This is a genomic window from Acinetobacter sp. WCHAc060033, from assembly GCF_004209125.1.
Classification (GTDB): domain Bacteria; phylum Pseudomonadota; class Gammaproteobacteria; order Pseudomonadales; family Moraxellaceae; genus Acinetobacter; species Acinetobacter wuhouensis.
The window spans coordinates 57,672-115,342 of sequence record NZ_SGSW01000006.1 but is presented as its reverse complement, the minus strand read 5'-3'; the positions used below and the strand labels follow the sequence as shown (position 1 = coordinate 115,342).

At 37.0% G+C, this 57,671-nt stretch carries 45 protein-coding genes and 1 pseudogene (1 of these 46 only partly in view); 13 read left to right on the top strand and 33 right to left on the bottom strand.

All coding sequences use genetic code 11. The features are described 5' to 3' along the window. The first annotated feature begins 318 nt into the window (after window positions 1-318). On the top strand, window positions 319-1,119 hold the full coding sequence (locus EXE10_RS04020) for a M23 family metallopeptidase (protein WP_130112440.1): 801 nt from the start codon (window positions 319-321) through the stop codon (window positions 1,117-1,119). 185 nt (window positions 1,120-1,304) lie between these two features. On the opposite strand, the gene EXE10_RS04015 is transcribed toward EXE10_RS04020, so the two are convergent. Beyond that, window positions 1,305-1,724 carry an OsmC family protein gene (locus tag EXE10_RS04015; protein WP_130112439.1) on the bottom strand — a complete coding sequence of 140 codons (420 nt, stop codon included), beginning with the start codon at window positions 1,722-1,724 and terminating at the stop codon, window positions 1,305-1,307. Between the two features lie 151 nt (window positions 1,725-1,875). On the opposite strand from EXE10_RS04015, the gene crp reads away from it, so the two are divergent. Continuing rightward, complete coding sequence (gene crp / locus EXE10_RS04010; protein WP_130112438.1) at window positions 1,876-2,586, top strand: cAMP-activated global transcriptional regulator CRP; 711 nt, start codon at window positions 1,876-1,878, stop codon at window positions 2,584-2,586. Between the two features lie 315 nt (window positions 2,587-2,901). Then, entirely contained in the window at window positions 2,902-3,951 is a 1,050-nt protein-coding gene (locus tag EXE10_RS04005; protein ID WP_130112437.1) for an NADP(H)-dependent aldo-keto reductase, read from the top strand. Window positions 3,952-4,142: 191 nt separating this feature from the next. Here the strand turns inward: EXE10_RS04005 and EXE10_RS04000 are convergent, their stop codons facing one another. From EXE10_RS04000 to EXE10_RS03975, 6 genes are all read right to left on the bottom strand, one after another. After that, a complete protein-coding gene (locus EXE10_RS04000; protein ID WP_068974230.1) occupies window positions 4,143-4,928 on the bottom strand; it encodes a M48 family metallopeptidase in 786 nt (261 codons plus the stop codon). A 112-nt stretch (window positions 4,929-5,040) separates the two neighbouring features. Beyond that, on the bottom strand, window positions 5,041-5,346 hold the full coding sequence (locus EXE10_RS03995; protein WP_068974231.1) for a hypothetical protein: 306 nt from the start codon (window positions 5,344-5,346) through the stop codon (window positions 5,041-5,043). A gap of 161 nt (window positions 5,347-5,507) precedes the next feature. After that, entirely contained in the window at window positions 5,508-6,827 is a 1,320-nt protein-coding gene (locus EXE10_RS03990) for an adenylosuccinate synthase (protein ID WP_130112436.1), read from the bottom strand. Window positions 6,828-6,897: 70 nt separating this feature from the next. After that, window positions 6,898-8,064, bottom strand: a complete 1,167-nt coding sequence (locus EXE10_RS03985; RefSeq protein ID WP_130112435.1) for an ATP phosphoribosyltransferase regulatory subunit — start codon at window positions 8,062-8,064, stop codon at window positions 6,898-6,900. 245 nt (window positions 8,065-8,309) lie between these two features. After that, window positions 8,310-9,083: a hypothetical protein gene (locus EXE10_RS03980; protein ID WP_130112434.1), complete on the bottom strand. Its 774-nt coding sequence runs from the start codon at window positions 9,081-9,083 to the stop codon at window positions 8,310-8,312. Window positions 9,084-9,178: 95 nt separating this feature from the next. Beyond that, a complete protein-coding gene (locus EXE10_RS03975) occupies window positions 9,179-9,634 on the bottom strand; it encodes an Lrp/AsnC family transcriptional regulator (protein WP_068974235.1) in 456 nt (151 codons plus the stop codon). A 162-nt stretch (window positions 9,635-9,796) separates the two neighbouring features. On the opposite strand from EXE10_RS03975, the gene EXE10_RS03970 reads away from it, so the two are divergent. After that, on the top strand, window positions 9,797-10,540 hold the full coding sequence (locus tag EXE10_RS03970; protein WP_130112433.1) for an AzlC family ABC transporter permease: 744 nt from the start codon (window positions 9,797-9,799) through the stop codon (window positions 10,538-10,540). Then, window positions 10,537-10,836 (top strand): AzlD family protein, encoded by a 300-nt coding sequence (locus tag EXE10_RS03965; protein WP_087552026.1) that lies wholly within the window; start codon window positions 10,537-10,539, stop codon window positions 10,834-10,836. Before EXE10_RS03970 ends, EXE10_RS03965 begins: the two co-directional genes overlap by 4 nt. Before the next feature lie 44 nt (window positions 10,837-10,880). On the opposite strand, the gene EXE10_RS03960 is transcribed toward EXE10_RS03965, so the two are convergent. Then, the gene (locus EXE10_RS03960; protein WP_087552025.1) at window positions 10,881-11,177 is read right to left on the bottom strand and encodes a hypothetical protein; all 297 of its coding nucleotides are present in this window, start codon (window positions 11,175-11,177) and stop codon (window positions 10,881-10,883) included. Between the two features lie 89 nt (window positions 11,178-11,266). Then, on the bottom strand, window positions 11,267-12,292 hold the full coding sequence (locus tag EXE10_RS03955) for a type I glyceraldehyde-3-phosphate dehydrogenase (RefSeq protein ID WP_130112432.1): 1,026 nt from the start codon (window positions 12,290-12,292) through the stop codon (window positions 11,267-11,269). A gap of 144 nt (window positions 12,293-12,436) precedes the next feature. Between EXE10_RS03955 and EXE10_RS03950 the strand changes: the two genes are divergently transcribed. Next, window positions 12,437-13,243 carry a hypothetical protein gene (locus tag EXE10_RS03950; RefSeq protein ID WP_130112431.1) on the top strand — a complete coding sequence of 269 codons (807 nt, stop codon included), beginning with the start codon at window positions 12,437-12,439 and terminating at the stop codon, window positions 13,241-13,243. A 105-nt stretch (window positions 13,244-13,348) separates the two neighbouring features. On the opposite strand, the gene fadI is transcribed toward EXE10_RS03950, so the two are convergent. Further along, on the bottom strand, window positions 13,349-14,653 hold the full coding sequence (fadI, locus tag EXE10_RS03945) for an acetyl-CoA C-acyltransferase FadI (RefSeq protein ID WP_130112430.1): 1,305 nt from the start codon (window positions 14,651-14,653) through the stop codon (window positions 13,349-13,351). A gap of 326 nt (window positions 14,654-14,979) precedes the next feature. Between fadI and EXE10_RS03940 the strand changes: the two genes are divergently transcribed. From EXE10_RS03940 to csrA, 5 genes are all read left to right on the top strand, one after another. Further along, the gene (locus EXE10_RS03940; protein ID WP_130112429.1) at window positions 14,980-15,768 is read left to right on the top strand and encodes a hypothetical protein; all 789 of its coding nucleotides are present in this window, start codon (window positions 14,980-14,982) and stop codon (window positions 15,766-15,768) included. A gap of 15 nt (window positions 15,769-15,783) precedes the next feature. Next, a complete protein-coding gene (locus tag EXE10_RS03935; RefSeq protein ID WP_130112428.1) occupies window positions 15,784-16,584 on the top strand; it encodes a hypothetical protein in 801 nt (266 codons plus the stop codon). Window positions 16,585-16,765: 181 nt separating this feature from the next. After that, window positions 16,766-19,459 (top strand): alanine--tRNA ligase, encoded by a 2,694-nt coding sequence (gene alaS / locus EXE10_RS03930; RefSeq protein WP_171478485.1) that lies wholly within the window; start codon window positions 16,766-16,768, stop codon window positions 19,457-19,459. Window positions 19,460-19,523: 64 nt separating this feature from the next. Further along, a complete protein-coding gene (locus tag EXE10_RS03925; protein ID WP_068974245.1) occupies window positions 19,524-20,804 on the top strand; it encodes an aspartate kinase in 1,281 nt (426 codons plus the stop codon). A gap of 239 nt (window positions 20,805-21,043) precedes the next feature. Beyond that, complete coding sequence (gene csrA, locus EXE10_RS03920; protein WP_068974246.1) at window positions 21,044-21,295, top strand: carbon storage regulator CsrA; 252 nt, start codon at window positions 21,044-21,046, stop codon at window positions 21,293-21,295. 88 nt (window positions 21,296-21,383) lie between these two features. On the opposite strand, the gene rnhB is transcribed toward csrA, so the two are convergent. After that, window positions 21,384-21,953: a ribonuclease HII gene (gene rnhB, locus EXE10_RS03915; protein WP_130112427.1), complete on the bottom strand. Its 570-nt coding sequence runs from the start codon at window positions 21,951-21,953 to the stop codon at window positions 21,384-21,386. Between the two features lie 70 nt (window positions 21,954-22,023). Further along, entirely contained in the window at window positions 22,024-22,407 is a 384-nt protein-coding gene (locus EXE10_RS03910; RefSeq protein WP_068974248.1) for a hypothetical protein, read from the bottom strand. A gap of 225 nt (window positions 22,408-22,632) precedes the next feature. Between EXE10_RS03910 and EXE10_RS03905 the strand changes: the two genes are divergently transcribed. Further along, window positions 22,633-23,187 carry a cytochrome b gene (locus EXE10_RS03905; RefSeq protein WP_130112426.1) on the top strand — a complete coding sequence of 185 codons (555 nt, stop codon included), beginning with the start codon at window positions 22,633-22,635 and terminating at the stop codon, window positions 23,185-23,187. 118 nt (window positions 23,188-23,305) lie between these two features. Here the strand turns inward: EXE10_RS03905 and EXE10_RS03900 are convergent, their stop codons facing one another. The 7 genes from EXE10_RS03900 to EXE10_RS03870 form a co-directional block, all read right to left on the bottom strand. Continuing rightward, the gene (locus EXE10_RS03900; RefSeq protein WP_130112425.1) at window positions 23,306-23,659 is read right to left on the bottom strand and encodes a hypothetical protein; all 354 of its coding nucleotides are present in this window, start codon (window positions 23,657-23,659) and stop codon (window positions 23,306-23,308) included. A 69-nt stretch (window positions 23,660-23,728) separates the two neighbouring features. Next, the gene (locus EXE10_RS03895) at window positions 23,729-24,730 is read right to left on the bottom strand and encodes an adenosine deaminase (RefSeq protein ID WP_130112424.1); all 1,002 of its coding nucleotides are present in this window, start codon (window positions 24,728-24,730) and stop codon (window positions 23,729-23,731) included. An 80-nt stretch (window positions 24,731-24,810) separates the two neighbouring features. Beyond that, window positions 24,811-26,130 (bottom strand): NCS2 family permease, encoded by a 1,320-nt coding sequence (locus EXE10_RS03890; RefSeq protein WP_068974251.1) that lies wholly within the window; start codon window positions 26,128-26,130, stop codon window positions 24,811-24,813. 439 nt (window positions 26,131-26,569) lie between these two features. Continuing rightward, window positions 26,570-27,280: a YoaK family protein gene (locus EXE10_RS03885; RefSeq protein WP_130112423.1), complete on the bottom strand. Its 711-nt coding sequence runs from the start codon at window positions 27,278-27,280 to the stop codon at window positions 26,570-26,572. 147 nt (window positions 27,281-27,427) lie between these two features. Beyond that, a complete protein-coding gene (locus EXE10_RS03880; RefSeq protein WP_130112422.1) occupies window positions 27,428-28,102 on the bottom strand; it encodes a YoaK family protein in 675 nt (224 codons plus the stop codon). 21 nt (window positions 28,103-28,123) lie between these two features. Continuing rightward, complete coding sequence (locus tag EXE10_RS03875; protein WP_130112421.1) at window positions 28,124-28,288, bottom strand: DUF1427 family protein; 165 nt, start codon at window positions 28,286-28,288, stop codon at window positions 28,124-28,126. An 85-nt stretch (window positions 28,289-28,373) separates the two neighbouring features. After that, a complete protein-coding gene (locus tag EXE10_RS03870) occupies window positions 28,374-30,248 on the bottom strand; it encodes an amidohydrolase (protein WP_130112420.1) in 1,875 nt (624 codons plus the stop codon). Window positions 30,249-30,461: 213 nt separating this feature from the next. Here EXE10_RS03870 and EXE10_RS03865 point away from each other — a divergent pair, with 213 nt between their 5' ends. Beyond that, complete coding sequence (locus EXE10_RS03865) at window positions 30,462-31,343, top strand: LysR family transcriptional regulator (RefSeq protein WP_087552012.1); 882 nt, start codon at window positions 30,462-30,464, stop codon at window positions 31,341-31,343. Window positions 31,344-31,457: 114 nt separating this feature from the next. Here EXE10_RS03865 and EXE10_RS03860 read toward each other — a convergent pair whose 3' ends face one another. The 14 genes and pseudogenes from EXE10_RS03860 to hsdR form a co-directional block, all read right to left on the bottom strand. Continuing rightward, window positions 31,458-32,888, bottom strand: coding sequence for an NAD-dependent succinate-semialdehyde dehydrogenase (locus EXE10_RS03860; RefSeq protein WP_130112419.1), 1,431 nt, complete (start codon window positions 32,886-32,888; stop codon window positions 31,458-31,460). A 63-nt stretch (window positions 32,889-32,951) separates the two neighbouring features. After that, window positions 32,952-34,364 carry an amino acid permease gene (locus EXE10_RS03855; protein WP_068974257.1) on the bottom strand — a complete coding sequence of 471 codons (1,413 nt, stop codon included), beginning with the start codon at window positions 34,362-34,364 and terminating at the stop codon, window positions 32,952-32,954. A 105-nt stretch (window positions 34,365-34,469) separates the two neighbouring features. Further along, complete coding sequence (locus EXE10_RS03850; protein ID WP_130112418.1) at window positions 34,470-35,876, bottom strand: aspartate aminotransferase family protein; 1,407 nt, start codon at window positions 35,874-35,876, stop codon at window positions 34,470-34,472. Window positions 35,877-36,006: 130 nt separating this feature from the next. Beyond that, window positions 36,007-37,149, bottom strand: a complete 1,143-nt coding sequence (locus tag EXE10_RS03845; RefSeq protein ID WP_130112417.1) for a hypothetical protein — start codon at window positions 37,147-37,149, stop codon at window positions 36,007-36,009. Window positions 37,150-37,306: 157 nt separating this feature from the next. Next, complete coding sequence (locus tag EXE10_RS03840; protein ID WP_130112416.1) at window positions 37,307-38,224, bottom strand: helix-turn-helix domain-containing protein; 918 nt, start codon at window positions 38,222-38,224, stop codon at window positions 37,307-37,309. Window positions 38,225-38,745: 521 nt separating this feature from the next. Further along, window positions 38,746-39,429, bottom strand: a complete 684-nt coding sequence (locus EXE10_RS03835) for a metallophosphoesterase (RefSeq protein ID WP_130112415.1) — start codon at window positions 39,427-39,429, stop codon at window positions 38,746-38,748. Window positions 39,430-40,079: 650 nt separating this feature from the next. Beyond that, a complete protein-coding gene (locus EXE10_RS03830; RefSeq protein WP_130112414.1) occupies window positions 40,080-40,847 on the bottom strand; it encodes a hypothetical protein in 768 nt (255 codons plus the stop codon). A gap of 11 nt (window positions 40,848-40,858) precedes the next feature. Continuing rightward, window positions 40,859-42,916, bottom strand: coding sequence for a hypothetical protein (locus tag EXE10_RS03825; protein ID WP_130112413.1), 2,058 nt, complete (start codon window positions 42,914-42,916; stop codon window positions 40,859-40,861). 52 nt (window positions 42,917-42,968) lie between these two features. Next, window positions 42,969-43,172, bottom strand: a pseudogene (locus EXE10_RS03820) (hypothetical protein); the annotation flags it as partial. 243 nt (window positions 43,173-43,415) lie between these two features. After that, on the bottom strand, window positions 43,416-49,736 hold the full coding sequence (locus EXE10_RS03815; protein ID WP_130112412.1) for a DEAD/DEAH box helicase: 6,321 nt from the start codon (window positions 49,734-49,736) through the stop codon (window positions 43,416-43,418). A gap of 2 nt (window positions 49,737-49,738) precedes the next feature. Continuing rightward, on the bottom strand, window positions 49,739-53,032 hold the full coding sequence (locus EXE10_RS03810) for an STY4851/ECs_5259 family protein (protein ID WP_130112411.1): 3,294 nt from the start codon (window positions 53,030-53,032) through the stop codon (window positions 49,739-49,741). Window positions 53,033-53,205: 173 nt separating this feature from the next. Further along, window positions 53,206-54,603: a restriction endonuclease subunit S gene (locus tag EXE10_RS03805; protein ID WP_130112410.1), complete on the bottom strand. Its 1,398-nt coding sequence runs from the start codon at window positions 54,601-54,603 to the stop codon at window positions 53,206-53,208. Further along, a complete protein-coding gene (locus EXE10_RS03800) occupies window positions 54,600-56,162 on the bottom strand; it encodes a type I restriction-modification system subunit M (protein ID WP_130112409.1) in 1,563 nt (520 codons plus the stop codon). The genes EXE10_RS03805 and EXE10_RS03800 overlap by 4 nt, the downstream gene beginning before the upstream one ends. 69 nt (window positions 56,163-56,231) lie before the next feature. Beyond that, on the bottom strand, window positions 56,232-57,671 hold the end of the coding sequence (gene hsdR / locus EXE10_RS03795; protein ID WP_130112408.1) for a type I restriction-modification system endonuclease. Its footprint extends 2,019 nt past the window's final position; only the last 1,440 of its 3,459 coding nucleotides appear in the window; its start codon lies off the right edge, out of view; it ends in the stop codon at window positions 56,232-56,234.

The following is a 57,671-nucleotide window of genomic DNA, read 5'->3' as shown; positions in this document are numbered from 1 at the left end:
AACATATTCAAAAGAATATTGGAAGTTCCTTCTCCCTTTGGGATGAGGGGCTTTTAAATAGAAAACCTCTCCCTAACCCTCTCCTGAAAGGAGAGGGAACATTCAATATTGATTCAGATCTTGCTGAAACTAACTTTCGCAAGAAGTCTATTTTACTTTGCTGAAATGCTACAAAATTTTGGCTAATTAGAAATCAGCTTGTGAAATAGAAAATTTATCAAACTCAATATTGCTTAGGCTATTTTATTCACAATCTTGAACTTGAGCAGATCACAACAAACACTTCATAATGTCTCAAATAGAAAATGTTGAAGATCTATGCTTTCTTTCAAAAAAATATTGATGCTTTGCGGATTAATCACCACAACGCAAGTGTTTGGCTTGCCGCAAGACTCTCGCCGTGCAGGCGGTATTGCTGTCATTCCTCTCGCGCGAAATGTAACTGTGATCAAATACAACGGACTTCCTGTCTTGGTCACGCAGCCCAATTCTCAACGCTATGCGGTATTTGGTATTCCATTATCTACGCCTGTAGGCACATTGGAACTACAAACCAACAGCCAACCGATTCAAATCGAAGTGAAAGATTATAAATATGCACAACAGCGCTTAACGGTTAAAAATCAGGACTATGTCAATCCCAAACAAGAACAACTGGATCGTTATGCGCGTGAAGCCAAAGAGCAAAATGATATTTATACCTCATTTACAGCTGCTCAATGGACTGAGTTTCCCAAATTCATTCGCCCTACAGCGGGTAAATTCAGTAACTCATTTGGACGAAAACGCTTTTTTAATGGTGAAGAACGTGCCCCTCATTCAGGTTTAGACATTCCTGCACCTGTGGGGCAGAAAGTCATTGCTCCTGCAGCAGGAATTGTGGTGGGTACAGGAGATTATTTTTTTAATGGTAAAACTGTTTTGATTGATCATGGACAAGGTCTTATTAGTATGTTCTGCCATTTAAGCAAAATTAATGTTTCTAAAGGACAAACAGTAAAACAAGGTGAAGTGTTGGGTTTAGTGGGGAAAACGGGGCGTGTGACAGGAGCACATTTACATTGGGGAATGAGTTTGAACAATGCCCGTGTCGATCCACAATTATTTTTGACACCCTAATTTCATCCAACAAATAATAAGATAGTTTGATTTTTTGGTAAAAAATGCGAATTTTTAACAAAAATAAACATTTTGTAATAATTTATTTTTCTAAAACTTGACCGATTCAGTCATTTTAATTTTAGTGATATAAATAATAAAAAAAGCCAATAAAAATATTGGCTTTTTTTATGTACAGCTAATTATTAAGCAGCGACAATCTCAAAATCATGTGTGATTTCTACACCGCCGTCAGACAACATTTTACTCGCAGAACAGTACTTTTCAGCTGATAATTCAACAGCTTTAGCGACCTGCTTCTCTTTAACATCATGACCAGTAACAACAAAATGTAAGTGGATTTTTGTAAAAACTGCTGGAATTGTATCCGCACGATCAGCCTTCAACTGACACACAACACCAGTCACATCTTGGCGAGATTTCTTCAATATGGTCACAATATCAAACGAAGCACAACCACCAAGTCCCATTAATATGAGTTCCATGGGACGTGGGCCACGGTTTTCACCACCATATTCAGCAGAACCATCCATAACAATTTGATGTCCACTATCCGATTTTGCTTCAAAAGCAACATTCTCTAACCAATGTACGCTAGTTTGCATTGCAACTACCTAAAAAAAGCTATAAATTTACAGGGTACCTGTACACTAGCATAAAATGAGTTGATAAGGAATTTCATCTCTACTGCTTCTACGTGACGAGTTCAATTTAGGTCAAAAGATCTAGTTATTATCCAATTCGGAATTTTTAAGCATGTCTTCTAATTTTGCACAACTTAGTACAGATGCTTTGTCTCCTGGTCAATTACCTGAGTCAGTCAAAGCTTTGCTCAAAAGAGCCCACATCAATCGTTTTCCAAAACGTTCAACCATTGTTGATGCAGGTTCAGAGTCAAAATCTCTGTATTTAATTTTAAAAGGTTCAGTTTCAATTATTTTACGTGAAGATGATGAACGTGAAATCGTTGTTGCTTATTTGAACCCTGGGGATTTTTTTGGGGAAATGGGATTATTTGAGCAAAATCCTCAACGTACTGCGGAAGTAAGAACGCGTGACGTTTGTGAAATTGCTGAAATTTCTTATGACAATTTCCACGAAATCAGCAAACAATATCCAGATTTAAGCTACGCTGTTTTTGCTCAGCTTGTTCGCCGTTTAAAGAACACAACACGTAAAGTAACTGACCTTGCATTTATCGATGTATCTGGTCGTATTGCGCGTTGTTTGATTGACCTTTCTGCTCAACCAGAAGCAATGATCCTTCCAAATGGTCGTCAAATCCGTATTACACGTCAAGAAATCGGTCGTATCGTAGGCTGTTCACGTGAAATGGTCGGTCGTGTTCTTAAAACACTTGAAGAACAAGGTATGATTGAAACTGATGGTAAAGCTATTCTAATTTTTGATGCTTCTTTAGAAGAGTCTAAATTCTCTGAAGACGATGTAGATCAAGATGACGAATAAAATTATTGATGCTGATATGAGTGCTTAGTTTCCGAATAAAATTTATTTCGAACTGATAAATATTAATATTCTCATAAAGCCTAAATAATATTTTAAAAGCAAACTTTCGAGTTTGCTTTTTTTACGCCCTGTTTTTATTTGGCTACGCTTTCTTCTAAATGCGTATTGGCACTGTTATCACTATTTGAGATTTTTATATCTTTTATTTCTAATATGAACATTTTTTACATACACTTCTTCACATAATTTTAGGTTATGATCTATTGAATATGATAAATGTTTTTGAAATAGTTCTAATTTTTTCAAGGAAATAGAATGAAATTAAATCGTTTAGGTCGTTCCGAACTGGTTGTCCCTGAAATCTGTCTGGGTACGATGACTTTTGGTGAACAAAATAATCAACAACAAGCATTTGAACAATTGGCTTATGCACTGGATAAAAATTTGAATTTCTGGGATACAGCAGAAATGTACCCTGTTCCCCCAAAGCCTGAAACTCAAGGTTCAACTGAAACGATTATTGGAAATTGGATCGCGCAAAATGGACAACGTGATCAACTCATTCTTGCAACAAAAATAGCAGGACCTGCCCAAGGTGGTAGTCAAATCCGCAATGGTCAGACGAAATTTAATGCTTCTGACATTCCCGCAGCGATTGATAGCTCTTTAAAGCGCTTACAGACTGATTACATCGACTTATACCAATTGCACTGGCCTCAACGCCCTGCTAACTTCTTTGGCCCCCTTGGATATGGCAATGAGCTTGCTAATCTTGATCAGGATATCACCCCACTTGCTGAAACTTTAGAAGCACTTTCATCAGAGGTCAAAAAGGGACGTATCCGCCATATTGGCTTATCCAATGAAACCCCATGGGGAACCTTGAAATTTCTACATTTAGCCGAGCAATTGGGTCTAGAAAAAGTGGTCAGCGTGCAAAACCCATATAGCTTACTCAATCGTACCTATGAGATTGGTATGGCTGAGATTGCCAAATATGAAGGCGTAGGGCTACTCGCATACTCACCTTTGGCTTTTGGTTACTTAACTGGAAAATATCGTCACGGAGCACGTCCTGCAGATGGGCGAATTACCCTGTATTCACGCTTTAGCCGCTATAGCAATCCGCAAAGTGACTGGGCAACTGAACAATATGCTTTAGTGGCAGAAAAGCATGGTTTAAGCCCCATACAACTTGCACTAGCTTTTATTAAACAGCAATTTTTTGTAAGTAGCACCATCATCGGAGCAACAACATTAGCGCAACTTAAAGAAAATGTTCAAGCTTTTGATGTTGATTTATCTAACGAAATTCTAATTGAAATTGAAGCTATTCATAAACAACAGCCTAATCCCGCTCCCTAAAAGACAATTAAAGCATAGCTTTAATTGTCTTTTAGAAAACGCACCGTAGTTACTGAGCTTTGATACATTTAAAAAATGCACCTTAATTTCAATACTTCGATGGACGTAAAAAACTCCAATCACTCATTTTTAAGCATTAAAAAAGGATGCAAAAGCATCCTTTTCTTGATTTAGCTCAATCAATAATTTAATTATTTACCGCCACGTGCGTTATAAACTGCCATCGCTTCTGGTAAATTCTTTTTCATCGCATTGATACGGTTCGCATCTGATGGGTGAGTTGAAAGCAATGCAGAGCCTTGAGCGCCACTATTTTTCGCCATTTTTTCCCATAAAGTGATCGCAGATTGTGGGTTATAACCAGCTTTCGCCATCATGATTAAACCACCTTCATCGGCACGACTTTCTAAGCTACGTGAATATGGCAGACCTACACCCACTTGACTACCCAAATCAATTGCAGCATTACCTAGCTCACCAAGTTGTGCGCCAGCGTATGACTTACCAATACCAACAGCAAGGTTAGTTAAAGCTTGAGCGCCTACTTTTTGTTTAGAATGCTCTTCTAGTGCATGCGTCATTTCATGACCCATTACTGCAGCGACTTCAGCTTCTGATAAGTTTAATTTATTTACAATACCAGTATAGAAAACAACTTTACCACCAGGTGCAACATAAGCATTCACAGTATCTGATTTTAATACAGCCAACTGCCAATCAAATTTTTGACCTGTCTTATTCATTTGATCTGCGTACGGCTTTAAACGAATAAATGCAGAATTAATTTTCTTATACGTTGCAGAAGAAGTGTCTAAAGTATTTTTGCTACGCGCTTCTTGCACGGTTTTATTAAAACCTTGTGTAGCATTCATATTTAAAGTCGCGGAATCAGCCCCAGCCATGTCTGCAATCGTTGTACATCCTGAAATAGAAATAGCAGTGATAGTACAAAGGCTAAGTAATAATTTATTGTTCATTATAATCAACTCCATAGAGAACAAATTTAAGCATTTTAAATTATATGCAAATGTATGCTAAGCATAAATCAATACAAGTCTTAAATTCATATTAATTATGTAAATAAATCACTTAAAAAAACTGAATGATTAACCAATAGACTAAACAAATAATATTTAACCCTAAGTAAATAATTTTAAGAGGTTCTATTTTTTCTTCTAAAGTTGGACTTTTTCTTTTTGCAAATAAAAAAGCATTTTGGATTAAAATAATAGGTACCAAAATACATGCCACCATCACACTTAACCCAAGCAAAGCACTGTTGATAATTTCAGGATCATTGGTCTGCGCATGAATAATCGATAGCGCGATTGTAGGCGCCCCACCCATTGCAAAAATTAAGGAATAAAATATCGTGGCTGATATATTTTTTTGCATTCTACAAACTCAATGTGTATCTAAAGATATATTTTAACAAGCTAAATATGAAAACCTAGTCAATTTTTTGTCGACTTTAGTCTTTATTAAAAGTCTTGAATTATGTATAAAAAAGCCCCGAAATTTCGAGGCTTTTAAATCACTTATAACTGCAAAAACAATTATACATCAAAAGGATGACGCATAACGATTGTTTCATCACGATCTGGACCAGTTGAAATGATGTCAATTGGACATTCAATCAATTGTTCAAGACGTTTTACATAGTTAATAGCATTCTGTGGCAATTGATCAATCGATTTTGCACCGAAAGTCGATTCAGACCAACCTGGCATTGTTTCATAGATCGGTTTTAAAGTTTCAAATGCAAGAGCATCAGATGAACCTACACAACCAGAATCCGCTGCTTCATAACCTACACAGATTTTAACTTCTTCTAAACCGTCTAAAACGTCAAGTTTAGTTAAGCAAATACCTGAAAGTGAGTTTACATCTACAGAACGACGTAGAATTTCAGCATCAAACCAACCACAACGACGTTGACGACCAGTAGATGCACCAAATTCAGAACCAACAGTACCTAAGTGTTTACCAATCGCATCACCAACATCGTTAGCAGCATCATAAACAAGCTCTGTTGGGAACGGACCAGCACCTACACGAGTTGTATATGCTTTAGTAATACCCAATACATAATCAAGGTGCAATGGACCTAGACCTGAACCTGAGCTTACGCCACCCGCAGTTGTATTTGATGAAGTTACATACGGATACGTACCGTGGTCAACATCTAGAAGTGAGCCTTGAGCACCTTCAAACATGATGTTTTCACCATTTTTGCGGTAGTTATGCAACTCAGTAATTACATCAATTACAAGTGGTTTAATCACTTCACGCCATTGATCACACAATGCAAGTACATCTTCAACCTTAACTGCTTCAACACCAAAGAATTGAGTCAATTGGAAGTTATGGTACTCAAGAAGCTCTTCCAATTGCGCTTTAAGATGATCGCCCCCACGTACTAAATCCGCAACACGGATCGCACGACGTGCAACTTTATCTTCATACGCAGGACCAATACCACGACCAGTTGTACCAATTTTGGCATTACCACGTTTTATTTCACGTGCTTGGTCAAGTGCGATATGGTGAGGAAGAATCAACGGACAGTTTGGAGAGATACGTAGACGTTCACGTACAGGCACGCCTTCTTTCTCTAAAATATCCATTTCTTTGATCAAAGCTTCTGGTGAAAGTACCACACCATTACCAATTAAGCACAGTACGTTTTCACGTAAAATACCTGATGGAATGAGGTGAAGAACTGTTTTCTTACCACCAACGACAAGCGTATGCCCTGCGTTATGTCCGCCTTGATAACGTACTACCGCTGCTGCTTGATCTGTGAGCAGGTCAACGATTTTACCTTTACCTTCGTCGCCCCATTGGGTACCGAGTACCACAACACTTTTGCCCATAATAGCCTCATTACATCATGCTGTTAAAATAGAAAACCAAATCGAATTTGATGAATATTCAATCTGATACTTAAATAGTTTCGATCTTCCACTCACCCGCAACATTCACCATTTTGTGAGTTGCATACGGTACAGAGTTTAAATCATCATTACCCAATAACTGAATTACACTTAAGCCTTGTGTACGTGCTGTTGCAATCGCATCAAGTAAAGCAGGTTCTGTTCCTTTTGGCGCAACCACTTTCTCGATTTTTTGATGCTGACCTGCGGTTAAAGTATATAAGTCACAAGAGAAACCTGTTGCAGGACGCGCACGACCAAAGTGTTCGCCAATACCATCATAACGTCCGCCTTTGGCTAATGGCTCTGCACGATTTGGTGCATAGACTGCATACATTAACCCAGTGTGGTAGTGATATGAACGAAGCTCTACAACATCGATACCAATCTTTAGATTTGGCCAACGTGTTTGGATTTCTGTTTGTGTGGTACGAAGTGCATCAACTGCTTGTTTAAACGCAACATCCGCAAGAATTTCTGTGCTTAAGTTCGCTTGCAAAGCTTCAAAATCACTTGCATAACGACCTAAGGCATAAAAATCTGCACCAAATTTTAAATCTTGAGTAAATTCAGCAAGCTCAGGTAAAGCTTTACGTTGATAAAGATCAGACAACTGACGTTCAGTCGATTTATTTAGACCTGCATGTTTGACTAAACTTCTGAATAAGCCAACATGCCCTAAATCCAAATGAATACCGTCTTCTAAACCTGCTGTTTTAATCAAGTTCAGCATCACATCGATCAGTTCAACGTCTGCATCTATACTGTCTGAACCAAATAATTCTGCACCTAACTGTAAAGGCGCACGCGTGGTATTGAAACCTTGTGGTTTAGTATGAAGTACTGTTCCTGCATAGCAGTAACGCGCCACACCTTGTACTTGATGTACATGGGCATCGATACGAGCCACTTGCGGTGTCATATCGGCACGCACACCAAGTAAACGACCTGAAAGTTGGTCGATGACTTTAAAAGTGGCTAAGTCTAAATCTTGATTCGATTCGGAGAGAGAAGAAAGAGATTCGATGTATTCGATAAATGGCGTATACACCAGTTGATAACCTCGAGATGCGAGGAAATCTAAAGCTTTACGACGCAATTGTTCGATGACTTGCGCTTGCTCTGGTAATACATCAGCTACACCATCAGGTAATAACCATGTCTCTGAAATGGGCATGTTGTAAACCTAAATCCTGTCTGCGCGGAACTAATCCGCATAAAAAAATCGGGAACACACCCGATTTCTCTAATTTTAGCACGATCATTGGCACTGTGCATTAGACTTTTGCAGAAAAAATGCGTTTCATACCCAATTAAATGCTTTTTGGTCTTTTACTTGATTTATAGATATTTTAAATTCTCTTTTATTGTGATTCCTTGTGATCTATTTCGACTTATCAAGTGTTCATATATCAACTTGGGCTATATAGATGGTGTCTTCCAAGTCAAAAAACCAATTAATTGTAAAGGACTGGTGACAATATCAAATGTGATTGCTAACGGATATAAAGCAATGTTCTTGGCAGTTTGTGCCACTTTTGATTTTTCAATCGTTTGATAAACAACCAAATCAACAGGTTGTTTGAAGCGATGCTGTAACTGGTTTTTATTAGCAACTTGCTGTGCCAAACGTAAATCCACAGCAATGTCCAATTTACACTGCAATTCCACCTTACTCTTTACACATTCAAAATCAAACTGTTTAAGCTTTGCTTGGTCTTGTGGCTTCACATGTTGCAAAGATTTTCGATAAACGAGATAAATATTTGCATGCATATTTTTCCTTTGGGTTTCACGCTCTTTTTTCATCTCAAATAGGATAGGATTTTTAGGGTTTTCATTCCCTACCAAACCCAGTGCTAAGTTTGTGTCCCACCCTGCTTGATATAAACTTAAGTTTTGCAAATCGAACTGTTGTAAAATTTGATTCAAGTTTTGAGTTGTTATTTTCGACTTCTGATCTGAAGTCACTAAGTAGCTATACTTTTCACCTGCAATGACCAATGCATCTTCATAACCTGAGATAGGCTGACTCGCACGCCCAATTGCAATCAACTGATCTCGCATCACCAATGCTTTTTTTGTACTATAGTGATCTTGTTCATGAACAGCTACTGTTAAAAGGGTTGTAGCACACCCCGACAACCCGATTCCCAACAGAGACAATATCATCATTATTCTTTGGTAATTTTTCATTATTCATGCGTCCTTAATATTATCTTTTTAATGATTAAAATTTTATGGCAAATTAGAAAATTTCACTGAACTCAGTAATAGCAACAATACTAAGATCAAGTCAAAGGTAAAACTGTCGTTAATTTTATTTTTTGCAATGGAATCTCCGTTTTTACATTCTGAATTCCTGCAATTTTATTTAAGTGATTAATCTGAAATTTACGGTAAGCTTCTAAATCAGAAACGACTATCCTTAAAAAGAAGTCACAATCCCCCGCCATCAACTGGCATTCCACAATTTCAGGGATATTCATAATTGCATCAATAAATTGATTTACCGTCTTTTCATCTTGGCTTTTCAACCAAATTCGAGCAAAGACTGTAAGCCCTAAATTTACCTTCTGTGGATTGACCAATGCCACATAGCGATCAATCACCCCTTCTTCTTCAAGCTGTTTAACGCGTCTTAAACACGGCGATGGTGACAAGCCAATTTTTTCAGCAAGATCATTATTTTGTAATTTTCCATTCTGCTGTAAAGCATGCAGAATACGCTTATCCATTTGATCCATCACGCACCCCAGAATAATAAAGCTATTTAATATCAAAAATAGCACATTTTCAGCAATAAAATTTTAAATATAAAATTCAAACAAGTGAATAAAGTAAAATATAGCGTCCATAAAAGCATAAAATAATTTTCCAATCACCAGTAATGTAATTGAGTTACCACCATGTTCAAGTTCAAAAGCTCTACCCATGAGATCAATGAATCTATTGAATATCGTGAGTTTCTTCGTGGTGTGAAAATTTCAATTCCTATGCTTTTGGGGATTATTCCATTTGCCTTGGTTTTAGGCACTCAAGCAGCACAGAAAGGCTTTTCTGCGCTAGAAGTTCCCTTACTGACTGGGTTGAATTTCGCAGGCGGTTCAGAATTTGCGATTATTGAAGTGTGGACGCAACCACCCCAACTGATGTTTCTGATTTTGATCACTTTCTTAGTCAATAGTCGTCATATTTTAATGGGGGCAAGTTTAGCACCATATATTCGCCATTTACCTAATCGTAAAGCCTTACCGTTATTGTTCTTTATGTGCGATGAAAGCTGGGCTTTAAGCATTACCGATGCGCACAAAAATAACCCACGAAATCCCTATGCAGGTTTTAGTGTGTTCTTCTATATCGGTTTGTGTTTCGCCCTCTATGTAATGTGGGTCGTGTTTACCACTTTGGGCGTAGGAATTGGTTCATTTTTAGGTGATGTGACAAAGTTTGGCTTTGATATGGCATTCCCTGCCGTGTTCTTAGTTTTATTACGTGGCATGTGGAAAGGCTTTAAACCTGCGTTACCGTGGTTGATGAGTTTAATTGCTGCTGCACTGGCTTATCTTTATTTACCGAAAGGTTGGTATGTTTTAGTCGGTTCCGTGACTGGCATTATCGCAGCAATATTGTTTATTGGAGATGAAGAATGATCCATATTCCTACACTCATTGCCATTATTTGTGTTGCTTTAACCACCTATTCCACACGAGTTTTAGGCTATTTATTGCTTAAAAACAGAAAATTAAGCAAAAGAACGACACAGATTTTACAAGTGATTCCAGGATGTGTACTGATTTCAGTGATTGCACCTTATTTTGTTTCAGACAATCCTGCTAATTTAATTGCAATTGCTATTACATTTCTTGCAGCATGCTATTTATCATTATTACCGACAGTTTTAATCAGTATCATTGCCACAGGTCTTTTGAGATACTTAATGGTCTAAGGTGGTATCTCAAACACCAATCGGCTTAACTTTAAAATATTGAATTAAGATGAAGCATTTCTTTGCAATATTTTGATTAATTCAGCATTTTGAAACTCAACCTGCGTCAAACGATTTGAAGTATTGTCCAATACCTCTTGTTGCACATGCATCTTCTTGGCTAAATCCTGCATGATTTCCAAAGTTTGTTTTAAATGTTGCTCTTGAGATTGGATCTTTTGAGTTTTTATTTCTACAGCTTCAGCAAGCGCTTTGTTTTCCTTGGTTAATTTCCCCATTTGCCAAATCAATAACATCATTGCCAAATAGATAATGCCCATCCCGATATAAATAAAAACCATACGTCCCCCATATCCATTTAATAAAATCGTTCTAATTTTCAAAAGTAAAAACTAATCGCTTCAATCAATGCTCAATTGTCTTTCAAATACTAAGCAATAAATGATTCACATAAGTCTAATAATCGGTTGGCATAGCCCCATTCATTGTCATACCACGCAAAAACTTTTGCCTGATGCCCAACCACCATAGTTTGGGTTAAATCCACCACCAATGAATAAGGTGAATGGTTAAAGTCACTTGAAACCAATAATTCATCCGTTACAGACATGATTTCAGCATAATCATACTTTGCAGCTTTAATCAGTGTCTGATTGATCAGATGTGCTGTAACCGGTGATTTTGAAATAAAGGTTAAATCAATCGCTGCAACATTAATGGTGGGAACACGAATCGAAAAACCATCAATCCGCCCATCCATTTTTGGCATCACTTGTTTTAAAGCGCCTAAGGCTGAAGATGTGGTCGGAATAATATTTTGTCCTGAAGCTCTAGCACGACGCAAATCACGATGTGCATGATCTAAAACCGATTGATCGGCTGTCACTGCATGAATTTCGGTCATTAAAGCCGTATCAATCCCAAAAGCATCATCAATAATTTTTACCAAAGGCACTAAAGCTTGTGTGGTACATGACACACTGGAAATAATTTGATCTGTTGCTTTCACATCATGGTGATTGACACCATAAACAATTGCAGCATCAACTGTATCAAATGGTGCAGCCCCAATAATCACACGTTTAGCGCCAGCTAGAATATGTTGAGTTGCAGCTTCACGAGAACGGAAAAGACCTGTACATTCAAGCACGATGTCTACACTTAAATCTTGCCACGGCAATAATTCAGGTTTCGGCTGTCTTAAAATTTGAACACGAAGTTTGGTTTGACGTGCGTCGATACATAAATAAATCTTGTTATTTTCTTCTTCAATATTTACAGCACCATCAAAACGACCATGGGTTGTATCGTATTTAAATAAGTGAACTAAAGTTTCAACATCTGCAACATCATTGATCGCTACGATTTCAAAATGGAATGGTTTTGGATTTTCAAACCAAGCTCGGAGTACATTTCGTCCAATTCGCCCAAATCCGTTAATCGCCACACGTTGCATCGTTGATCCTTAAAGTTGAAACAAGGGATTTCATGCTTATGTTATCGGATTTCTTGGCTTTAGGGAGGATATTTGTCAAAATGAATTAGAAATATTCAAGTTAAAAACAATACAGCAACTTTTGATAAAATTGAGAATTTTAAAATGGTGAATTTAAAACAAGTCTTATATCTTTTCTTAGCTTCAATCATGTTCTCAAGCCCTACACTTCATGCAAAGCCAATTTATATTTCTTGTAATGCGCAACAAAGCTTGCAACTTATTCAAAAATTCCATCTCTTATCCGATCTAACAATAAAACATGAGGAAATTGAAAATCGCTCTGATTGCATTCAACTCAATGATTCACAAGTATTGATTACAACAGCCAATATGATAGATGCGAAGCAAGATGATTATCAGATCAATCTTATTTTAATTGATATTCACAAACAAAGGCTATTGATGCGCTATCAACATCCTCAATTTGTTTCAGAAGCGAATGGTCGATTCTCATCAATTAAATTTGATCGTGTCCCATACTCAAACTTAGCTGAACAACATGTAATCGGATTAAAAACTCATCTTTACAATATCGGTGAGCACAGCTATGACTTAGATAAATTCAATTTATTCCGTATTATTTATAGCACTCCGACTGCTAAAAACAATAAAATTCAATGGGTTTTAAAAAACCTAAATACTCAAATCCAATCAAGTTGGCGACCTATGTATGATTGTGATGAAAGTACCAGTGATGAGATAAAAAGTATTTTTATTTTGAAAAATAATCAGAATCATCAATTAGAGGATATTTTACTCAAACAAACTAAAAAGTCTGTCGATACCGATGAAAAATGTAAAACCAAACGAGTCAATCAAATACAGCAACAATTGTTAAAATTTAATGGAGAGTCCTACCAAATCGACAGAACGCAATTGTTGTATTCGGATGATTTGAAAGATGAATAAAATAATAAAGTGAAAATTTCTGATTTAAATTTTTTCTATTACGACAACAGAACGGATTAGCATCCGTTCTGTTACTAACAATCTGCGTAAATTCAATTTGAAGTATTAATCGACTTCCAACACCATCGCAGCACCAATACCACCCGCAGCACATGCCGTGGTTAAAGCCACACCACCGCCACGGCGTTTCAGCTCATGTACAGTCTGACCGATCACACGCCCACCCGTTGCCCCAAATGGATGACCATAAGCAACTGAACCACCATTCACATTGAGAAGATCAAAATTCACTTCGCCCACCGCCTGAGAACGGTTTAATACCGTCTTAGCATAACTGTCTGACGCTAAACCCTTAATATTACACAAGACCTGACCTGCAAAAGCCTCATGCATATCAATCAGTGTCATTTCTGCAAGTGGAATACCTGCTCGTTCCAATGCAATTGGCGCTGCCAACACAGGTCCCATTAACAAATCTTCTTTAGGTGTTTTCGCAGCAAAAGCATAGGAACGAATATAGCCAATCGGTTCAAAACCTAAAGCTTTGGCTTTTTCTTCACTCATCAACAAAACAGCCGAAGCACCATCCGTCAAAGGACTGGCATTACCTGCTGTCACCGTACCTTTGCCCGAAAGATCAAAAACAGGTTTTAATTTGTCATAAGCTTCACGCTTCGGATTTTGACGGACAAGGTTATCTTCTTTTAAAGTTTTGCCTGAACTTAAAGTTGCTGTCAGCACTTGCTGATCTAAATAGCCTTGTTTCCACGCATTGTCTGCATTGAAGTGTGATTTAAATGCAAGATCATCTTGCTCACTACGGCTGATGCCCCATTTTTTCACCATTTGTTCACAACTTTGCCCCATGGTTTCATGGGTGGAATATTCTGTAATCGAAGGTTGTTGTGGCAAAATATCACTCGGACGTAATGCAGACAGTAATTTCAAACGATCTTTCAGTGTTTTGGCAAAATTGACATCACGCAATGTTGAAGAAAATTTTGCAGACATCGGTAAACGCACACTACTGGTCGAGTCTGTTCCACCTGCAATAATAATATCCGCATTGCCCGCTAGGATCGTTTCAGCCGCACTGGTGATAGTTTGAAAGCTGGTCGCACATGCCCGTGTAATACTATAAGCATCGACATTTTCCAAGCCTGCCTGTAAAGCAATCTCACGGGCAATAAATGGCGCTTCTGGAATCATGACTGTCATTCCAAAAACCAATTGGTCGATGTCATCTTTATTTAAATTATTACGTTTGATCAGCTCATTGACCACCATCACGCCTAAATCAATCGCATTCAAATCTTTATAATGTGTTGCAATACGGGCAAATGGAGTACGCACCGCATCCACAATGGCAATGCGTCCATGCTTATTAGATAACTCTACTTTACTGTTCACTTTTGTTCCTTAAAATTATTTTAATCAAAATGACGATAACCGAGAGTAATGGTCTGTGCGTTTATTCAACAATGGCTGAACTGACAATTCTGACTAATATTTATGTGCATAGTTGTTCTTAAATACAAAACTGTATTTTTATGATTTGCTACATTTTCATCTTTAAACAATGTCTCTAATCTTGGCTTCAATGATTGTCATTTAAAAGATATGCTATGATCCAAGTTCTTAAAAATGATGAAAAGCAATACAAATTACAACACAACCTAGAATGTAACAATCTTGCGAGGATCTCCCCCCTTATTGATTCTGAATTGAGACAAAAAATGCTTTTAAAATCACCATTATTCCTGATGCTCGGCTTAAATACTTTATTGCTCACTATGCAAAGCCATGCTGCAGAAACCTATCAGCGTTGTTCAGAACAACAAGAACAAATCATTCAAAAATTTAAATTACTGACGCATAAGTTTGACCAGACTGATGCAAAAACATATAAAAGTTGCATTAACTTAGATCAACAACAAAGATTTCAACTGATTGCCATTAGCCAACCCATTTCATACCAAGATTATAATGATATGAAACATGACTTAAATCTTTATCTCATTGATTCATCATCAAATAAAGTATTACAGCGATATAAAGATCCCAGCAGTCACATAACAGATGCAGAACGCTATGATGGTGTGAAATTGCATACCACAAAATTTTCAACACTCACCAATACGCATGTCGTTGGTGTAGAGACTGGTAGTTCACACGAAGGTGGATTTTCTTATCGCCATAACAATCTGGCTTTATTTAAAATTGATTCCAAACAGCCAATTAAAGAAATTTTTAGTGGTATAGGCACTGATGATAGCGGCTACGTCAATGCCAGTTGTGGACAAGACAATCCATCCTCAGAAGTAAAACGCATTTTTGTTTTAAGTAATCAACTAAGTAATGGCTTACAAAATATCATTTTAAAAGAACAAAAAAATCAAATCATTGGCAATGAAAATACATGCAAAGTAAAAAGGAATACGTTCAAACAACAACAAACTTTGAAATTTAATGGCAAAGAATACAAGTTACAACATCACAATTTACTGGGTATAGATCCTTTTTAAACATAGGTTGCAATGATGATGCCATTACAATTTAAATTTACACTATTTTTGAGTGTAATCATGCTCATGATGAGTACACAAAGCTTTGCAACTGAAAAATATGCTGTGTGTTCAACCACAGAAATAAAGCAGATTAACCAACGCCATACACTTAAATTACGACCAGAAGCCCTTCAAAACACCCCAGTAAATTCATTTAACGACTATGCCTGTATAAAAACAACACCCAATCATCTATTCATCTTTGCTTATATCTCAGAGGGCAATCCAGATTCGAATGAAAATCAAGATTACAACCTTTCCATTCTTGTTTTGGGTACTGATCAGAAGCTATTAAGCAGACTAGAACAAAAGGGCTTTTTCCCATTTAGTGGTTTAGAGTTTGAAGGAATACGTCTAGAAAACGTGCCATTTTCCACACTCAAAAATACAACCGTATTTGGGCTTTCAAGTCGCGAAAGTAAATTTGGTGATCCAAGTTTTAGCAATCATGAACTCAACTTATTTCAGATCAATTCATCTGGGAAAATACACCAAATTTTATATCATTTTCCTAGCTATACCTACTCAACGCTATCTCGCTCTCAATGCCATGATGCGACGACTGATCTAATAGACCGTAAACTAATACTCTCCGATCAACTCAGTCATGGCTTGCAAAACATTATAATAAAAGAAACCAAAACCACTCACGGTTCAGATTATAAAACCTGTAAAAGCAGTGAAAATAAATATAACCGTCAACACATTATGAAATTTAATGGCGTGCAATATATTTACAATGAAGCAAAATTTTTACAAAGCGACGGCATTTAAAATCATGCTTTGTTTAAAACAGTAGAAAAACCTACAATTCACCTGAAAGCCATTGGTACAATGGTGTTTTTCCGTTATACTTTGGCGTTTTTAAAAATTAAGCCCGTGTGTTGACTAAGCATAAAAATCAGACTTAGATACACACTTTTAGCCAATATGAGAATTAAGGAGTGACTTGGTTGTGAGTACTCGTTTTATGACAACTGCTGAAATACGTGAAGCATTTTTGCGTTACTTTGAATCGCAAGGACATACACGTGTCGCGTCGAGTTCACTTGTACCCGCCAACGACCCTACTCTGCTGTTCACCAATGCAGGGATGAACCAATTCAAAGACTGTTTCTTAGGTCTTGAAAAACGTGACTATGTCCGTGCAACGACTTCACAGAAATGTGTTCGTGCAGGTGGTAAACACAACGACTTAGACAATGTCGGTTATACCGCACGTCACCATACCTTCTTTGAAATGTTGGGTAACTTCTCTTTTGGTGATTACTTCAAACATGATGCAATCCGTTTTGCTTGGGACTTCCTCACAGGTGAAGAATGGTTAGCATTACCTAAAGATAAACTCTATGCCACTGTTTATCATACCGATGATGAAGCGTTTGACATCTGGAACAAAGAAATTGGTTTAGATGCAAGCCGTATCATCCGTATTGGTGATAACAAAGGCGAAAAATACGCATCAGATAACTTCTGGGCAATGGGTGACACAGGTCCTTGTGGTCCATGTTCAGAAATTTTCTTTGACCACGGTGATCACATCTGGGGTGGCTTACCTGGCTCACCTGAAGAAGATGGCGACCGTTTCATTGAAATCTGGAACAACGTATTCATGCAGTTCAACCGTACTGCAGATGGCGTATTGCATAATCTTCCTGCTCCTTCTGTTGATACAGGAATGGGACTGGAGCGTATTTCTGCTGTTTTACAACATGTAAACTCAAACTACGAAACTGATCTGTTCCAGCACTTGTTAAAATCTGCTGCTGAAATTATCGGTGTAGATACCACAGAAGCTGTTGCAACTGCACAAGCAAACAACAGCCCTGTTGAATACCCTGCTTCACTTAAAGTGGTCGCGGATCATGCACGTTCTTGCTGCTTCCTGATTGCGGATGGTGTGAATCCATCCAATGAAGGTCGTGGTTATGTGCTACGTCGTATTATCCGCCGTGCTGTACGTCATGGTAATAAAATGGGCGCAACAGGTACATTCTTCTACAAAATGTTGCAACCTTTGATCGACGTAATGGGCGAAGCGTATCCTGAACTTGCTGAACGTCGTCAAGTGATTGAAACTGCATTGATCCGTGAAGAAGAACAGTTTGCAAAAACTTTAGAGCAAGGTTTGAAATTGCTTGAAGGTGAACTGGCGAACTTAAAAGGCAATGTGATTGCCGGTGAAACCGTATTTAAACTTTATGATACCTATGGTTTCCCTACAGATTTAACTGCTGATATTGCACGTGAACGTGATTTAACCATTGACGAAGCTGGTTTCGAAGTTGAAATGGCTGCTCAACGTCAACGTGCCCGCGATGCAGGTAAATTCGCTGTTGATTACAACTCTATTGTTAAAGTAGATGGTGAAACTCAGTTTGATGGCTATGATGCAACACAAGGTCAAGGTCAGATTGTTGCGATCTACAAAGATGGTGTACAGGTTGATGAAGTTGTTGAAGGTGATGAAGCACTCATCGTATTGAACCAGACGCCTTTCTATGCAGAAAGCGGTGGTCAGATTGGTGATACAGGTATTTTCAAAAACGATACAGGTATCTTTGAAGTTCAGGATACTAAAAAATCGGGTGGCGCATTCGTTCATCAAGGTATCGTGACTGTAGGTAGTTTAAAAGCAACTCAAGCGGTTGAAGCGATTGTCAAAGCAGATATCCGTGAAGCGACTGCACGTAACCACTCTGCGACTCACCTTTTACATGCTGCTTTACGTCAAGTGCTTGGCGAACATGTACAACAAAAAGGTTCTTTGGTTGCGTCTGACATTTTACGTTTTGACTTTGCCAATGACCAACCTGTGACATTTGCTCAAATTCAACAAATTGAACGTATTGTCAATGCTGAAGTGATTGCCAATACTGTGGTTTCTACTGAACTTTTAGACATCGATACTGCCAAAGAAAAAGGCGCAATGATGCTGTTCGGTGAAAAGTATGGCGATGAAGTACGTGTACTTTCTATGGGTACCACAAAAGATGAGAAGAACTTCTCTATCGAATTGTGTGGTGGTATCCACGTAAAACGTACAGGTGATATCGGTTTATTCAAAATCACTTCTGAAGGTGGTGTTGCTGCGGGTGTACGTCGTATCGAAGCGGTTACAGGGACTAAAGCACTTGAAACTGTACAAAAAGTTGATGCAGACATTGTTCACATCAATGACTTATTAAAAGCGCAAAAAGATCAGACTGTTGAAAAAGTTGAAGCAACTGTTGAAACAGCACATCAATTGCAAAAGCAAATTGAACAATTGAATCAAAAATTGGCGAATTTCCAAGCATCTGAACTGATGGGTCAAGTTCAGAACATCGCAGGTCGCCAGACACTTATTGCCACTGTTCATGGTCAGGATGCGAAATCTGTTCGCCATCTTCATGACAGTGTCAAATCTAAATTAGACAATGCAGTGATCGTGCTCGCAGGTGTTGACGCTGATAAAGTCAGTCTGATTGCATCTGTAGCGAAAGATTTCACTGCAAATCTAAAAGCGGGTGACATCATCAAACACTTAGCGACAGAGCTGGGTGGTAAAGGTGGTGGTAAACCTGACTTAGCACAAGGTGGCGCGCCACTAAACGAGAAGTTTGAACCAGTTATGGCAGATCTTACTGCTTGGCTTGCTCAAAAATAATAACTTCACCTTTTGTGTAAATGACTCTAATGCCAATTAGAGTCACTGCTTATATGGAACAAACATGGCATTAATCGTTCAAAAATATGGCGGTACCTCTATGGGTACTCCTGAGCGCATTTTAAATGTTGCTCGTCGCGTAAAGCGTTGGCATGATCACGGACACAAGGTTGTCGTAGTTGTATCAGCAATGAGTGGTGAAACCAACCGCTTATTGGCTTTAGCGAAAGCCATTACCGAAACCCCTGATCCTCGTGAACTTGACCAAATGGTGTCTACGGGTGAACAGGTAACGATTTCAATGTTAGCAATGGCACTCAATTCAATTGGTGTTGCTGCGAAGTCACTTACTGGTCGTCAGGTTGGGATTAAAACTGACAATTCATATACCAAAGCGCGTATTGAATCAATCGACACAGATGTAATGACTGGGCACTTAGATGCAGGTCGTGTGATTGTCGTTGCAGGTTTCCAAGGTTTTGATGCTGAAGGAAATACCACAACCTTAGGTCGTGGTGGTTCAGATACTTCAGGTGTTGCCCTTGCTGCTGCACTGAAAGCAGATGAATGTCAGATTTATACCGATGTGGACGGTGTTTATACCACTGACCCTCGTGTTGCACCAAAAGCTAAAAAAGTTGATCGCATTTCATTTGAAGAAATGCTTGAAATGGCATCGCTTGGTTCAAAAGTTCTGCAAATTCGTTCTGTAGAATTTGCAGGAAAATACCAAGTGCCTTTACGCGTATTATCAAGTTTTGATAATGACGATGATGGCGCATTCGACGAAGAATTTAAGAAAAACGTCGGAACACTAATCACCACTGAAGCGGAAGACAACATGGAAAATCCTATTATTTCAGGTATCGCATTTAACCGTGACGAAGCAAAATTAACTATTTTAGGTGTTCCTGATGAACCAGGTATTGCCTCTAAAATTTTGTCACCGATTGGTGCTGCAAATGTTGAAGTGGATATGATTATCCAAAACGTTGAAGAAGATGGTACAACTGACTTCACATTTACAGTAAATCGTGGTGAATTGAAAAAAGCTAAAGCGATTTTAGAAGAAACAGCACGTGCAATTGGTGCGCGTGAAGTTGCAACACGTGATGATATCGTTAAAGTATCAATCGTAGGCGTAGGTATGCGTTCACATGCAGGCGTTGCGAGTAAAATGTTTACTGCACTTGCTGATGAAGGCATCAATATCCTGATGATTTCAACTTCAGAGATCAAAATTTCTGTGATTATTGAAGAAAATTACTTAGAACTTGCAGTTCGTACGCTTCACACTGCTTTCGGTTTAGACCGTGAACATGGTGAATCAAGCGTTCGTGCATAATATTTGATCAAGTAACGCAATTTATTTGCTATTTTGACCAATAAAAAAACTGAGCCACTATAGTGTTTTCTATAGTGGCTCTGTTATATTAGGTTTGAGGTTTTAGAAAATTTTCGACAGAGTGATGAAAAAGTGAAAAACTTGTCACATTATTCTGTTAGAATTATTTTGCTATTTAAGGTTGTGTTTTCTAATTTTAGAAATTGTCGCAGGTTTAGCGTTTAAGCAAGGAGATAAACATGCTGATTCTGACCCGTCGTGTCGGAGAAACTTTGATGATTGGGGATCAAGTCAGTGTTACTGTGCTTGGTGTTAAAGGCAATCAAGTTCGTATTGGTGTGAATGCACCAAAAGAAGTTTCTGTACACCGCGAAGAAATTTATCAACGTATTCAACATGAACGTGCTATGCACGAACATTTGCAACATATTGATCAAGATTATCAACCTTCTTATGAAGATGATAATGCGCAGAACACGTATAACCGTTAAGGTTAAATCTTGTTTTGAAAAATAAAGCGACTCAAAAGGTCGCTTTAAATTTTTTAACTATATGTTTTTAATTGTGTTATTGAATAATTTATTCAATACCTAATGCCTTCTTTACAGGTCCATAACTACGGCGATGCTGGTCGATCACACCATGTTCAGCAATCGCTTCATAGTGTGCTTTGGTTGGATAACCCTTATGTTTAGCAAAACCAAATTGTGGATATTGCTGATCTAATTCAACCATTTCATGATCACGAGTCACTTTAGCAAGAATACTGGCAGCACTAATTTCTGCGTGTAATGCATCCCCGCCAACAACAGCATCACAGCTCATTTGTAGGCCTTTAGGTACTTTGTTTCCATCTACAAGTACATGCTCTGGAGGAATTTTTAAACCTTCTACAGCACGACGCATAGCCAATAATGATGCTTGGAGAATATTAATTTCATCAATTTCTTGATGAGATGCTTCTGCAATTGACCATGCCAAAGCTTTTTCTTTTATTTCAATGAATAACTTTTCACGTTTTTTTTCCGTTAATTTTTTTGAATCATTTAATCCTTCAATCGGATTATTTGGATCTAAAATTACGGCAGCAGCTACAACCGAACCCACCAATGGTCCTCTACCCGCTTCATCTACACCAGCAATTAACATTTTCATTCCTATCAAAATAAAAGGCTGAACGAGTCAGCCTTTTATAATTCTAACATGGTTTCAAAGCATTTTATTTCACAGCTTCAGCAACACATGAATTAATCGTTTTAGTGACAACATTTGAAACGATCGTTGCACGTGCCTGTGGATCGAGTGCAGCCGTTGCCAAATCTACTGCAGTTACACTCTCTGGTGCTTTTTCACTAACACATCCACAAATTTCCGTTTGTACATTGGTTTTCTGTTCAGCTGTCATCACACGTGTTGCTGTTTTCCAAGCAGGTAGATTATTTAATTCAGTTGTACACTTGGCATTGATCCCAATTTTAAGTGCCGTCATACCGAGTTGTTGACCTGTCGTCTGCATTGCAGAACCACCTGTTGTTCCATCTGTCGTTGCGCAAGCTGAAAGTACAAGAGCGAATGGTGCTAGAACAGCAATTAATTTTTTCACAGTAAAGTCCTTGTTATATTACTTTGTGGCGCTATTCTGCCTAATCTTAAGCACAGAATAAACTATAAATTATCACTATTCATGTAATTGAATGGTAATCGTATATTTACTTCCCACTTTTCGACTTTAACGTTGCAAATTTAAAACATTACGTTGAATTTTTAAGGCTGATTTCATCATCTAAAATTCATATTATAGTGATTAAGTTTAATCGGAATACTTCTCATGCAACAAAAATCAAAATACTACACAAGGACGGCACAATGGCTTCATTGGTCTATGGCGATTATTTTTATTGTTGCCTATGTCATCGGTTTTTATAGTGGTAACTTCCTAAGTTATGAATCTGACGGTAGTTTTAAGGGTGATGTCATCACATTACATAAAAATATTGCCTCTGTGATTATTTTTTTAGTGGTGATTCGTATTTTTTGGCGCTATACCCACCCTGCACCTGAGTTACCTGAAAGCATGTCACCGACCATGAAAAAAATGGCTCATTTTGGACATTTAGCATTGTATTTAGTTCTGCTTGCTTTACCAATCACAGGCTGTTTATTTAGCTGGAGTGCTGGGCATCCTGTACCAGTTCTATATTTATTTGAAATTCCAAAATTGGTACAAGATAATCCTGATTTGACTGCAATCGTAAAACCTTTACATATTTATATTTCTTGGGCGGCAGGTTTACTCTTAATTGGGCATATTGGCGCAGCCTTGAAGCATCACTTCATTGACAAAGACAATGTGTTAAAAAGTATGACACGTCAAAGAGATTAAGCTTCGATAGCATTTAAGCTATGATCTAAGTTCACGATTATCCATTCAAATTTATATGAAAAGCACATCGACAGATGTGCTTTTTTTGCAGTTAGAATTAAAACAATATTTGCTTAGGCTATTTTAAAACTTCTTTCACACAGCCTTTGATGCTGTTTAATACCGCTTGATGAATGACTTTATTTTTTGTTTCTTCATTCACAGAAGCCATCACTAAATCTTTATTTGATATATCTTTCAATGCACTATCACTGACACAGCCACAGATTTTTTGTTGTGCATGCTGTTGTTGTGAATCACTCCAAAATATAGATGCCGCTTGCCAAATTTTTGAAGATTTCAATTCACTCTGACACTGTTGTTCGATTAACGGCTTTAACATTTTTTGTCGCATCGCATGTGGATCTGAATCTGCACATGCTACCGTGATTGGAACAACTGCCAATAAAGTTAAAGTTGTTAAAAATCTCACAATATTTTCCTCATGAAAAAAGCAGTGATAAAACACTGCTTTTTGATAATGCATAGGATAAACCTAGAATCACGCCAATGCATCAATTTGATTGTTCCATTTTTGCTTCTGTTCGTTGGAAATAAACGAAGCTTCAAATGAATTTTTTGCTAATACTTTGATTTCATCATGGCTAAGATCCAAAGCTTCTGCAATCGCAATAAAATTATCATTCATATAACCACCAAAATACGATGGATCATCTGAATTTACTGTGACGTGAACACTCTGTTTTAATAAACGTTGAATATTATGTTCTGCCATATCATCAACCACACAGAGTTTTAAATTACTGAGTGGGCATACGGTTAAAGGCATTTTTTCAGCAATTAAGCGTGCCATCAATTTCGGATCTTCTTCAGAGCGTACACCGTGATCAATACGGTTCACTTTCAATAAATCTAAAGCTTCCCACACATATTCTGCTGGACCTTCCTCGCCTGCATGCGCAACCACTAAAAATCCAGCTTCACGTGCTTTGGCAAAAACACGTTCAAATTTAGATGGAGGATGCCCGACCTCACTTGAATCTAAGCCCACACCGATAATTTGATCTTTATAAGGTAAAGCTTGTTCTAAAGTTGTAAATGCTGCTTCTTCGCTCAAATGACGTAAAAAACACATGATGAGATGCGAACTAATGCCTAATTTAGTTAAAGCATCATCACAAGCGCGTTGTAAACCATTGATCACCGTTGCAAATGCCACACCACGATCAGTATGGGTTTGCGGGTCAAAGAACATTTCAGTGTGTACAACTTTATCTTCAGCACATTTCTCAAAATATGCCCAAGCCAGATCATAAAAATCTTGCTCATGAATCAGTACAGCCGCGCCTGCATAATAAATATCTAAAAAAGATTGTAAATTATGAAAGTTATAAGCTTGTTTGACTTCTTCTACAGATTTATAAGGGATATCAATTTGATTACGTTGAGCAATGGCAAACATCAGTTCAGGCTCAAACGTTCCTTCGATATGTACATGGAGTTCTGCCTTAGGTATGGCACGAATGAGTTCTAATCTGTTCATGTTATTTCCTCAAATACGAATATCTATAAAATAAAAAAGGGTGCAGACACTTGTCTACACCCTTTCATGTAAATTTTGAATTAGCCACCAAATGCAACAAATTTGATCACCCAAAGTACAGCAATAATCCAGACCATATAGGGTACTGTCGCTGCTTTGCCTGTGAATAATTTCACCAATGCATAGCTGATAAAGCCCATCGCAATACCATCTGCAATTGAATATGAGAATGGCATAAATACGATAGTTAAGAATGCAGGAACTGCTTCAGTAATATCATCCCATTCAATATTGGTGATCCCTTGAATCATCAGCACACCAACGAACAACAATGCTGGTGCAGTTGCAAATCCAGGCACTGACTGAGCCAATGGTGCAAAGAATAAACACGCAAGGAACAATACACCGACAACGACTGCTGTTAAACCAGTACGACCGCCTGCGGCAACACCTGCAGAAGATTCAATATATGGTGTCGTTGAAGATGTACCTAAAGCGGCACCTGCAACAATTGCACTTGAATCAGCAAATAATGCTTTTTTCAAACGTGGTAATTTACCGTCTTTCAGTAAGCCTGCACGATGTGATACACCAACCAATGTTCCTGTTGAGTCAAACAAATCGACAAGGAAGAAAACAAAAATTACACCGATCAAACTTGCTGTAAATAAACCTTCAAAATTCATTTGCAAGAATGTTGGTGCTAAAGATGGAATTGCGCCAACCACACCTTGGAATTGATTTAAACCCAATGCAGTTGCAATCGCGGTAATTGCCAAAATACTGATAATAATTGCGCCACGCACTTTAAAGTGATGCATGATCACAATGAGAATAAAGCCTAATAAAGTCAGTAAAACTTTAGGATCATTCAAATTACCTAATTTCACTAAAGTCGCGTCATTGGCAACAATGATGCCCGAAGTTTTTAAAGAAACCAGTGCAAGGAATAAACCAATCCCGCCACCAATCGCAAACTTCAACGACATTGGAATAGCATTGACAATTGCTTCACGTATTTTAAACATGCTGATTGCAATAAAGACTAAACCAGATACAAATACAGCAGCCAATGCGGTTTGCCATGGCACACCCATACCTTGACATACAGAGAAGGTAAAATAAGCATTTAAGCCCATACCTGGTGCAAGTGCGATCGGATAGTTCGCCACAATTCCCATTACAAAACAGCCAATTGCAGCGGCTAAACAAGTTGCAACGAAAACTGCACCATGGTCCATACCTGTTATAGAAAGTATGCCTGGATTGACAATAATGATGTAACACATCGTTAAAAATGTCGTAAAACCTGCAAGGACTTCCGTTCTAAAGGTTGTTTTGTTCTCACTTAATTTAAATAAGCGTTCGAGCAAACCCGCTGAAGGATTTGGATTCGTCATTGTTGAGCCCCTGATCAGTTTGAGCTTTTCGTTGATAAAATCGAGTTCATTTAAAAATGAAACATGGCTGAGATTCAACCACAATTCAGCATCCAATAAATGTACCAAAATGACATTTCCGATAAAAAAAATTGCATAAAATGCACATCAATTAAAAAAGCTGCGCATTTGGCAGCTTTATATTGGATTTGAACGTTTTACGGTCTTTCTCGGTGATATATTACAAATTATAACATATTGTTTAGCTAAATTTATCCATCAACATGCCTCATACATCACGAACTTTGAACGCCATAGATCAAAGTTAACTCAAATATTGCGCAGCAATGACTTCAACTCACAGTAAAACTTTAATAAATCAATCTGCTAGATCATCTTCTCTAAACATTAATAAACTCTTCATTATGAATACCACATTCATGATCAGGCAATTTTTTCATTACGATGGTGTCTTAAATTTTTGATTATACGCTAGATATGCCAAATATAAGATCGGAAAAATAAAAAATGCCACACTCCAAAAATCCAAATGCCAATAAAGGAATGCACCTAAAAAAGCCCCGATCACAAAACCAAGAATAATACTCAGGCTATTCACCATAGACACTCGATTTTCTTCTGTCGGATGACTCAAATAATTTGAAATATCAATACCCAACTGTGTGGTATTCCCTGTCATCATGGTACTTGGGCTAATATGTTTAATCAGTGTTTTACTCGATGTATTACGAATCGCCAATGCAATTAGACCTAAACCACCTGTAATTGCAACACTCACCGCCTCAGCATGTTTAAATGGTTCAAATAGTAGCCCTGCAATCATAAATGCTGTAAGGAAAAAAGCTTCTGCCAGAAATAACGAAGTAAGAATTTTATGTTTTTTATCAAATCTTTCAATTAAATATTTAGTGACAATCACGGTTAAAATAAACAGAGGAATCGCTGCAAGTTTGATCCAAACACCCTTACCGCCATTGACCCAAACAGCGCCAGCTAAAACCAAGTTACCTGTCACATGCGCGGTAAAAAACCCAAATAATGCTATAAAACCAATCGTATCGATTGCACCACCCACAATAGTCAAAATGACGGATTCACGACAATTTTGCCAAAAAGGCACTCTTTTTTGTTGTGTATTTATAAGACTCATAATAACCCTATTTTTTAAAAGTAATTTTCTGTAAAACTGCCATTCTTTAAGCGATTAATACTTAGACTTTCCTGTTAACGCAACAACCTGATTTAAATTACAAGTGATAAAACAATGCATTGGATAAATGGAAATATCAAAATACACTCACGCTTTTTTATAATTCTCTTTTTTCCAGTAGATTAAAGCCATCAATACAGGTGGAACAATAAACAACCAAAGTAAAGCAAATTTAAAAACAATCGCAGCGACTGCGCAACCTAAAGCAAAACTCAGCATCGTAGGGAAAATTGATTTAAATCGTTGTTGTATGATTTGCCTTTTCTCAGGATTGCTTTGAGAAAAAAGTTCTCCAACATCTAACATCAATTGTGTAGTTGAACCTGTCATCACTGTTGTTGGGGACTCTTTCACCCAATGTAAACGATGGATTGCATTTTGGATTGCCATTGCTGCGACCAGTAACATCCCTACAGCAAAACTTGACCACGTATCAGCAAACGGAAATGGTAAATAGAATATCGAAATCACAGCCGCCAAAATAAAAAATAGAAACATCATTTTTAATAAGGTCGGATAAGATGTTTTTGCACGTTTTATAAAAAATTGATCAAGCAATTTCACCAATAAAATTGTAATACAAAACATCGGTAAGGCAGAGAGCTTAGCCCATGCTCCTGCATGGTTATTGGAAACCAATGCCGCACCAAGGGTGACAAAGTTTCCTGTCACATGTGCTGCGAAAAGCCCATGAATTGCGAGGAAGCTTGCAGTATCCACATAACCCGCATTGAAACTTAACAATCGATTGAGATGTGCCATTTTAAAATTCTTATTCAGCCATTAGTTCATTAAATTTCGAATGACAGGAATCAGTTGTTCACCTATCACCATACCCAATAAACCCAATAATGCAACCAATGGAGGCGCTGGAGATTTTACATTTAACACATAATATAAAACGCCAACGAGTAAGCCTACAGCAAAGGAGAGTAAATAAATTTTCATAAGACCCCTGTGGCTCTATTTCCACAGTGGAAATAGAACCGTCTAAATAAATTAAAATATTTAAGAAAAAAGAAAGGTTTGCTTTTTAGAATGCGAAGCAAGAACAGCCGAGTGCACCCCAGAATGAGCGTTTGTCTTTTGGATCAACAGGAACATCAAGCATCCATGCATGATTGTGCCCATGCATGCCACAACTAGTTGAACATGCACAAATTGCAGAATTTTTCTGTAAAGGTTGTAAAGACGGTGCATTACGGTTTTCAGACAAGCGCCTCTGACCACCAAAACGTTTTACAGGTGACCAATCTGGAGAAGCTGGTGGAATTGGCGGATCGTCCTGTTTAAATTCAGCACCTGCATAAACCACTTTACCGTTCATGACTGTAAATACTGACTCAATCCATTGAATATCATCACCTTCTACCGCAAAGTAATCATCTGAAAGTACTGCTAAATCCGCATGTTCACCTTCGACCAAAGCACCTTTGTCCGACTGCTCACCAGAGAACCATGCAGAACCTTTTGTCCAAAGTTTCAGTGCTGTTTGGCGATCTAAAAGGTCTTTTTCATCATATAAAGGCATGCCTCCTACTGTTTTACCAGTGACCAACCAACCTAGACAGACCCAAGGATTGTACGAAGCAACACGTGTCGCATCCGTTCCTGCACCTACAGGTACACCCATTTCCAACATTTTCTTCACAGGAGGCGTATCTTTGGCAGCTTCAGCACCATAACGATTTACAAAAATTTCACCTTGGAATGCCATACGATGCTGAATCGCAATACCACCACCCAGTGCTCCAATACGATCAATATTTTTATCTGACACTGTTTCGGCATGATCAATGATGAAACGAGTTGCGAAAGGTTGACGAGAATTGACACGCTCAAAAACTGTCAATAAACGATCGATACTCTCATCATAGGTCGCATGGATACGGAATGGCCATTTCTTCTCAGCTAATAGTTCAACAATGCTCTCTAGCTCTTTTTCCATTTTTTCTGGTAAATCTGGACGAGGTTCATAGAAGTTTTCAAAATCCCCTGCAGACCAAGTCAGATTCTCCCCCGCACCATTGACTTTAAATAGTGCATCGCCATCACCGGGGAAAGTCATTTCCGTCCATTTCTTATAATCTTCAAGCTCTGAACCTGCATTTTGAGCAAATAAGTTATAAGCAATACGAACTGTCATTTGTTCATTTTTATGCAGTGATTGAATCACTTCATAATCATCTGGGTAATTTTGACCACCACCACCCGCATCAATCGCAGAAGTCAAACCTAGACGGTTTAATTCACGCATGAAATGACGCGTTGAATTAATTTGATCTTCAAGTGGTAATTTTGGTGCTTTGCCCAAAGTTGCATAAAGAATCGTCGCTGCAGGCGTTGCCAGTACCAAACCTGTTAACTCACCTTTTGCATCACGCTCAAAACGACCACCTGGTGGGTCTTGAGTATTTTTATCAAAACCTAAAGCGTGAATTGCAGCTTTATTGAGAATGGCACTCGCATATAAATGGAGGATAAACACGGGGGTATCAGGTGCTGCTTTATTAATTTCTTCAATCGTTGGCATACGACGTTCAGCGAATTGGAATTCTGTCCAACCACCAACTACACGTACCCACTGCGGTGCAGGTGTATTATCTGCTTGTTCTTTAAGAAGTCGTAAGGCATCAGCAACTGATGGCACACCTTCCCAACGTAGTTCCATATTGTAATTTAGACCACCACGAATAATATGCAGGTGACTATCATTCAAACCAGGAATAACACGGCGACCATTTAAATCAACAACCTTTGTTGTAGATGTTGCCAACTTCATGACCTCATCTACACTACCTGTTTTAATCACTTTACCCTCTGCAATAGCGATTGCTTGAACCTCAGGTTGCTTTGGATTCAGTGTAGTAATCTTTCCGTTTTTTAAGATCATCTGAACATCAGTCATGGGTATTTCCTCTGTCTTTTATATTTCATGAGAAATTCGAATGAGTGTTATATAAGCAAATTTTAATGTAAAGTAATACGCATTATTGAACAGCAATGTGTATTCAATTCGAATACAATCAAAAATTTTACATATTTATCAAACATAAAACACTTGCTCTTAATTGCAGATGAAATATGAATTTAAGAATTATTTTAAGGATTGAGTCTTTTTATGGATAAGTTAGATTGTATAAAGACTTTTTATCATGTCGTAGAACATCAAAATTTTAGTAAAGCTGCACGTGCTTTAAATATCAGCCGTGATTTGGTTGCAAAGCGAATTAGCTATCTTGAAACACATCTCAATGCCACACTGGTATTACGTACGACACGTAAAATGAATCTTACTGAAACAGGCGAGAAGTTTTATCAGCACTGTAAAATTATATTAAGTGAATATGAAATCGCTCAACTTGAAATTGTTCACGATCATTTTTATCCCGAAGGTTCACTTAAAATAAATGCACCCGCCTCATTTAGTCGTCATAAACTCAATCTCATAGTTTCTGAATTTATTCTTAGTTATCCTGATATTGAAATTGAATTGGCATTATCGGATGAGGTAAAGGACATTTACGATCATCATTATGATTTGACACTCAGAATTGGAACAACATTAAATGACAATTTTGAAAATATTATCCTGCAACAATTTAATTTAAATTTTTATGCAACGCCTGAATATTATAGCAAGTATGGCATTCCTCAAAAGCAGGATGAATTAATCAATCATCATCTGTTAATGTATTTTCACAATAAACCTGAGAATAAAATTTACCTTAGCCATCATGGTGAACCTGTCACCCTGCACTGTTTTCCTAAATTTAAGTGTAATGATGGAGACTTCCTTGTCGACCTTGCTTTGCAACACCAAGGTATTGTCTATTTGCCAGAGTTCCTCGTCACACGATATATAGAATCTAAACAATTGATTAAATGTCTTGAAGATTATAAAAGTCAGATCCGTTATTTTTATGTAGCATGCCCCAAAAACCAAAAGTTATCGCGTAGGGCTCGTTTATTTGTAGATTTTCTTTCAAAAAAATTAAATTAATTTGAGATATTTTGAAATATAAAAAGCAGAATTTATTCAATTCTGCTTTTTATTATAAAGCATTAAGCTATTTTCAATCCCATCTTTTTTAAAAACCAATTATATTGAAATAACTTATGCAGACACCGTCACCAAACGTGTATCCAGATAAGCATTGATCGCTTCACTGCCACCTTCAGTGCCATAGCCCGAATCCTTAATACCGCCAAACGGAAGTTCTGGGAAAGACAAACCGATATGATTAATTGACAACATACCACATTCGAGATCACGTCCAAGCTCGATACAAGTTTTATTATTTTGACTAAAAGCATAAGCAGCCAAACCAAATGGCAAGCGATTGGCTTCTTCAATTGCATCTAAATAATCATCAAAAGAATTACAAATAACAATAGGTCCAAACGGTTCACTATTCATACACTGGGCTGTTAATGGAACATCTTTGAGTACAGTAGGTTGGAAAAAATAGCCCTCGCCCTGCATTTGCTCGCCTCCACAGACCAATTTCGCACCATGATGCAATGCATCAGCAACGATTGATTTTAAATTACCATAAGCCCGACTATGAATCACGGGGCCAATATCTGTGCTTTCATCTAAGCCATTTCCAACTTTTAAAGCTTTGACAAGCTGGGCAATTTTTTCAACAACTTGCTCATAAACTTCTTTTTCAATCAAAAAACGAGTCGGTGAAATACACACTTGCCCAGCATTTCTAAATTTAAAATTAATGATCTGATGAAGTGCTTTATCAATATCTGCATCTTTAAAAATCAACACAGGCGCATGACCACCTAGCTCCATGGTCACTTTTTTCATGTGCTTGCCTGCAAGTGAAGCAAGTTGTTTTCCAATCGGTGTTGATCCAGTAAATGATATTTTCTTGATCTTTGGATGTTCAATCAAATATGTCGAAATCTCTTGCGGATCACCAAAGACCAGACTAATCACACCTGATGGAAGCCCTGCATCATGAAAAGCCTGTACCAATTGCGCAGGTGATGCAGGCGTTTCTTCTGGACCTTTTACAATGATTGAGCATCCTGCTGCTAATGCGGCAGAAATTTTCCGAACGATTTGATTAATTGGGAAATTCCATGGGGTAAATGCTGCCACGATCCCCACAGGAACTTTTAAGGTATAAGACAATACATCATGACTACGTGAAGGGATCACTTGACCATAACTTCTCACGGCTTCAGCAGCAAACCAATTGATAATATCGGCAGCAGATAAAACTTCAATTTTTGATTGTTTAAGTGGTTTACCTTGTTCCAATGTCATTGTCCGTGCAATATCCTCAACGCGTTCACGTAAAAGATCCGCAGCTTTATTTAAAATCTTTGCCCGTTCCAATGCAGGTGTAGATTTCCAGACTTTAAACCCATTTTCTGCACTTTCTACTGAAGCTTGTAGATCGATTAATGAAGCTTTCGATACTTCTCCAATAATTGACTCATTTGCAGGATTTAACACTGAAATTACTTGATCAGTTTTTGATAATTTCCAATCACCATCAATATATAGCTTTGTATTTGTGTACATTTTCATTACATCCTAATATTAATTTTTTATTCCGAAATATTTTTGAGATAAAACGATTTATGTTTATGAAAACTCAGTAATCACTGGTGGCTTTGCGACCTTTGATTTTATTTGTTTAATAATACCGACCATTGCAATCCCTGCCATGGTCATTGCTGTAGAACCAACCAATAAGCGATACTCTTCAATAAACAACATACCAATCAAGAACAGGATAATGAAAACAATCACAGCCCAAGTCAGCCAAGGATAAAGCCACATTTTAATTTCGAGTTCTACACCTTTGGCTTCAAGTTGTTTACGCATCTTTAACTGAGAGCATGCGATAACCAGATAAATCAGTAATCCAATTGCACCCGTTAAATTCATCAAAGTGATCAGCATATCTTTTGAAGAGAAAGCAGGGTTTAGATTGATCAGGGAAAATGTAACCGCAATGACACTTGTTGCCAGTACCGCAGCGATCGGTACACCCGTTTTCTGAGTTGTCTTCTTTAAAATTGCAGGTGCATCACCACGTAAAGCAAGTGAATAAAGCATTCTTGAACCTGCATAATGCGCAGAAATCAAACAACTACTGAGCGATGTTAACACCACGATATTCATTAAAGTTTGAGCACCAGGAATACCAATGATTTCTAATGCTCTACGATAAGCACCATAACCTGATTGACCTAATAACGGATCATTCCAAGGTACGATACAGATCAAGAAGAAGATTGAACCGATATAAAAGATACAAATACGCCAAACAATGGTTTTATTGGTTTTTTTGATTTCACGCGCTGGATTTTCAGTTTCAGATGCAGCAATCGTAGCAATTTCAGCACCAACAAAGGCGAACATCACTCCCAATACAGCACCAAATACGGGAGCAATTCCATTTGGCATAAAGCCTTGAGCTGTAAAATTACTAATTCCATGTGGTGCTTCGATGTTATAAATATTAAATACAACCAAGAACCCGAGTGCAATAAAACTGACAATGGCAATCACTTTGATCAACGCAAACCAAAATTCAAATTCACCATAATTTTTCACGTTAAAGAAGTTAACGACCAATAGAGCCAGTGTCACAATGAGTACAAACCAATTGGAACTGATTGCGGGGAAAAATACGTTTAAAATATTACCCGCGACGAAGGCTTCCCAAGCCATGACCGTCCCCCAAAACAACCAATACATCCAACCAATGGTAAAACCTGCCCAGCGACCAATTGATTTATCAGCATAAGTTGAAAAAGAGCCTGTGTCTGGTGTTGCGACAGCCATTTCACCCAACATACGCATGATTAATAAAAGAATTAACCCACCGAGAATATAAGCTAGAATTGCAGCTGGTCCAGCACTGTGAATTACACTCCCCGAACCAACAAAAAGTGTTCCGCCAATAACGCCAGCGATAGACATCATGGTAATATGCCGAGATTTTAACCCTGTTTTTAAATCACTCACTTTTTCTTCAATTAAACTCATTTTAACATTCCTTATTAAAATCAATAATACAATCCCTATGCGCAGCTGAAATCGTTGATTTTCATGTTACGCATACGAACTGTTTGAGTTACCGTTTGTGATTATTTATTCAAAAGTTTTGCGCCAGTTATAGGTATCATGTAACGCTTTCTGCAAAAGATTGACCATTTCATCGATCTCTTCATCTGAAATGATAAGAGGCGGACATAGTGCAATTACATCACCAATATTACGAATGATTAAGCCATGCTCATGTGCACGTGCACAGAAATAACGCCCAAGTTTTCCAGCAGTTTCAAATGGTGCTTTACTGGTTTTACAATCGACTAATTCAATGGCACCAATTAAACCCACCCCACGAATTTCTCCGACTAAATCATGATTTTCCAATGCTTTTAGATTGTTAAACATTCTTGTACCGACACGACGCGCTCGCTCAACCAAGCACTCTTCCTCAATGATTTTTAAATTTTCCAATGCAACTGCAGCTGCAACTGGATGCCCGCCCCCTGTAAAGCCATGTGCAAATGCGCCATATACTGAGGTTTGTTCAGCAACATGCTGGAAAATTTCTTCATTAATCATCAACGCTGAAATAGGTTGATATGACGATGAAAGCTGCTTAGAAACCACCAACATATCTGGTTTGATATTAAATGTTTCAGACCCGAACATTTCGCCCGTACGACCAAAGCCACAAATCACTTCATCTGCAATGACAAGAATGTCGTAACGTTTACAAATTTCTTGCATTTTTTCCCAATAGTTTTTTGGTGGAACGATTACACCACCTGCACCCATCACAGGTTCACCAATAAATGCCGCGATGGTTTCAGGACCTTCCGCAAGGATCAAGTCTTCAAACTCTTGTGCTAAACGATCAACAAACTGTTCAACAGACTCACCTTCCAATGCTTCACGATAATAATTCGGGCATGTTAAATGATGAAAACCTTTCAACGGCAAATCAAAACCTTTATGAATCGTTGGGATACCCGTCAAACTTGCTGAAACAGTGGTGATACCGTGATATGCATTTTTACGAGAAATAATTTTTTTCTTTTGAGTATTACCTTTTGCATTTTGGTAATACCAAACCAGTTTAATCGCTGTATCATTCGCTTCAGAACCTGAGTTTGCCAAAAAGACTTTACTCATTGGCACGGGTGACATTTCAATTAATTTTTCTGAAAGTTCAATACTTGGCAAAACTGCTTTATGTGAAAACTGATGATAGAACGGCAAAGTATTCAGCTGTTTCACAGCGGCATTAATTAAACGTTGATTATTAAAACCAACTGCAACACTCCACAGTCCTGCCATACCTTCTAAATATTTTTTACCATAAATATCATAAACATAAATACCTTCACCTCTTTCAATAATAAATCCACCTTGCTCAAGGTTGGCTTTAGCATCGGTAAAAGGGTGAAATTGAACTTTTTTATCTAGTTCTTCAAAATTATTTGCACGCTCATTGATTGAAATACAATTTTGTAGTTGTGAATTCATTTTTAACTCCTGATATAAAAGTCATTGTGTTATTCAATCACTTTTATAAAGCATCCTTGATTTATACTGTTTCAACACTATTGCATAACTCAGATTTGACTAAATATCCAAAAAACGAACATTCGCTCAGTTAAAAATGGTATAAAAAATTAATCTTGGTCAAATTCCCTTTTGCATCATTCCCTTTCGCTAAATCGTATTTTCCACCACCGATTGAAGGATCATTTTTGCCAATAATTTGTTCAGCAGCGATCTCAAACTTATCCTTGATCAAAGACACCCCAAAAATATTTCGACTTGAATTGTTATCATTATTTTCTTTCTTATACTGACTCAACATTCCATAAATACTTACATTATCAAATACATAAAACTGACCAAATTTATAATGAATATCCAATGTATAAAAATTTCCGTCATTCGCAACAGTATATGTGTCATCAAACGAGCCCATCACTAAGCCATCTTTACCCAAACCATTTATTCTTTGTTGACCGAATGTGAGCAGCACTGCAAGGTTTTTATAGCTTAAGTTTCCAAATACAGCCCAAGCATTTCGATCACCATCTTGATTTGAAAAATCATCCTCGATTGTGGAAGATAAAAAAGAACCACCTAATATTAGGTTAGTATTTTCATGATTTAATTCAATTTTCCTATCCAGTGAAATACTCAGTATATTTTTCTCACTCAGATTCATTTGAACATCATCATTTGGTTCTGACTGAACAAAGTTAGAGGTATATCGTGCTGCGTCTCTACTATGTCCAAAATAGCGACCACCATCGGAATAAAAATATCCTAAATTTAAATTATTGTTATCAAAGAAGTTCAATGAATAATTAAGCCCAAGATTATGAATATCGGCTAAACCGACTTGCGAAACAATTCCACCATAATAATTACTCTCCCAAAAACGACTAGGTCCAAATACAACAGGTTGGATACCAAATTTTAAAGTATTTTGTGAATCAAAATTGTAGCCGACATAAGCGTCAACCAAAGCAGAAAAGTCACATAAGGTTTTGAATTGATAACAACGATATTCTAAGCCACCAAAAACATCTTCTTTATTATATTTAACACTTAACTTAAGTGCATCAAATGTAAGCTTTTCATCATTGCTCGAGTAATCTTTCAGTTCGTATTTCGCACGTGCAAATCCCGAAACTTTTAAACTTTCATTCTTTATCGCTGCTTCATCGAGATCTTGAGCAAAAGCACTTAGACTTGATATGAGTGGAAGGATGCCCATTAAAAGAATTTTATTCATTTGTATCACCTTTAAGATATTGAATTAACTTCAAAATTGAAGTCCAATATCTCTAACAGCTAATACAAAATTCCAATATCCAAATTACGAATACTCAATAAATGCTTTATCTTCAAGGTATTTAAATCAATGCATCTGCATGTGAAAATTGCGTAAATCACTTTAATGATTTTACTAATCCTCTCACTGTTTGGCTGGGATATTCTAAAAAAAGTTGCTTATATTCCGCTGAAAAACGCCCAAAATGATTGAAATCATGATCTAAGGCGATGTCTGTTATTTTTAAATCATTCGATGTCAATAATTGCTTTCTCACTTGATTCAATTTCGCAATTTTCAACCATTTTAATGGTGAGATCCCAAGGACTTCTTTAAACGCTAACTGCAAAATTCGGACACCTACATTTGAGAACTGACATAATGATTCTAAATTCATCGAACTCACACCAGATTCCAAAGCACCATAACACGCATCATTCACGATCTTCTTTCGATCTGATTTCCAGTAATTAATTTTATTCGGCTCAATAGGTACATTTAATGATAATAAAATTTCATCTAATATTTGCCTACTTGCTTGTGAATAAAACTGTTCACCTAAATCGTCACCTTTGAGTAATTGTAAGGCTGTTTCTATGCAATCTTGAGTTAAATGAATGCCTAGATTCTTTTTAGGCAAATCTATAAATCCTAATTTTTCAGCACGTTCATTTAACTTATTTTGGCAAATATCGAGGACTAGAAGATCTGAACTAAGATTGGTTAATAAATGATATTTTGATTTAAAATTCATTAAACCTTGACCATTTTGCAAACTTTTGCGCCAATCTAAATATTCTAATTTACACTGGTTGAGTGACACAGAAACCGCAAATGTATCTGGTGGTGGAGAAGTCATTTGCTGAACGGACATGTTCATTTTTTCACGGAAAATATTTAAACCTTCGACTTCTATTTCCGTAATTGAACCTTCAAATTTTCCTGACGATATTTGTACATATTTCTGATCCCATCGTCCAAGTGTATCAACATGATCTAAGACTTGATTCGTCGATTTAACTTTTAATTGTGGCATTATTCTTCCCTCAAGTATTTCTTATATAAGCAAATATCATTCCAGAAAATTACGCTTAATGAGCATCCTAGCTTGGAAGTAAAATACAATGATTTAATGCGAAATTCAAATCTAGCGACTTAAGTCTAAAGATATTTAAAGTTATTAAAAATCAAATAATTACAAAAAATAATAATCTCTATCAAATTATTAAATAGTGTAAAGCATCATTATTATTGACATGATATTGTACGCAATAAAAAAGGGCTTTAAGTCATTGTGATAACTTAAAACCCTTATGCCATAAGGCTTGAATCTTGGTAGGTATATCCTCTACCGTAGCAACATTTAATCCAATGATTTTAAATAACTTTTTCCAAAAATCAAATTTAGTGATACACATAGTGATACAAGAAAATATATGCTTTTTATTGTAATTTTTTGTAAAAATTAAGTGCTTTGACACTAAATTCAATAACCCTTCCCTCTACAAGAAAATCAATTTTTTATTGAACTATACGATGAGGTATTCCCAAATATCTTTATTGAACTTTTACAATACAGAGTTTCCTGGTGAAGGAGGAACCGACATCAATATAATAACAATTATCGACTTTAATTGGCTCTTTAACAATGGTGTGACCTAGGTAAATTTCATCAATATTCTCGACACTATCATAGTGAGCTGATTGCTGGCGAATACGTCCTCTTCCCCATAATGCATTACTATAAGCAGAAGTTACACCTGATATCTTGTAGTCACCTTGCATAATGTCTTGTTTAAAAGCATTCCAATCGTGAATATCAATATCTGCGTGTACCACACCAATCTTTTTATATCCCAATTGAACTTCTATAATCAAAGGCAATTGTTGAAAACGGGTGCTAATTTCAGATTGCTTTCTTGAGCTGAGTTGATAGAACCATTCTCCTCCATTTCGTGCATGAATGTCTTTTATTTTATAATCATGAGGCGATCTTATACACATCTCCTCATGGTTACCACGTACCGTAAAAAACCAAGGCTTATCTAGTAGTCCAATACATTCCAAGTTTTCATGTCCTCGATCAACAAGGTCACCTGTACAAATGATCAGATCATTCTTAAAGTCAAAATCAATTTTTTTAAGTTCTTGCATCAATAGGCTATAACAACCATGTAAGTCACCTACAATATATATAGCGGAGAATTGTTGACCATCTATACTTTTAACAATTTCTACCATAGTGCATATACCTTTATAGTCACTAGCCTGTGAAGGATCTTAATCACTCGTCCAACAAATAAAGCCTGATAACATAAAAAGATCAAGCTCAACTGCTCATTTGCTCTCTATTTTTAATTTTGCTGGTTTATGGAAGGATTACCCATTCCTTCATTAAAAAAGAAAATATCTTTCTGGCTCGTCTATTGCCATTGCAAAAATGCAAAGTAAAACTCTTTTACAGTAAATAAAATCAATAACTTGCAATCATTAAAGTAGAGTCTGAAACAGTAAATTCAGGCTCCACTAAAAAGAAAATATCTTTCTCGCTTTGCCCTAAGCAACTAATCTAAGGATTCTAAATTCTAATTATTAATTTTTACTCGATGCACGTTTGCGTGTGTATTGTCTCGAATTTCAAAAGTTGGACTCTTGATAAAGGTTGTTCTGGTAAAAATAGATTATTAGCTGACTAACCAAATCTAAAGCCTGTAAAATTGCAATTAAATCAGCTAAGCGAACTGGACTGCCCCCACTCTTCTAGACAAATATCGTCTACTCTTTTTCCCGCTATTAGCCAAGTATTTTTAGTAAGCTTGCTTAGAAGAAATAGGAATCCCAGAAATATAAAAGCTAGGCATCTCACCTAGCCTTTGTTACTAACTATTAAGTTAAGACTTCTGCTCAATTTGCAATTGGTCACCACCACTAATCTGCGCTGTTACACTATAAGGAAGCTGTGCATTTACTTGCATCACTTGCTCGATATGCTCAATACGCTTTGAAATCACAGTATCAATATGGGTTTGCATCTGTTTCTTGCTTTCTACAACTGATGCCACCACCACATGACAACGTTCATTTAGACGCTTTAACTGCTCTGTTTTGAAGTCAAAATGTTTTGCCATTTCACGGTCAATACCACTCATGTAAAGTTTCCGACTATCCGACTCTTCAGGAAACTTATTCGCAATTTCTAGCATTTGCGGTACTTTAGAAAACATAAAATCATCATTTTCCATGTCCTTACTTAAGTCGGCATACATGGTCTCGACTTTCTGAATTTGCTCTTGACTACCATTTTCAAGCAATACTAATCGTTCTTCAGCTAAGTGATTAACCTCTTTCAACATTTGCATCATTGAACCCTGCATTGCCTGAAAGCCTTTGCATCGTGCTTCTATCATCACTGCTTCAAGACGTGCATTCACTTCTATCAATTCAAGCTGAGCACTCTTTACTAGCTCTACACGCTCATTTTCTAACTTTGCAACCTCTACTTTATCAGGGTCATAATTTGTGACTGTAGAGCTACTTGAAGAAGAGTATGAACCTCCATAATCATGATCACGGCCCCCAGTACCAGATGAAAAGCTACTTCCTAAAAAGCTACTAATAGCATTGCCAGCCCAACTACCAATCGAACTTAATATTCCCACAACTATCCCCTCTATTTTTGTAATGCTTTACGCATTTTAAATATCAACGTATTCACGTCCTTTTCTCGCTGGGCTAAAGCTTCACTATAGCTTTGCGCATCCTGTAAACAAGCTGCCAAGTTCTGTTGCTGAACTTTACGTAGTTCTTCACTCATGATCAGTACAACATCATCACGCTCAATAAGCTGTTCCTTAGCTAAAAAGTCTGTAATTTCATTGACTACACCTTGTTGCCAAACCTCACTAAAACGTATAAGCCAAATCTTTTGCGCCGTTGTTTGTGTATTAAAGATAACCTTTTCCAATTGTTGCATGAATTGATGAACAAGCTTGGTTAGCTCTTGTTCTTTTTCAAGTTTCTCCTGACGGTGTCCATTCGGTTGGAAAGCATAAGTCGTATGGATACCTAAACGTTTTTGCAAATAAAACTGATCTAATTCATTTTGATACTGTTCAATACATGGCAGCACATCTAGGACTGTTTGTTCATCTATGATTCTATTTAAGCCAGCATCCAACAAAGGCTGAATTTGTTTTAAAAGTGATAAACGCTCATTACGCCACTCAGCAAACCATTTTGTGATTTCTTCTGTTTCAATACTATTATCTAGACCAATCTGTATTAAGTCTTGCTGATATTTATCTACCAGAATGAGATAGTCTTCTGCTGATTTGCGCAGAACACTCACAACCATTTTCACAAAATCCAGTGACTCATCCAACCATTCCATTTCTTTCAATGTCTTGGTGCAAAGTATTGCCGTATGTTCAGCAAGCAATTCAAAGCTTGGACGTGCTTGTTGTTCAATCTGTGCTAGTCCAAGCAATGTATTGGTCTGTTCTAGATTAAAAGAGATCTGCTGAGCTTCTGATAAAAGGTTAATTAAGTGAGAGCGCAACGGCGTTAAACCTAGATCGAGACGTTTTTCAAGGTGTTGTAGTTGTGCTTCAAGCAACTGCTTTTCTTCAGCGGTTACATTGATACTTACAGGTAGCTTTTTATCAAGTTCTTGATTGAGTTCAACCGTATTTTTAACTAAGTCTAGGTGCTCATTTTCCCACTCATCAATACGGTTTAATAAAGTATTAATCCATTGCTGGCTAGCTTGGCTATACTGCCAAACTGAGCTTTGGATTACGGGTAAATCATAGTTATCTAAGTCTAGTCGATAGTCAAAATCCGATGTAAATACATTAATTGGTGCTGGTTCAGGTAATTCGGCAATTTGTGACTCTAATACTACCAACTGTTTTTGCAATTGTATCTGTTGATAGTAGGCATCAAAAATACGGTTATATTCATCACATTGCTGTTGGGCTACATCTATACGATCCTGAAACTCATCCTCACTTTCCATAAACTCTATAAAGGAAAATACACCTTCCTTAATTCGATAGGCTCTTTCTAGAAATGGTTCAAAATTTGGTATCCACTCTTTCTCAATAAAAGAATCTAGAATAATTTTAGCTTTTTCATGTGGTGTTAAACGTGGGTAATCTGGTAATAAACTAGGATTATCTATAACTCTTAAAGCAGGTAACATCTTTAAGTCTTTTTTATATTCCCAAAAATAATTCTTCGAAGTATGTAATAAATAGTTCCCTCGCCTATCACTATCTTTATGAAAATCAGTCACCCATGAGTATTTAGAATCTATACATGCTATATATAACTTTACAGGAGTCTTTCCTGAGTATTTTTTTGGAAAATGACTAACAAAATCAGTTGTCCAATATTTTCCTTTAATTTCATCATTTATGCCAATATCATCCAAACTTCTCCATAATTTTTTCCCAATTTCATTTAACTCATAGTTCTTTTTTTCATTTTCCCAATCCTCATAAGAAATATGCGGTATATACTCAAAATTTGGAAATAATATGCCCGTATGACTATCAAAAACGATCTCTCTCTTATTTTTAAATCCATACCATTTTTGAGCTGAAATAGCCTTCAGCAAAGTATTTTCTTTAGCAATTTCATTAAGATTTTTAATCTGATTTTTTATTTCAACTATCTGATCAACAAGTTGTTGATATGTTTCTTGTCCATTCACAAATGTATTCACATTATCCCCTTTATATTTAATTTAAACTTTATAAAAATTAATTGTTAAAAGCCTAACGTTCTCTATTTACCAACACATCATAAATAATATAAGCAAACTGGCTCCTCTTCACTGGATCGCTCATAAGCTGTGTCACTTGCTCCATATGTGCCGTATTGCTATCTAGGACGGCGTCATCAAGTGCTGTACCTAGCATTGCGTGTGTACGAGGATTATTCTGAATCTGTGTCATCATACGAGTATTTTCAGACCCCTTGGTCACGTAACATCTGGAACATACAGTGTGAGTTCACTTAGATACTCAAGGTATTTATCGCCACAGGCAACAATCTAAGAAATAAACTCATAACAATGATGGTAAATTTTTCCTAACTCTTTAAAGATTTCCAAGCTTCATGAGCTTCCTTTACTAATGCTGAAACTTCCTTTTCAGCATTAGTAAAAAGTACAGGCTTATGAATACTCTTAGCAATCTATAATGACTCTATTTATATGTACTTTAAGATTTAGTGATATATAAATCAGTCTTAAAATTCTCTTCACTTCTTACACATAGGTTCGTCTCTTGCCGTTTTACCCACAACAATTGTTTTTGGAAACTTTCATTAAATGGAAAATCCCTGTCTTCTTTCACTTTTGGCCACTCAATGTATTTTATCTGCCAGAATCCAACTCCTTGATCTAATCGAAGCTCAATTTTCTTCCCAGATTTCAATCTAAAAAGTAAAAATCTCGCATGATCAATTTTTGAGTCGGGTATCTGCAAATTCAGCTTCTGAGATAACTGATCTTCAAAATAATTTATAAAGAAACTATCAAATACTTCACGCTTGCTAAAATCTGAATATAATTTTTCATCTTGTATTTGTTTGTTTCTAAAACAAGTTGTTATCGTTAATCGAGGGCGAATACCTAATAATTTCTTTATTCCTTTTAACAAACTGGTTATCAGAATAATATTTGCTGGAGATTGCAAATATCGATCTGAATATTCTATTTCTATAACCTCATCATTCACCAAATCATGTAGCTTAGATATTGGTAAAACTTTAGCCCAAAATTTTTCAGCAAAATCATTTACTGATTCACCATCAAAATCTTTACCAACTTTGATTTGTTGAAACTCATTTTCATAAGATTCAATAGCTTTAAAATCAAAACTAAATTTTTGTAATTGCAACTCTGGGGAAGTAATTGATTTATAGCTTGGGCTTTGACCCTCCAACCAGAACTCATTAAAACAACTTACTTCTGTCGACTGATTGTATAAGGTGATTACTTTCTCCTGACTTACAATCTGAGCATACAAATATTCAGGGGTAATATTGCTATTCACCGTAAATGAAATACCGATTTTTTCCAACGCCAACATTTCTTGCTGTATTTGTGGTGTCAAACTCATATCTAATGAGACCACCCCTACTAGCTTTATATTACTATTCAAAAATTTAAATAGTTTTTTTCTGATTGCAGTACACAAAACATCCCAATCTTCACTATTACCGGTGAGGTTGAATGTGATTTGTGTTGCACCATGATTTACATATTGCTCAATGATCGAAAATGGAGTACCCGCGATAAAATCTGTATTAGCAATTGGAGAATCTAAGTAAGTTAAAAACTCATCTCCTAACCATGCCAATGCCAAAGTACGATCTAAGTTTTCAATGTCATGTCTCGTTTGAGTATCTAGCAAGCATTTGCCACAGACTGAATCACAACTATCGTCTATACAATTTAGTTTTTCCGCAACTAATGATCTTAAAACTTCAGCAATATAATGAGCAGCAGTAGTCGAAAAACCCGCTCCACCGCTTAGGTCATCAAAAATTTGTAAAACTAAAACAGCTTGATCATCAATTTTCTTCACTTTTACTGCATAACCCAATTCATCAGTAGCAATACCCAATTTAGTTGCTATTGCCTGACGTAAAGCTACAACTAATGTTGTTGCAATAATTCGACCATCTTCATTGTTTAAAATATATTCATTACGGGTCGGATGTTTTAAAACAATTTCCAATACATCGGTTTTAATTTGGCAGCCTAAATGAATATTAGCTTTAACGACGCTTGAACCACCGCAATCTGGTCGTTTAAATTTATCACCATCTTTTTGAGCTTTAAGAGCCTTATGTGGACGATCTGGAGTTAAAGTACTTGGAAACTTCGCTTCACCATCATAACTTTCTTCCATTGAATCCGCTCGACCACATTGCATACAAATAGCAAATCCTGTGCCGTTCAATCCTGAACTATATTGAAATACATGTCCATCAGGGTCTACGTTAAAATATCCTAAATTAGCATGTGGCAATGGCCAACTTTGAGCTGTTTCTGAAAGCCCTACCCAAGGTTTCTGAACAGGGATATATTTTTGCGTCGTGACATCATTATTGGGTTTATCATAATAATCAACACTAAATCCGTTTGGACGTAATACTTTTTTAACATCTTTTATAATTTCGCCACATTTAGCATTTGTACATATCAACTGTTCTTCATTCAGCAAAACACCTGATGTCAACCCTGTTTGACCACAGTGATGGCACATCCAAGCATAATCAAATTTTTGGGATTTCTTATCGTGTTCATTATGAATATTCTGCCATGCAAGTGATATGCCTCTCGATGTATAGACACGACCATCAACGATAACTTCTGCACCTGGTGCATATTCACGAATCGCAATCGCAATATTACGGCTTGGTAAGCCTTTTACACGCGATAAATTATCTTCACGATCAAGACAACTTTCCAAATCCATTGTTTTTCGGTTCTTTGAAAGTTTATCCCAACGATCTTTCTCTAGCTTAGTAATATTATTAAAGGTAATCACATCCGTTGGGAAACCATAACTTGGTAAAAAGTTACGCATTGCCAACTCAGATAATAAATATGCTTGTGTCAAACGGTATTTTTCATGTGTCAGGCGATGTAGATAGCTACTATTAGGATTCGTAGCCAGTTCTTGTTGATATTCTCTTTCAACAATCACATATTCTTCTATCCATTCCGTCTTGAGTTCTCGTATTTTTGTCACACAAGCATCTATAATTTCTACATTATCAATATCTTTTAATGCTGTGCCTTTTTTCAAAAATTTTAATACTTGTTGATAATCTTTTACTGCTTTGCCCACCAACCATTTTTCAAAGGTGTCACAAATTGAATCAGATTGATCATCCTGTTTAAGATAAAACCATTTTAAATCTAGTTTAGGTCGATCAATATCTGTATCCCCAATTTCTTTGATTAAAAAGATGGCTAGTAACTGTGCATTGATATGTCTCTGAATCAACCGTTGTGAATTAAAGCTTACATGAGGTGCCTGAATTGCTGTGGTATAAGCCCATAATGGTTGCTTAAACACTTGCTGATCATGTGGATTATTTTTACAAATCGTATAAGAAATAGCACGTGATTGACTGCCACGTCCTGCACGCCCTGTACGTTGTAAATAATTGGCAGGATGTGGAGGAACATTGTTCATAACTACCGTTGAGATCCCTCCAATATCGACCCCCATTTCCATGGTTGTAGAGCAGTTTAGGACATTGACCTTACCTGCCTTAAAGTAAGTTTCATATTGCTTGAGTAAATTTGCCGACTGTTGTGCAGAATGTTCTGCTGTACGATAGAAGAAACCACCCAATACTGCTCTATCTGATAGGTCTGTCCATAAATTTAATGATCTGAGCTTACCAACGGTTGAATCACCATGTATCTCTATCAAATTTTCAGGATCAAACTGCCACAGCTTTGGAAAAGCCATTTCTTCTGTTTTATATTTATCAATATTGTGCGGCAAACTGATTGGTAAATAAGGCGTGAACCCTTTGAATGTGGTATCCATCAAGCGATGCGTAATTGGGCATAAAAAGACTTTATCCACCAAACTAAAAGTTAATTTTTCCTTTCTAAGATGATATTTTGAATTCCCATCTTCAACTAGAAAGTCAGCTTTTAATACTTGCCATGCTTTTTTCAGCCAATCGTCAGCCATATTTCGATGTGCTTGCAAGCTTAAATCTAATTTTGCACCTAACACTAAAAGTTTGACTATGCGGTGATTTTTAGACACTGATGCCAGTGGCCATGCCAAAATACTATTATTTTTCGAACCATCATCTCTGTGTTTAAATTGATCTGCTAATTCAAAACTCACAACGTGCTTTGGACGTACACGCCCGCCTAACCATTGTTGCCAATCATCAGCAAGATCAATCACTGTATTCTCACGAATATAGTAATCTAGAACAACTTTAATAAAATCTTGCCAATCTTGATTACCTAAGCCAGATTCTTTCCAATAGTTCGGCAGATCATTTAAGTTGTTTAAGCCCTGATAACTAACTTTTACCAATCCCAAAGTTTCTAAGCTATTGGCGTTTTTAGGTCGACGTGAAAACTCACGTGTTAGCAGCATTTGTGCCAGTTTAAGTGGTCCTGCATCATCAAAAATATCACCTGCTATATGACGATTTGCGAGTAAAATACCATTTTGGAAATCAAAATCTTTTGCTAAGACTCGATATAGCTCTTCCCAACTTATTTCAGGTAGCGCAACTGGGGCTTTATTATTTATAAAACCATCTAATTCTTTTTGAAATAGATTAACTAAAAAGTCATTTCCTGATTTTTCTGCTTCTTCTATCTTCTGACGTAAAAATACCTCCGTCGAATCCATAGTTATAGTTTGTGCTTTCGTATGTTGTATTAAAGCTTTAAGTACAGCACCACGTAAGCGCGACCGTTCTGCTTCTTGTTGCATTTTGACAGACAAGCGTGCAGTGCCTTGACGACTATCCGTAAAGGTAATTAAGCGCTTACCCTTAGCTGGCATGTCCCATGGTGTGCAGTCTTTGAGATCTTTGAATTCACCTTCAATAAATTCTGGATCATTAAAATTTTTGCTTGCTTCATCAATATCATCCTGATCAATATCTGGACAATATTGTAAAAGATGTGGAACAGTCTGTGTAATATAGTAAGGTGCACCTAAAATCGCACGTCTAAATGGCAAATCATATTTTGTTCCTTTCGAGCCACATTCAGGATTGCTACATTCAACAAAATCACCAGTGTTAAGCGGCTCAAAATAATGCACATTTAACGCTTTTTTAGAAATTTGCTCAAGTTTTAAATTATCTAGATTCAGTTGTTGTCGACGATAGTTTTTCTCTTTATTTTCATTTGAAGAAAATACCACTAAACGATTCTTTATAGCATTTTTAAATTCACGTTCTTCTTGCTCTTCCGTTTCATTATCAATAAGTAATGCAAATTCATCTTCAACTTCAACAGTCCATTGTTTAAGAACATCTTCCCTACCCAATAAACCTAATAAATGTGGTTCCTTACAACTCTTACAGAACGTTAATTCCAATACAGGTGCTCCACACGCGCAGTTTTCTTGATGTGTCGCATACACCTGGCCAAAGCTCCAGTTTTTTAGATCTTCAGATTTTTGATCACACTTATCATTTATACAACTCCATAATCCATGAGTTACACGTTGATAATAGTTAACTCGAATCTTGAGAAAAGCTTGTTCCGTAATCGAAGGTTTTGTAAAGGTTAATAGATCTAACCATTTTAAAATCTCTTGTTGAGATAGCTGAAAATCCTTTTCTAGTGTTTTTTTGAATAAATCTTCTAGTGTTAAAGCACGTTCTGAGCAAATATATTCACGTAAAGTCAGTGCGATTGGGTGCCCAGACAGTTTATGATAACGCTCAAAAGAAATTTCTTGTCCTTCATCAATAGACACTAATTCATCAAAAGACAGAAGATTACTCTCAACCGAAGCTAATGGAGGTACTTCACGTTGACCACCAATCACCAAAATATTATCAATACTTTGACCTGAAATCTCTGATAAAAATTGTTTCAGTTTTTCCTCTGCATCTGCACCTGCAATCGTTGCAGATGTTGCGACAAAACGAACGTCTTTTGCTTCTACACCAAATGCATGTAGAACACGACGTAGTTGCATCGCAAGCTCAGCTGCTTGTGAGCCCATATAACTATGAGCTTCATCCAATACGATCCAACGCAATTTCCCTTGAGATTTTTGCAAAATAGGTGCATCGATTTGGCGCACCATCATATATTCCAACATGGTGCCATTTGTCACCAAAATAGGAGCCGGATTCGATCTTAGTTCTTCACGTGTGAATACTTGATTCGGATGAAGATTTTGTTCTCCAGTTTTCTGTGATTTATGCTCTGGTGTATTACCATTATATAAACAATAACGAATAGCATTCGATGGTAGGAAATGCCGCGTCCAAGCATCTAAACGTTCTTGTTGTGAGTTAATCAGTGCATTGAGTGGATATAAAAACAATGCATGCACACCAGTTAAGGATTGCCCTGCTTGAATAAAGTCTTCATACAAGTCATTTAGAATGGGCACCATAAAACATTCCGTCTTACCTGAACCCGTTCCTGAAGTCACAACAATCGATTTTTTATCTTCTAACAAAGCATTCCAGCTCTGTAATTGATGTACATAAGGTTGATAGTTACGATTAAACCGATATGCGCCGTTTTCTTTATGATCTAAAGCATCAATCACATTTGCATGAAGTAATTCACCACCCAAATCTTCTAAAGTAGGCTGACCTTTCTTCCATGCAAACATCTGTTCAATTACAGGTGAAGATAAAAATGATTGATCTTCACCCACAGCTTGAGACATCTGCTGTTCTAGAACATTACGTAGTTCAGGATGCGAGATACCCAATATACTCAGTGTAGCTTCTTTATTTTTTTGAATACTTTCTTGTGTTAAAGAACTAAAATATTTATACATTGTTACTTCACTTCTAAAATTAAATATTTAACAATTGAACTAAAAATTTGATTAAACCATTGCTCATCAAATGCAATGATTTGCTTAAGTTGCAATATATCGTAGGCACTCAATTGCAGTTTAGAATGATGCTTAACGTTCATATATGCTAAACAAAATGGTAAATAGACCACATCTTTATTCCACTGACTTGCCAATTGACAACTAAAAGGGAGCTTCTGCATACAGTCAAAGTAAGGCCATTTATTCTGCGAAAGTGCCGTTGGCCACGCTTGATCTTCTGTTGCACTATGATTTCGTTGCAACATACGTTGATACTCAGAGTTTTCTAAACCACCTATAAAGTTACCTTCAAATATCCAGTCATTTAAAAAGTGAAAATTAAATTCAGGCCCAAATGAACGTTGATTGCTCAAATAGAATGTATGAAATGATTCAGCCAATAAAGGAGTAAAATTCTTCAATCTTTTTAAGATATTTTCTGCCTTTGCTCGACCATATGTTCCATCATCCATCAGAATTTTCTGCCAATACTGAATCAATTGGTTGATTGCATTCTGCCATGATGAAACTGGGATTAAATACCACAATACTGATAATTCAGTTTCAAAACGTCGTAAAAGATCAAGAGACAAATCAAGTTTAAATACTGAAATAGCCAATTGATCATAATTTGCAGCTAGCCCCTTTAACACTTCAAAAGTATTTAAAGGCAAATGCTCATAATTATGTAATAAAGCTTTCACATGTTCCCAAAACACCTCATTATTTTCATAATTTACTGTACGTATAAACTGCTTAATCGATAGTTTATTCTGACCAAAATTACGTGTTGCTTCGGTCAATTCATCTATTTCAGTATCTTCAGGATAGTTAAATTCTGGAATAAGCTTGGCTCTAAACAATGTAGAATCTTTTGCGGGTATTAATAAATACGGTGCAAGACTCATATCCAATTCAGGAAGTTGAAAAGCTTGCTCAACCCATTCTTTTTTCTCAATTAAATCTAAAGATGTAACTTGCGGTTGCACTAATGACATAGCTTGTGGCTTAAAAGATAAAGAAGCTTTGTCATTATAATAAGCCTTAATATTTTTACCCCAATTAAGCTGATGCGCATAATGGCGGATGTTCCATTTTTTTTCGCTGTGATGATAGCTAACGGTGCATTCAACAAAACTATCTAAATCATCATCTAAGGCCAAAACGCCTTTCACATCTTCGACTAGCTCATATAAATTAATAGAAGAAATGCCTTGTTTAACCTTTATTTTCTTACGATAAAAAGGGACATCATACCCCTGATTTTTTTTTGTTTTTAAAACAATATCAAAATTCAACTTAGCCGCGCGGTCATAGGAGTACACTTGCAGTTCGGTATTCAATAAGTCGTGAATTACTAAATCTTTTGATGTTACTTCTTTCTGCTCATTAATCAGTTTAAAGCCTCTTGCGGGGAACGGAACAGTAACAATACACTCTCCACCAAATTTAAAGGTTATTTTTAAGTTTAATGCTAAAGGTACAACTGCACATTCCACTTGGCATTTATACGATATTCCAGTCTTTTCATAGACTAAGCTTGAATGAAGATTCAAGACTTCAATTTGAATTTCTGCATCTGATTCAATATCAAGTATAGCTTGATTAAGTACAGCACCTGCTCTTACATTCACTTCAAAATGTTTTGGTAAAACAATTACTCTCTTTTTTAATAGACTTTCACCCTGTCTATTTTTTAAAGTTAGCATCTGTTCTCCAAGTAACCGATGCAAAGGGATACTTTCAATCGGCTCTTTGCCGCAAAATAAAGTATGTGTACCAAATGTTTTTAATACTGGTTTTCCTGTGAATGCTAAACTGGGTGAAGTTTGTAATGCGCTGATATTATTTGTTCTAAATAATAACTGTTCAAATTCAACTTGAGAGTGACCGCATTTAATGAAAATTTGATCACCATCTTGTGTCAGAATCCGTTGTTGGCCACTAATTTTATACAGATCAAATGCTAAAAATTGTCCTATATACTGTGGTGAGTCTTCTGATTCTGTATGGATAAACTTTGCGCCAGCCGGCAGACTAAGCAAGACTTCAGATGCCTTGGTTTTTAGCGCACCTTGTGCAATATACTTTGGTTTATCCTGTATTTCAAAAGCTACAGGTAAAGTTTCAAAATCCAGGGAACTATCTTCTAATTCCTTATAGCTAAGTACTACCCCATCTACCTCTAGACACAAATATAAGGTTTCATTGCAGGATTGTCGGCGAATGTCTTTTGAAAACCCTCGGTTAATTTCTGCAATGACTTGTTGGCTCCCTTGCAAAGAAAGATAAGCAATGCATAAAAAGTGGCTTTTATTATTCAAGCCTTCTTTAATCACCAAATGACCCCGTGTTCGAAGTAACTCAGTGTTCTCTTTCAATGTAAAAGAAAGTTCTTCAGGCAAATAAACCGTACTAAATAGCTCTCTAAAATCCTCAGACAAGCTATGTGTACATTTGAAAGCCTGGCGTAATTGGTGATGTTTAGAAATTTCTTCAGTGGTAGATTTAAATAAATGCCTTAAGAAATCATCTACAATGGTTTGATCTTCATCAATGGGCAATGGAAATTCTTTACGCCAACTCCTTGATTCTTGATCTAAAATGGTAATTGGATCTTGCTGTACATTTAATCCATACTTTTCCACTTTTTCGATGATTAATTTTACAATATCAATTACTAAAGATAATGTCTCATCATGCTCAAATGCTTGGGGCAGCGTTTTTAATTCTTGCTGAATTTCAGCTCTTAATTCATCAATATCATATTTATTGTTTAAATATAATGAGGTCACTTTTTGAAAAATCGAAATATAGCGATTGCCATCCTCTTTTAACAGGCGTGCCGGGAACCCACCCTCTTTAAAAATCGAACCCAGGTAGTTATTGGCTTTACTATATTTTATAATCGGGCGCTTCCAGAATCTCAGCCCTTTAATTACAACTTCATTTCTGGTATTTACGGGTAAATCGACGATATTTAATGCAGTTAAAATCGGATCCCATGTCCATTTTGCAGTATATTCACGTCTAAACCACTCGGCAGCATACAGTGTAAACAACCTTGCCCATTCATCGCCTATACGGTTTAAATTTTGAAATGGGAAACTTTTTTTAAGAATGTTTTCAATTTCTTTAAATTCACCAACTGATAATTGATATTGATAAAGCACACGTCCATCAGCAGATGTTAATCCTCGTGTTGTTAATATCTGCTCTAAATATTTTCTTGGACTAAAATTTAAATTGCTCATTATTAAAACACTCGAATTTTAAATATTAAAATACTCATCACTATCATATTCAATACGTTACTTTTAAAATGATTAATTAAGCCTATTGATTAATAACTCAAATAATTTGAACGTATCATTTCCCCTTTAACACAATTAAAAAAAATGCCTCGTCCCCTCGAGGCATTTTTTGTTCAAACTTCTTTATTTTTACGCGTCTTTTTAGCAGGCTTACTCGCTTCTCTTTCCGCCTGTATTTTAGCAAGCAAGCTTTCCGCACTGTTTATACCTGTAATCAGCTCTTGATGCTGCTGCCGCCATTCGGCAGTCAGTTCACCACTAAAGGCTTTGGCTAAAATAGATTGAGTCAGTGAGTTCACTCTTTTTTGGGCTGATTGAATTATTTCTTCAATAGAATCTGCATAATCAAATAGACCTTGAATCGATTTCATTATTTTACTCTGCTCAGCTAGGCTAGGAATATGAACTGTAAAATTCCTAAGACTTGATAAAGCAACAGTCTTTTGAGCTGTTCCAGTCGCTGTTTTATCAGCTTGCTGATACACGAATTCAGATTTTAATAAGTAGTAAAGATACTGCTGCTCAACTTGCAACTTATTAAGTTTCAGAATAGCAATATGGCGTTGAAAACAAAAATCTTCTTCTTTTTTCAAAGGTATAGGAATTCCAAAAGATCCCGTGACCGTATATAAAATGTCCCCTTTATTTGGCTTTCTTATGTCTTTTAAAGAATCGTAATAGCTTTGTGGAACAAACCTTGAAGCACTCTCTAAATCAACTTCTTCCTTACTCACATCTGAAATAACCAAAAAAGGGATACCTGTTTTTGCCTTAGGAGGTGCTTGATGATCACCATCAGATATACTCGTACAAATGTCTTTCAAAGTACAAATAACATATTCACTTGAAATTGGATTTTCAGGAAAATAACTTGCCAAAACCGACTGACGGAATTTTTTAAGAATGGCAGGAATCACATCCAAACGCGCTTTAATTTGCTCGACTTGCGCAAGCATCATATCAAGCTGACGAACGATTTCTTGTTGTTCGGCTAAAGGTGCCATTGGTATTTCTAATTTCAAATAATCTTTGAATTGAAGATTTCTCAGATTATTACTACCTGATTGATAGTTTACAATTTCAGGTGTCTTATAGAAAAAACTTAAATAAAAATTTAAATACTTAGCATTTATAGAACTAATTGGACGGAATAGTCTCAAAAAATTTGTACAAACAATATCTTCAGAATCAAGATTATTAAATACCAATTCTTCAATATAAACTGTACGACCAACAGGCTGATCAGGCCCTCCTCCTGAAATTTCTACGAGGATATCACCTACCTTTAATCTCCTTGTATTTAAACTAGATATTTTTAATTTCCTTGGTACAGCTGTTTTACCTTTATCGGTTTTCCAATTTTTAAACTCTGAACCTCTTATACAGAAAGCGTCAATATAACTCTCGTCAGCAAATGAGAGATCTTTCCCCCAATCACCACCAATAATAAATTCAGATAAGCTTTCTAAACCAGTAACAGACCACTCAACAGGCAACTTATCTAAACTCATGCCTGTTCCTCAGCATTTAAACCTAAAGCATCTGCAAGCAATTGCTTTTGCGTATTCGCTTCATCGGTTTGACCTAATGCCTTCATTAACGCATCTAACTCAACCAAAGCCCGTGTTAGTTCAGACATTGCTTCACTTGCCAACACATGTGGTTCTGGCAGGTTACTTGCATCCACGGCGTCATTATCTTTTAACCATGAAATATCTAAAGAATCTCCCTTCTGCTCTTTAATCCATTCACGGCTAAACTTACGCCAACGGCTATTCTCTAACGTCTGCTCTTGGCTTTCTTCTGTAAGCGACCATTCACCCTCAGTACGTGCTGATAAACCTTTAGGGTCAGCGCCGTAGACCGTTTCAAAGCCTTTTAAATGCATTTCAGTAAATGGCGTACGTTTACCAAAACTTGGCATATTGGTACGTAGGTCATAGACCCAAGTTTCAGTGGTGCAGTGTTCATCTTGTAGCGGATTGACTTCTGTTCCTTTGGTAAAGAACAGCACATTGGTTTTTACACCTTGCGCATAGAAAATCCCTGTCGGCAAACGCAAAATCGTATGCACATTACATTTGTTCATTAAGTCTTGACGAATCGAGGTCCCTTGACCAGCTTCAAACAATACGTTATCAGGCAATACCACGGCGGCACGACCACCTGGTTTTAAGTTCATATAAATATGCTGTAAGAATGCCAATTGCTTATTTGAGGTGTTAAATGGCAAGTCATCACGGGTAATACTTGCCTCACCCCCTTTAGACGTACCAAATGGAGGATTAGCTAAAATCACATCTGCCTTAGCTAAAGCCTGACCGACAGGACCTAGTGAGTTACCCAGTTTAATCGCACCTTGCTCACCACCAATATCATGCAACAAACAGTTCATTTGCGCTAAACGGCGTGTATTGGGTACAAGCTCTACACCTACGAAAGCATCTAAAGTATAGAATTGAGTTTCTTGTTCAGTCAGTGCATATAAATCATGGTGCTGTCGTATATACGCATCCGCAGCAATCAAGAAGCCCGCCGTACCACATGCAGGATCTTGAATCACTTCACTTGGTTTGGGCTGCATACAATGCACAATAGCGTTAATCAATGGACGTGGCGTAAAGTACTGACCCGCACCTGACTTGGTTTCAGTGGCATTCTTTTCCAATAAGCCTTCGTACAAGTCACCTAACCCATCAGCTTTAATGCTGAACCAATCGAGCTTATCAAACTCATTAATGAGCTGTTGTAAATGGCGTGGTTCACGTAAACGAGTCTGTGCATTGGCATAAATTGATGCGATTAGTTCATTTTTGTTTTGGGATAAATCAAGCAGCATTTGCTTATAGAAATTCAGTAACTCAATACCGTTATGATCTTTAAAATGTGCCCATTTATATTGTTCAGGATAAATATTGGCAAGCGTTGAATATTCATCATCCAACTCATCCACCATTTTCACAAATAACAACATGACCAATTCAGAAACATAGTCGCTATAGTTAATTCCGTCATCTTTTAATACGTCGCAAAGATTCCAGAGTTTTTGGACAATACCGTTTTGAGTCATGTGCTGTTCTTCATTAGAAAATGTGAAAGGTATAAAAATAGAAATTGTATCGCGCGAGGATTGTAGCAGTTAAGATGCCTGCCACAACCCATCATGAATATCATCGACTAATTTTTCAACATCGCTATCAAGTAACTTACTCAAGCGTTTAACCCCACCGTCTTTAGCAAACTGATGGTGAATCATATTCTTGTCAACCACCACCTCTTTGGCAATAAACAGGGTTAATCGTGCCAACCATTGCTTTTGATCCTCAGTCCAAGCACGCTGCTGTAGAATCTTGTTTAGACCACGTTGATAACGTTCTTCCACCGATGAGATTTCTTCACCCAATGTTGAACGGCGAATCATAGAGATGATCTGTGATGCATAGGTTTGGTTTGACGCATTGCCACCTAGTGCCTGGGTTAGCTTGCTTTGGGTAAAACCTTTGCTGGTCAACAAGTTTTCCAGTTCTCGCAACTGCTCGCGAGTCAGATCAGATGGTCGTGTTACGACTGCTTTAATTGCTGCATTGTCATTCACGGCTGTTTTAATGAAGCTATCAAAATATTCCAGATAATCTTCAGGCTGTTGATGTGCCGTATCTACGACGCGTTCAATCAGTTCGTCTTTCTCGTCCGAGATAATTGGTAAATCCAAGGTGCCGAGAGCACTACGAACCTCAGCCAAACGTGCTTCTAAAATCGCACTGTTTTGCTGTAGCCAAGTACCAAGATCATCAATACCTTTAGCACGCAGCATCTGAGGTAGCTTAAAGGACTCAACCCCGAAGTTTTCTTTGATTTTTCCAAGTGCTTCACGCAATTTGCCTTGATCAGGATGATGTTTAAACTTCTCAGCTTTCCCTAAAATACGGGTAATCTTCTGAATAAACTCATCTAAGACCAAATCGGCTTGAGTACGCTGAACCTCATCCACAGAGGCTACAGCACATGCCTTAGCTTTCTGCATCAACTCCGGATCACTTAACTCACGAATCAACTGATCGATGCTGATATTTGGACGCACGACAATCGGCTGCATGGTATTCACTGCTTGCAAAGTCGCAAAAATATCTACGGCGTCGTATATACGGAATTCTGTTTTACCAATATCAGGACATAACCGAGTTGCACGACCGAGCATCTGTTCAAACAGCACACGTGAACGAACTTTACGCATAAACACCAAATTGCAGATCTTCGGTACATCAATACCTGTAGTAAGCAAATCTACAGTGACAGCAATATTCGGGAACTTATTCTTCTTAAAACGTTCAACCAATTTACTTGGCTGATCTGCATTGCCTGTGATTTTCACCACAGCATCATTATTCCAGTCTTTGCCATATTTCTCTTTGAACAGCTCATTTAACAATGCTACCACCTGATCCGCATGACGATCCGTCACACAGAAAATCATGGTTTTTTCATCACTGAGTGGGTTTAAGTCTTCTACTAAGGCTTGGCAAATCACTTTATTGAAGTTTTCGTTAATCACACTACGGTTAAAGTCGGCAACATCAAA

What these genes read in the sequence shown, in the direction of transcription:
- EXE10_RS03865 (WP_087552012.1), top strand. Translation starts at nt 30,462, where the DNA reads ATGGATAAGTTAGATTGTATAAAGACTTTTTATCATGTCGTAGAACAT.
- EXE10_RS03810 (WP_130112411.1), bottom strand. Translation starts at nt 53,032, where the DNA reads ATGAGCAATTTAAATTTTAGTCCAAGAAAATATTTAGAGCAGATATTA.
- EXE10_RS03925 (WP_068974245.1), top strand. Translation starts at nt 19,524, where the DNA reads ATGGCATTAATCGTTCAAAAATATGGCGGTACCTCTATGGGTACTCCT.
- EXE10_RS03885 (WP_130112423.1), bottom strand. Translation starts at nt 27,280, where the DNA reads ATGAGTCTTATAAATACACAACAAAAAAGAGTGCCTTTTTGGCAAAAT.
- EXE10_RS03890 (WP_068974251.1), bottom strand. Translation starts at nt 26,130, where the DNA reads ATGACGAATCCAAATCCTTCAGCGGGTTTGCTCGAACGCTTATTTAAA.
- EXE10_RS03990 (WP_130112436.1), bottom strand. Translation starts at nt 6,827, where the DNA reads ATGGGCAAAAGTGTTGTGGTACTCGGTACCCAATGGGGCGACGAAGGT.
- EXE10_RS03870 (WP_130112420.1), bottom strand. Translation starts at nt 30,248, where the DNA reads ATGACTGATGTTCAGATGATCTTAAAAAACGGAAAGATTACTACACTG.
- EXE10_RS04020 (WP_130112440.1), top strand. Translation starts at nt 319, where the DNA reads ATGCTTTCTTTCAAAAAAATATTGATGCTTTGCGGATTAATCACCACA.
- csrA (WP_068974246.1), top strand. Translation starts at nt 21,044, where the DNA reads ATGCTGATTCTGACCCGTCGTGTCGGAGAAACTTTGATGATTGGGGAT.
- EXE10_RS03815 (WP_130112412.1), bottom strand. Translation starts at nt 49,736, where the DNA reads ATGTATAAATATTTTAGTTCTTTAACACAAGAAAGTATTCAAAAAAAT.
- EXE10_RS03835 (WP_130112415.1), bottom strand. Translation starts at nt 39,429, where the DNA reads ATGGTAGAAATTGTTAAAAGTATAGATGGTCAACAATTCTCCGCTATA.
- EXE10_RS04015 (WP_130112439.1), bottom strand. Translation starts at nt 1,724, where the DNA reads ATGCAAACTAGCGTACATTGGTTAGAGAATGTTGCTTTTGAAGCAAAA.
- EXE10_RS03845 (WP_130112417.1), bottom strand. Translation starts at nt 37,149, where the DNA reads ATGAATAAAATTCTTTTAATGGGCATCCTTCCACTCATATCAAGTCTA.
- EXE10_RS03875 (WP_130112421.1), bottom strand. Translation starts at nt 28,288, where the DNA reads ATGAAAATTTATTTACTCTCCTTTGCTGTAGGCTTACTCGTTGGCGTT.
- EXE10_RS03940 (WP_130112429.1), top strand. Translation starts at nt 14,980, where the DNA reads ATGCTTTTAAAATCACCATTATTCCTGATGCTCGGCTTAAATACTTTA.
- EXE10_RS03840 (WP_130112416.1), bottom strand. Translation starts at nt 38,224, where the DNA reads ATGCCACAATTAAAAGTTAAATCGACGAATCAAGTCTTAGATCATGTT.
- EXE10_RS04000 (WP_068974230.1), bottom strand. Translation starts at nt 4,928, where the DNA reads ATGAACAATAAATTATTACTTAGCCTTTGTACTATCACTGCTATTTCT.
- EXE10_RS03980 (WP_130112434.1), bottom strand. Translation starts at nt 9,083, where the DNA reads ATGAAAAATTACCAAAGAATAATGATGATATTGTCTCTGTTGGGAATC.
- EXE10_RS03880 (WP_130112422.1), bottom strand. Translation starts at nt 28,102, where the DNA reads ATGGCACATCTCAATCGATTGTTAAGTTTCAATGCGGGTTATGTGGAT.
- EXE10_RS03905 (WP_130112426.1), top strand. Translation starts at nt 22,633, where the DNA reads ATGCAACAAAAATCAAAATACTACACAAGGACGGCACAATGGCTTCAT.
- EXE10_RS03850 (WP_130112418.1), bottom strand. Translation starts at nt 35,876, where the DNA reads ATGAATTCACAACTACAAAATTGTATTTCAATCAATGAGCGTGCAAAT.
- EXE10_RS03895 (WP_130112424.1), bottom strand. Translation starts at nt 24,730, where the DNA reads ATGAACAGATTAGAACTCATTCGTGCCATACCTAAGGCAGAACTCCAT.
- crp (WP_130112438.1), top strand. Translation starts at nt 1,876, where the DNA reads ATGTCTTCTAATTTTGCACAACTTAGTACAGATGCTTTGTCTCCTGGT.
- EXE10_RS03970 (WP_130112433.1), top strand. Translation starts at nt 9,797, where the DNA reads ATGTTCAAGTTCAAAAGCTCTACCCATGAGATCAATGAATCTATTGAA.
- EXE10_RS03995 (WP_068974231.1), bottom strand. Translation starts at nt 5,346, where the DNA reads ATGCAAAAAAATATATCAGCCACGATATTTTATTCCTTAATTTTTGCA.
- EXE10_RS03800 (WP_130112409.1), bottom strand. Translation starts at nt 56,162, where the DNA reads ATGACTCAAAACGGTATTGTCCAAAAACTCTGGAATCTTTGCGACGTA.
- EXE10_RS03805 (WP_130112410.1), bottom strand. Translation starts at nt 54,603, where the DNA reads ATGAGTTTAGATAAGTTGCCTGTTGAGTGGTCTGTTACTGGTTTAGAA.
- EXE10_RS03855 (WP_068974257.1), bottom strand. Translation starts at nt 34,364, where the DNA reads ATGAGTTTAATTGAAGAAAAAGTGAGTGATTTAAAAACAGGGTTAAAA.
- EXE10_RS03935 (WP_130112428.1), top strand. Translation starts at nt 15,784, where the DNA reads ATGATGCCATTACAATTTAAATTTACACTATTTTTGAGTGTAATCATG.
- EXE10_RS03960 (WP_087552025.1), bottom strand. Translation starts at nt 11,177, where the DNA reads ATGGTTTTTATTTATATCGGGATGGGCATTATCTATTTGGCAATGATG.
- EXE10_RS03965 (WP_087552026.1), top strand. Translation starts at nt 10,537, where the DNA reads ATGATCCATATTCCTACACTCATTGCCATTATTTGTGTTGCTTTAACC.
- EXE10_RS03975 (WP_068974235.1), bottom strand. Translation starts at nt 9,634, where the DNA reads ATGGATCAAATGGATAAGCGTATTCTGCATGCTTTACAGCAGAATGGA.
- EXE10_RS03985 (WP_130112435.1), bottom strand. Translation starts at nt 8,064, where the DNA reads ATGCCCATTTCAGAGACATGGTTATTACCTGATGGTGTAGCTGATGTA.
- EXE10_RS03950 (WP_130112431.1), top strand. Translation starts at nt 12,437, where the DNA reads ATGGTGAATTTAAAACAAGTCTTATATCTTTTCTTAGCTTCAATCATG.
- rnhB (WP_130112427.1), bottom strand. Translation starts at nt 21,953, where the DNA reads ATGTTAATTGCTGGTGTAGATGAAGCGGGTAGAGGACCATTGGTGGGT.
- EXE10_RS03955 (WP_130112432.1), bottom strand. Translation starts at nt 12,292, where the DNA reads ATGCAACGTGTGGCGATTAACGGATTTGGGCGAATTGGACGAAATGTA.
- EXE10_RS03860 (WP_130112419.1), bottom strand. Translation starts at nt 32,888, where the DNA reads ATGTACACAAATACAAAGCTATATATTGATGGTGATTGGAAATTATCA.
- EXE10_RS04005 (WP_130112437.1), top strand. Translation starts at nt 2,902, where the DNA reads ATGAAATTAAATCGTTTAGGTCGTTCCGAACTGGTTGTCCCTGAAATC.